Origin of the sequence: Budvicia aquatica DSM 5075 = ATCC 35567 (assembly GCF_000427805.1) — a bacterium.
Lineage (GTDB): Bacteria > Pseudomonadota > Gammaproteobacteria > Enterobacterales > Enterobacteriaceae > Budvicia > Budvicia aquatica.
Genome location: NZ_ATYS01000040.1, coordinates 1 through 50,366, shown reverse-complemented (window position 1 = coordinate 50,366; position 50,366 = coordinate 1). Strand labels below are relative to the sequence as shown.

Below are 50,366 nucleotides of genomic sequence, written 5' to 3'. Positions count from 1 at the left end.
ATGCTAAAGATAATGGCGTTGAGTTGAGCCAAAGTCGGCGTGGGAACTGCTGGGATAATGCGGTAATGGAACGTTTTTTTGGCAGCTTGAAATCGGAATGGGTGAAAGAACGTTGCTATCCGGATGCGGAAAGTGCGAAGCGAGATATCAGTAAATATGTTATTGAGTACTACAACATGTGGCGACCTCATACTCATCTTGGTGGTCTTTCACCCAACGAATATGAGGTTGCCGCTTAATGGGGTGTCAACTTTTACTAGACCAGATCAAATTAACACCTGGATCCCCGTTTTCACGGGGATGACGAGGGAGGGGATACTTCTTCGTCACCCATAAGAAAGGAAAGCAGCACCGAAGCCCGTCATACATCAAACCGTCACCCCGTTGAAATACACGGGGTCCAACCCTTAGGCCGAGAGTTAACCTGTGAGTTAACACCTGAATCCCCGTTTTCACGGGGATGACGAGGGAGGGGATACTTCTTCGCCCCCCAATTGGAAAACGAGGTGCAGTCCTAAGACAAGCGTTAACTTGTAAGCTAAACCTGAGTCCCCGTTTTCACGGGGGTGACGAGATAATTCGAGCCGTTGATAAAAAATGATCAACGACAATAATCGATTATCGATAACTCATTAAATGTCACTATCATTTCCGCAGAGGCGCACACATTCCCCACCGATAAGGCCGAACCATCAGAACACAAAGCCTGATCATCTGATTATTGATAGCTTTAGTTGCCGCCTTCAACTCTCACTCGATGCGCTCATTGCTGCCTGTTTGATAAATCTGATAAATGTATTTCCCCTGAAAGGCACGCTGACATTCACCACAGTAATAGCGCTGAAAACCACAAAGTGATGTGCCGTGTTTGCGAACCCTCGTACCTTTATTACAATGAGGACAAGCCGGATATTGCCGTCGCCTGAGTAATGTCATCATCGTCAATCATCTCCGTGATCGAAACGTAAAAATGAGGGAGTTAATTAAACGTCACCAGCATTTCTGCAGATGCGCTCACATTACCTACCGGTAAGGCCGAACCACCCGAACACAAACGCCAAATCACCTTATTGCTGATAACCTTGGTACTTTCCGTTGACAGAATATTACCTATCTTAAGTTGGGTGTTATCAAAGGGTATTCCAGTATTAGCGTCACATTCACCACTGCCCGTCACACCATCAATTTCACCGGTGATATACCCCCCACCTTGCGCCAGAGACAGCTGGGTCGATTCACCGCCAAATAAACCGGTTGCTGCCCTAAATTGCAGATTAATATTGGCATTAATGTAATTAACATCTTGCGAACACGAGGTCACTATTGATGATGTCGGATATATGGCCAATTCAGTCCTGGGCTGAGTTGAGTGCTGAACGTTGCCAAAATTAATCATGGTTGGGGTTGAGACCGTACATTCGAGTGTCGAAATACGCAATGTAATATCACTAGGTAAAATACGGACTATGAGATTTCCTGAACCAGAAGTAGAATAACTACCAAAATACATGGGGTGTAAGCGGGCCTCACTATTCACTTGAGTACCGTCGGCCACCAATACCCAAGTCCCTGAGACACTTACGGTTCTATTACCAGAATATCTAAAGAATTGGGAATCTTCTGTCATCCGTGGTGGTAAACACCACACGTATCCGGTAGGGCTGGTCACCGTTACATTAGCGGTACTGCCGGATGTTTTACCCTCAGTCTTGGGTAAACCAATGGTGCCTGATAAAGTCTCAGTCGTCTTGTTGTCGTACAGCAGGTAGGTGGCAGTGGCCGTGGCCCGAGGAATTAATCCCACGCCTTGTGTTATTTTTCGTGACATATAGCCAGCAATATTTTCCAACCCTGAGGGGTACCCACAGGTGCTAATGAAATAGCTTATGCTGAGCATACCGTTATTAGGATATAGATATGAATTCCCCATCGGCCCAGTCATCTTTTCACTAAAAGGCATCCCCTCCCAAATAACACCGGAGCCCTTGCCGATAGTAATGGTAATATTCTCGGCCTTAACCGATTGAGCCATACCGGCCAGTAAGGTCAGTAAAGCCAGCAGGTATAAATACCCTTTTCGATATAAGCCGCCCGACCTTGCGTCTTGGCCGTTGATTGTTGATGTTTTCATTCGATAATATTCCGTACTGTGTTTAGTGACTGATGATGTCAGATGCATATTTAGCCTCACTCACAACGCGCCGTCAGTGTGCGTATCGGGTTATGGGTTGAGGGTGCCTCAGTCTGACTCAGATTAAATGTCGCCCGACACTGTTGCTCCGCACTGCTGCCCCACTTCACCTTAAGCGCACCTTTTTCTGCTAATCCGCTCAGATAGACCTGTCCTTTATCTCCGACGATGCCAGTATTGGTGTCACCATCGCCGGCGTTCTCCACCGTGACCAATGCCCCGAACGGTAACGGTTTATTGTGTTGTTCCAACGTGATTAACGCCTGATAACCGACCCGGGTCGAAAAGGTCGCCATCACCACCGCACCTTTGGTCGGATAAACATTCAGACTGGACTGCGTGAGATCCACATCGTCCGGCAGGGTGGTGGGATCGAGGTTGATACTGTTGTTTTGGTAATTCGACAAATAAGGCACTACCGCATAGCCACGGCTGTCCGTGTGCACATAGCCGTTCATCACCCGCACGCCGCCCGCCCCCGGCGCACTGACGATAGCCGCTGAACTGCCCAGCATTTGGCTTAGGGTCACGCCGCCCGGATGGACCACCACCGCGCCATTGCCCCCCATATTGAATGAGCGCGACTGGCTGCCGTAGCTGTAACCCATATTGGCCGCCCCTTTGCTGCCCTGATAGCTGCCGTTCAACGTGCTGCTGCTGTCGGTATGGCCATTTGACCAGCCCTGCATCGCGCTATAAGACAGACGGTCATCCAGCGCACTGCCGCTGATCCCCGCCTGCTGCTGAACCTGCCCCTGATTATTGTGGGTCATCTGGTAACGGGCATACGTGCGTCTGGCCGACGGCGAAGGGCTAAACAGGTTCAACGGCACCTGCATATTCAGCGACAGCTGACGGTCTTCCGGCCAGTCGTCATCGCCTTTCACCCGATTAACGCTGTAAGCCACTCCGTAACTCACGCCACGGTAGCTGCCGTTATAGCCGGCCGATACCGTGTTCATCACCTTGTCATTGCCCCAAAAATCATTGCGTTGCAGTGATAAATAGCTTGAACCCCATGACCCCAACTGCTGATTAAGCTGCACCTGGAAGTTAGAGCGTTGACGCTCCAGCGCCCACGGCACCTGCCCCTCACTCAGCTGATAGCCCTGGCTGTTAAAATCGGAAAAGCTGTAGTAATGGCGGGTCGAATAGCGATAAGCCGCCAGATCGATGGAAGTGCCGGTTTCCAGCAAACTCTTGGCATAGCGGATCCGGTAGGAACTGCCGTTCTGACGCTCGTCTTGACCGGGCAGCGTGGTGCTTGAGGTGGTAATATCCGCCGACAGGGCACCCAAACTCCCCAGCGACACACCGCTGCCGAGCACCAGCGAGGTATAGTCCTTTGCCATCAACCCGCCACCGTATACCGTCACGTCATGCGGCAGGCCGTAGATTAACGTGCCGAGCACAAACTCAGACTCTTGCGAACTTGTGGTGATGCCGCCGTTGTAGCGCCCGGTGGTCAGCTCATATTTGAGGCTGCCCGGACGGCGCATCACCGGCAGGGATGACAGCGCCAGCGTTTGGGTTCGCACCGAGCCATCCGTTTCGGTAATGGTCACCGTCAGGTCACCGCCCTGCCCGGTCTGGTACAGGTCGTTGATACGAAAAGGCCCCGGGGCGACAAAGGTCTGATACACCACGTTGCCATTCTGGCTCACCGTAACCCGGGCATTACTTTGCGCAATACCGGAGATGACCGGCGCAAAGCCGCGCAGGCTGGTCGGCAGCATATCGTCACTGGAATTGAGCTTCATCCCCTGAAACGGGATACTGTCGAAAACATCGTTTTCCGTATTGTTTTCCCCGACCAGTAACTCTGAGCGCAGGGCCGCGATATCCCGCTGCACATAGGTATTGGTAAATTGGGTGTTCTGGGTGCGCTGGCTCTGGGCCGGACTACCGCCGCGGCTCTCGTTATAGGTGTACGTCATATCACTGCGTAACCGCCATGCCTGCAGGTTCAACCCACCGCGCACGCTGGTAAACAGGTTGGTTTGTACCTTATTCCCCTCGTCGTCGTATTGGCTATCCTGCCAGTTCCGCCCGCCGTTGGCGCTGTAGTTCAGCAACAGCGCCGGCACGCCATGGTCCCATAAGGCCGGATCGACCGCCCCTTGGGTATTTGCCTGCATGGCTATCTGTGGCACGCTGAGATCTAAACGCTGCTGTGCAAAATCAAAATGGACGCTCGCCTCCGGAATAAGCGCCTGAAGATTATTAACAGGCACATCCGTCGGCAACCCCGAAAATGCCGGCAGCACCTGTGTATTCACCCCCACTTTATGCAAAAATGCCGGGGTTAATTCAGGTGCGGTTTTTCCGGTATCGTCAGTATGAAACATCAGTTGGTGTTGACCTAAATCCACCTGATTGACAAACAGGGTCACCAGATAATTTCCCGGTGGAATATGGCCAGAGGTCTCAAAGGCACTTAAGTCGGTGGTCGCCGCTTGCCCCCCCATCAGCGCCAACAGGCCGGGGTCGAAATAATCGCGCGCATTGGCCGGCGTTGCCGCCGCCAATAAGGCGGCACCCATCAGAGAGGGGAGTAATGATAATTCAACGCGTCGTATGTTCATTTTTCTTATATCCATTAAGAAAGTCAGAAGTCATATCAAACAATTACAAATTTTGATGTTGAAAAGGGGTATTCCAGCCATCTTCATCAATTAATTGCCAACTCACCTTGCCGCTGGCACCTTCTGGCAAGCGGTACTGACGCTGGCCTTTAGGCGGAACCATCAATCGAAGCTGGGCTTTGTCCATTTCTGTTGCCCCGATGTGAAGCCGAGAAAACGTCATCCAGTAAGGGGTCGGATTGGTGGCAATCAACACATTGCCTTCACGTCGAAAGCTCAGCTCCGCAGCCACATTGGCCACCGCGCGTTTAGCTAACCCTTCAGGGCGGAAAAAGACTTTCATATTGCTCACCACAGTGAGAGCCATCTGCCCCGCCGCACCGTTTTTATCCTTTTCTTGCTGGGCAGGAATGGCTTTCATCGAGATGAAAAACACCGACTCACGGTCCGTCGGCAGCGGTTCGCCATTGCGCCGAATACGTAACGTCAGTTCACCGTTGGCTTCCAGCCGCGCCAGCGGGGGCGTGACAATCAACGGCATCGTCACCTGATCGGTGGTCGTCATGGTCACATCCCCGGTATCGGGATCGACGGGCTGTATCCAGGACTGCATCAAATACGCTGCGGCACTCTTGTTATAGGCGGTTAAGCTGACGCCTTTTTTCTCCGTCTCGGGATAGATAACCCGCAACACATAAAACGAAATGCCGGGCGGGTTCGGGACGACCTGCGCCCCCACAACGCACGAAAAAAGGGCTAATACGCAGACCCCGAAGGCCATGATATTTTTGCGAAAGACAATGCTCATGATACTTCCTTGATAAATGACACCGCCTGCTGGCATTGAGCCGATAATCCGCCGAAATCATTGATGGTTTGCCATTTAGCCTGCGTCACGGGCGCGGAGAAATAATAGGTTTCGGTACTCATCGGGGCGACCATCGAAGGCTGCTTATCCAGATTTATCGCGGCGTGGTTCAACACCAGCTTCCCCAGCGTCTGGTAGTAAGGCGTCGGATTGTGCACGCGCACGCCCTGTAGTATCGCACTGAACGTCAGGCCACAGGCGGTGGCATCCTGAGACGACGTCAGCCCGGCAGGGCGATAAAACAGCTTAATCATAAAGCGCAGCCCCATAGAGACCTGCGTGCTGTCGCCCTTTTGTTTAGCCTGTGCCGGAATGCCTAATACCGAGAGGTAAAAAAGCGATTCACGATCGGCGGGCAGACCCGCAGTCTCCTGCGGTAAAATACGCAGCGCCTGGCGACTATCGGCCCCCAGCGTAAAAAGCGGCGGCGTGATAATAAACGGGGCCGATGCCATATCATCCAGCGCGCGCTGTACCCGACTCTGAATCAGATAGGTTTGCTTATCACTGTTTTTGACCGTCAGCGTCTGGGCTTTGTCCGTTGCCATAAAGACCAGCCTAGTCTGGCTCAGGCTGATACCGCCGCCATCCGCCGCAACGGCAAGTTTGGTCACCAACAGCAGTAACAAAAAGGCGCTGATGGCGGTGGATAAAAAGGCACGCACATCTCGCATAGTGACCTCAGCGGTACTCCAGGTTAAATACCACCCGGGCCTTCAATTCACCCAACCCTTGAGTGGTGCACTCTGAACCATTTCCGCAGGTAACACCGGCGTAAAACGTCATCTGTTGATCGCGGGGAACACTTCCACGGGCAGCCAGTGGAATATCATCGCCATGTTTAACTTCGGCCTGGTTGTAATTCGGCGGACTATCGGTTCTGGTTAACATTACCCCCATACCACTGGCCTCCGAGTCACTGCTTCGAAACAGCCACTTCCCGCCATGAAACATGCCTTCCCCGGTGATGTTCACCATCGGGGTCAGGCTGGAATCGCTGCCCGAGCACGCCACAACGTTAAGGGTGAAAGGGGCAATATTCAGCAGCTTACCTGCGATCAGTTGACTGTGAGTGACCGTCCCCAGAGACAGCGTGCTTTGACTCAAGCTGAAGGTACAGGTCCCCGGCATCAGCATCGCAGAAAAGTCGATCGTCACCGCCTGAGGCGCCGCCATAAACCATCCTTGCATTCCCAAGGCTATGGCGAATAAGGCAACCTTACGGCAGGGTTTGATTAAAGACATTTACGCCCCCTTCATCATTAATGGTTTGCCACTGAATCGCGCCTTTGGTCACTGAACTCGGGTAAACATGATGGCTGAAGGGCGCGATCATCAACGCCTCGGGACTGTCGAGCTTGAGAGCCTGACCACCGGCCTTAATGCTGGCGAAGCTGACAAAATAGGGGGAATTGTTGCTGACTTTAATGCCGTTGTTCACCCGGGAAAATTGCAGATCGCGCTGCGCTGCAACGGATGATGATGGCAATCCGCTCGGGCGATAAAACAGCTTGATGATATTGCCGACGCCAAATTGTACATTGCCACTCACGCCCGCCCGTTGATTATCGGAGCTTGGTATGGTGCTGGCCGGGATAGCGCTGGCATGAAAATAGAACACGGACTCGCGGTCATTCGGCGCATTCAGGTTATGCGCCGCAATACGAATTTGGTTAGTATTATTGGGCTCCAGACGAAACAGCGGTGGCGTGACCGAAAACGGTGCCGACTCATATTTGTGCTGTATACGGCTTATGCCGGTCTGGACCAGATAAGGTGTTGCCGTCAGGGTATTACGCACCGTCACGCTGATACTGGCCGCGCCCTGAGGGTAAATCAGTCGGGTCGCATTAATACCAAATCCTTCCGCCTGTGCCACGAAAGACGGGGCGAATAAGGACAACATCAATAAAAAAAGCGGGAAGATACGGGACATTCTACAGCTCCTTGAGGCTAAAAAAGCGGGCCATCTAGCCCGCTTGTGCACTTAGATAAATCAGTTATAGGCGAAGCTGAACAGAATCGGTGCGCTTACTGCGCCAAGATCTGCAGTGGTCGACGTTGATGCCAGACCGGCCTGTAGGCTCAGCGTTTTGGTATTGAAATCACCAGCAGCAGGCGTTGAGCCCGCAGTCGCCACGTTCAGTTTTTGATTGTTGGTGATATACGCAGCCGGGGCAGAGACTTGACTCAGCATGATGCCGGTATTGGTACCCGTGGTGTTAAACATGTTCGGGTTACCGCCCAGAGTTTGACCAGAGACCACCAGACCAGCAGTATCACCGGCAGCTAATGGTGCCTGACAGTTACTTAAGCCCACGGTGAAAGGCTTAACGCTGGCGGCAATCGGCGTTGCTACCGCACCGAACTGGCTAGGGGTATAGTTACCCAGATCCAAATTCGTGGTAGACAGGCTGACGTCACACGTGGCTGCAACCACGTTAGCCGTAATCGTCATTTGGGCATTGGAAGCCGCCTGAGCGCCACCTGCTGCAGCCATTAATAACAACGCAGCCGGAGCCAGAGTCAATAAATTCTTACGCATCATATATCCTTATTTTTTAAGTGGTGATTTATCCGATTATTCGGAATTAGGTGTTACAAAATTCATCCATAAATAAAACCCTAAATAGACTTGCCATAGAGTGTAAATACTCAACGCTTGCTTATTACTAAAACATAAAAACATGTTTTAAGTTTCTTGATTTATAGATGAAGTTTTACGATTTAATATATACGCCCAGTTAGCAACCTAAAGATAAAGCTTAAATACATAAGCAAAAACAACAAGTTACATTGAATGGCCATAACTATAAAAATACAAAATTCAGCATCAATTAAGAGCAGGCTAATTAAATCAAAATTTACCAACGCATTTAAACAAAAAAAAGAAAACAGCAATAAAAACCACTCAAAAAACTATACTCGATCTTTTATGTTAGGTAAATGCCAATTCAATGGATGATAGAACCAGACAATAGCCTCATGACAACGATTAATTTCAATTAAAAGAAAAAATATAGATATTTATACCATTTATTCATTTTTCGTAGGATTTTAAATTCAATTAATAATAAAACATCAGATTAAAAAACTTAACAAAAAATATTTAAATAATTTAAAACACACTTTAATAACCATAAATTAATTGTTAGCAAGCTATTATTCTTGACGTGAAATAAATTAAATTTCATATGGTAAATAAGTTTCACCAATCGTTATAATTTGTATTTTCTATATTTACTTACGTCAGTTAATATAAATGAGTGTAAAGTCAAACTAATAAACAATAAATATATCACTTTGTTTTACTTGACTTTTAAAATTAAAAACACACATGTATTGTGTGATTGTTTTTTAATCTTTGACTCTACCCTTAAGAAACTTACTTATATGTTGCATAAACAGTGATAAGTCAGGAATCGTAAAGGAGTTCAACAGATTTACCGTCTATAGGAATTAGGCTTTCGCCTTAGGAGAGAAAAGCATCCCCGTTAGCAAATAGGGATGGATCTTTGGCTAAGCGGATAACCAATTAATGTTGATGTTTCAATTTTAATAAAAGTCAACGATACTGCGGTAGCGTTAGGGGAGAGTCCGACAAAGGACTCTTTTCAATGGAAGTATTTTTCGAACCCTGTCAGTTAACGTTGGATCTTAGCTATACGACTTCAACCATACTGACACATTCAGGCTAACTCCGGCGGTAGCGGGTAATACCGTCCATCACCAGTACAGTACCGATACCCAACATGCCGCCGAGCAACACGCCTAATACCAGTATCAGCGCCTTCTTAGGTTTGTCTTTTTTCATATCTTCGCCCGGCGTGAGTTGATAACGATATACTTGCGCGGTTACCTGCTGTTGAAGTAGCGGCTCCAGCAGGCTCAGCTCCAGAGTAATATCATGATACCGCACCGGATATACAATCGGGCTCTCTGTCAGACTGTTTATCTCCGCACTCAGAAAGTTCTCACCCAGCATATATTGGTGTACCTAATTGGCCAACTCAATCTTGGTTCCGCCGTTGCTGGTCGAATTAGCGTAATAATCCTTAATTCCGGCTCGCTGGGCAGTACTGTACGACCGAGTCAGGTTAGCCAATTGGTTGGTTCTGTCGGCCTGCAGGCTAAAATCGATATCCTGCTGTTCCTTTTGGCGCGCCAATATCATGGCTTCGACATGATTACGAAATTCCGCATCATCGAGTGAAATCACCCGTTGATTAATGCGATCGATGTAATCTGTCAGCAGCGTCAAAGCGGTCTGTGGATTATCTGCAGACACTGACAGCATAAAATAAGGCAGGGTTTTCTTTTCATCCGGCGGCGATGCCACTAGCCCTTTTTCAGCCATCTCGGTTAACCAAACGCGCTTAGCCTGCGGCTCCATCGATTCAGTTTGCTGTTTGACATACGTCGTTTCGGATAAGTAAGCCAGTTTTTCATTCGGACTGGATACCATCTCAGTAAACCGACCAAACAAATGATTAGCAATGGCCTGTGCGTCGGCATTAATGCCGCTCACCCGGGCAAAGGCCCGCCTCAGCGCCAGATAATCCTCAAACTGGGCCATTCTCGGTGGAGAGACATAAGCTTTTACCGTCCATTGCTCTTTGGCCGTAAACGCATAGGTGCCCGCAATCAGAGTGGTAACCAGGGTGACCATCAAAATCAGCCCCTTTTTGTCCCAGAGCCGAAAGAGTAATTCAAACAGGTCTATTTCATCATACCCATATGGATGATGAGGCCCGCTCGCCGACGGGGTATAGTCAACCGGGGAATGTAACGGTTTCTGACTTATCTCACTCATGGTGATACCTCAGCCGATATCAGCAATAAATGCTGCTGACCAGAGTGAACAGCGACACCTTGACCGGTGCTGCATAGCGCAAACGCAGAGCATCCTCGAAGGGAAGAGCGCAACCACAATATAGCTACTATTACCCCTGCCACCAGTAAGGTAAAAATACTTATCACAATATCTAAACCAGCCACACTCATTACCCGCCCTCCCTGTCGTGACTCCGCGCCGTCGTTTATCGTCCGACGCTCTCATTGCTGTCCGTTTGATAAGCCCAGTAAATGTATCTGGTCTGAAACGTAGTTTCACAACCGACGCAGCGGTAGCGTGGTAAACCACTACGGGCTCGGCCATGCTTACGAACCTGAGTACTTTCATCGCAATGCGGGCAAGCCGGATATTGCTGTCGTTTAAGTAATATCGTCATCGTCAATCATCTCCTTGATCGCTCGTCAAAAGTGAATTACCTGCCGTAGCCGAGTACCACGTTCTGCCTCAGGACTGTTATCGGTTTATGCCTCTGTCACAGACCGAAACTTGGTGCAATTTGGCTACCACACGCCCCTCAGCGATCTCCTGCACCTGCATTTGATCACCGGTCATATAGACGACGGTGCCCGGTTTAATATCGTCTTCGATTAAATAGATGGTGAGAAAACAGCATCAAACCAACCTGGATAAATAAGAAAAAACACACAATAAACACACAAATAAAAATATAAAAAACAAAAACCCCATCCATAATCACAATAAAAATCGGTCAAAATCACAAAAAAGCATGATAGATGATGATTATCAAAAAGGTCAAAAACTAACGCCTTGGCGATGGCAAAAATAAAACAAAATTATTCTAATCATTGACTAAAAATAAATTCACCAGAAAAATTTACATTTAGATTGTCGATTAAAATTGATTATACACAACAAAACCCAATAAACAATAATCGATCGGCATTATCTTAATGACAATATTATATTCCATAAATAAGGCTGATATTGTTATTTTTTGGATTTTTATCCCAAAATAAACCGGTAAGGCAGTTTTGAAGATCGTCATTAAAACATTAATCAGCAGTTAACCCTAATATATCACTTTTGATTGAGATCACTATTTAATAATAATTTAATGAATAATTAAAATAAAAAACCATCATAAAAAACAAAATAAAAAAATCATTACAAAATGAAATAAATAGAATTAAAATAATATATTAAACACACAAAAAAATCATAAAAAGGCTAATACAAAGAAGATATCATCGTTAAAAATAAAAACAACAACACACTTTAATGATATTGAATGCCATTAAAAAAGAATAACTCAAATCGAGACATTGGTCTCATATTGAGATAATCGAGCCTTATTCTATTTTATAAATTGCCGGCAAAGAGCTTGCTGACCATGATAGCCGCGCCCAATGCTCAATCGGGACAGTGAAGCCTGTTAGATGAACAATCCCTCGACTGGCGAATTCCACGCATACATAACATAGGGCAATGGTATTGCATCAATACAAGTCGCTGTTTCTATATGGTAAACAATAGAAAAAAGAGAGGTAGCATCAGCGACCTCTCTTTTTTCAGTTAATACCGGGATTCATTTTAGACTGTGGGCTTAACGACTTAAGCAACGTCAAAAAGAGTGATAAAGGCAGAGCCGATAAACAAGTAACTGCCTATCCGAACTTCAGTCCGCTACTTGCCGTATTGGAAAAAGCATCGGCCGTTCAAATTAATTGATAACCCACGGTTAAAGGCTAGTGATGGTTATTGATACCACCTAAAAACATCTCCATGATAAAGTCATTATCAATCTTTTCTCCATTCAGCGTTCTGACTAACATTTCACTGCCTAGCAGAGAAAGTGAGAATATCATGTCAGGAGAGACCCTTTTGACCTTCACTAAGTTATTACTCTCATTAACTAATGCGATAACTTTAGTTTTTTCACTGGCAATCTCTTTAGCTGCCAGTACAACAAAGGTGTTTTCAGCATCACTGTTCGATAACGCCATCACGTATTTCGCTTTGTCAGCGCCGGCCAGTCTTAGCGTGGCAACAGAGGACGGATCGCCTTCAATAATATCGGCATCATCGGGCAAATCACTCCCCTCTTTGCTCTTACAGACAACGGTCACCTCATTGCCTTGTTCACGTAATGACTTATAGACATTGGTCGCTAACGAGTTAATACCAACAATAATATAGTGATTAGCACGATTCATATCAGCGATCCTTTTTTTAGTTAGTCTATTCATGTTATTACTTATAATGGGTCCGGCAAGCGAGCCGAGCGACGTGGCAAAAACGGTAATACCAAAAGTAATGATGGTTAAGGTAAACATCCTTGCTTCCGTGGTATGCGGTACGATATCGCCAAAACCAACGGTTGACATACAGACAATGGCATAATAAAACGCTGTCGAAAGGTCGGTAATCGGCGGGGAGTATTGGTCGCCTGCATACAGCGTCCCCAGCATGCTATAGAGAATTAACGTTGTGATACTAACGATAGCAAAAAAGGTCACGCCGCCTACGCTGTGATGGCCAAACTGGCGCCAAAATAACAGAAGAGCTGCAATGGTTATAATGTAATAGACCAGCTGAACACTTAACGATTTCGATAGGATGACATCAATCAGTGCAATGGCACACAGCAGAACAATCGAGAAGAACCAAATAAGTCGGATCCTAAACGCCAGGCCAAAGGACATTAAAATCAGGATCAGCCCGATAATAACGCTCGGGATGTCCAATAACTCCAAGAAGCTCAGAGCCTCCTGCCAAGTATTAGAGACGCCAGCCGTGCCTGCCATTGAATTAATCGCTTTAAAAAGAACCGGATATATAATAAAACAGCCATTAGAAGCAACGAGCAACGCTAAAAAAAACGTTACGGACATATTTGCTTTTATCTTTTTTAATATGCTCATTGAAAGTACTCTTCGCTATTATCGATATCTAAAGTAGAGATAATCTGATTTATCTCTGGATGTATCCGCCCGATTAACACGCTGTAAGTGATAAAAATAGCCACCTACAGCGCATAGCTATCTATTTTCTATGTTCCGGAACAATATCTTTATTCGGTACCAAGAATAGCCATGATGTCAGCACGAAAGGCATGGTTAAGGTCGGAATTCCCAACGGTGCTAACGTGGTGTCCAGAGCGCCCTGTACAAATACCGTAAAAATGACGCCTACGATGGTATAAATAAACACTTTCCAGCTTGGCTTATTAAAGGTGGAGCCTAAGGCTATTGCCGTCAGTACCGCACTGAACGAGTAAAGGCCAATATTAATACTGCCAGGGTCGGCAAATAGCACCACGGATGTCAGCAGAGCAAGCAGGGTACCGACTAAACCAAAAACCGCAGCCCAAATAGATTCAACGGCCAGCCCGATTAGAAAAATGATGCCGCCAATTATGCTGCTAAATAAAAATACCTGTGAAACACCGTTAAACATGGCATCCAGCATTGAAATACTGTCAAAAACACTATTTACCGTCGGTACAAATTCATGGGGTAACGCAGGGGCCGGCAGATGTGCGCCCATCACGCCAGAAAAAGAGTAACTGGCAAGCAAAATTACCCAGGTTGTTAAAACAAACGGAGCAGTCAAAGCGGCAACTTTCCAGTTCTTTAAAAAATCAGCAAGGCTTATCGTAGCAATAACCGTAACGATAGCCCCCAAAACAAGGCAGGCCCACATGACAGGCGATGTAGCAAGGAAAGTCGGTAATGCAGCGCCCAGCAAGCAACCGTTATAACCGAACAATCCTGCCCGCAGTGATTTTCTGTCATCAATACTGACATAGGCTACAAAGGTTGATATGGCGGTCCCGAGCAGACACCCGAATGCAACTGCGGGTATTCCTTCTGTATAAGCACCAATAAAAATGGCTACAAAAAAGAGTAATCCAGTTAATGGATTACTCTGAAACATAACTTGGGAACAGCCGCGCAAAGTGGTATCAATAAACTCAATAAAAATATTACTTTTGACCAGCTTCGCCCACGCGGAGTCATTTACAGGTATCGCACTCATGGTTTACATCTCCCGTCATTAGCAGGACAAATCGCTTAGTCATGTTTAGCTATTAATAAGCTAACGCCATAAAAACTGTTTCGGTAACGTAATGCCTAAAATCTCTTCCCGTGCTACCTGCCAAAAATTGCGGATCTCTGCTTTAACGCCCGGGCTATCCTTGCCCAATACCTTAAAAATAAGCCCACAATTATTCGGTAAAACAGAAGCACCACTGGCAATGCTCCCGTCAAACCTTGGTACGACTCTGGCCAAAATACGCGCATGGTGTTCTTCCGGGGTGAGTAATACAACATTGCCAAACACGTCATAATCCTGCATGACGCCCACCGCACTCATGCTCTCTTTTTTAGGTTCCAGTACGTACTTTTCTACAAACAGCTCTTTCCCTTCGAAGTTCTCGGCCATAATCTTTGATGAAAATACGTCGAAACCAAAATGTTCATCAACGTGATGATGCTTACGACCCGACATCAAAATCTCGGAATAGATAAGCGTCGCCGTTGGATGTATTTTGATCCTGGTATCGGTAATAAAACGTGCATTTCGATGAGGGATCATTTGGTCAGGCATTAATTCAAGGTAGCCGCCTTCTTCTACCCTAAGGTTCTGTACCTGGGTGGCATAGTTTGCGTTCATTGAATGTATTTTAGTTGCCGACTGCGTGGTCACATGCCCGCAGGCACCCGAGTCAACCTGTATATCCAGAGCCAGTCGATCCCCTTGTAGAATACAGCCGGCAACTGAAATCATGGTGACGCACGGGAGTTCAGGAAAAGCCTCATCCCAATACAGCGCTTTCTGGACCATCGAAGGCGTTCTTCTTTCCATTTCAGCCAGTACGCTTCGATACTCTTTTTTGGTAAAGCGCAGTTTAAGGTAGCCGCTTTTACCTACGGCCCCGCTGTGCATTTGCGCCGGCTCATCCTGATAACTCACTAACTCTGGTGCGTCAATGCCTAATGAATGAGCTCGTGCCCTCGAAGGTGTTGCACTGATACTCTCACTCTGTGATGTCATACGGTTTGCCCTTCTACACTAACGTGCGTGAATAAGAAATCTCGCATAATCATATCGACCAGTTGTTCAATCCCTTGTCCTGTTTTGCAGTTAGTTAAAATATAAGGACGATCGCCACGAACCACTTTGGTATCACTTTCCATCACGTCAAGGCTGGCACCAACATAAGGCGCTAAATCAATTTTATTGATCACTAAAATATCGGCCTGAACTAACCCCGGGCCATTTTTACGCGGGATTTTCTCGCCTTCGGCAACGTCAATAACATAGATATAAAAGTCCGCCAGTGCAGGGCTGAACGTTAGGGTTAAGTTATCACCGCCACTTTCGATCATGATCAAATCACTATCAGGAAAACGCTCTTCCATATCTTCAACTGCAGCGATATTCATACTCGGATCTTCACGTACTGCGGTATGCGGACAAGCGCCGGTTTCAACCCCCAGAATTTTTTCTTCATCCAAAATACCTTTTAAGGTACGTTTTACCTGCTTGGCATCTTCCGTCGTTACAATATCATTGGTGATAATCAGTGGCTTGATGCCACGTTTGATAAGAATAGGGGTAATAACCTCAATAATTGCCGTTTTACCTGAGCCAACCGGGCCCCCAATACCAATGCGCGTAATTTTTTTCACAGGATACCCTCTTGTCTTATTTTTTTACGTATAGTCGTACAACACGACCCAACAACAAAATCACCCAATAACGTATGAATTTACTGATTCAATCCCTAGTTCATAAATAGCCGGACGTGGGCTTTTACATGGACAGAAGCCAGTACGTCAATAATAGGGATATAGGCGTTCATTTTCTCGATATCACCAGCTTCCGCATTATCACAAAAGACTTCAATAGACTGATTTAAATCAAATAAAATACGTTGTGTATCTAAGTGGGTCACTCTCATTAAGCGCATCGCAGCGCTCAAAATGGTCATTGCTACACCATATTGATGCATAACGACCGTCTCTCGCTGGCTGACGCCTTGGACTGCCATAACAAGCGCCTGAGTAACCGGATAAGTACCGGGCACATTGCGGCTTTTAATTTGCTCCAGCCACCAGCTAATCAGAGGGTCATCAACAACATAAATCGACATTTCAGCCAATTTTTTACCCATTCTGGTGGTCATTAAGCGGTTTTCTTCATTGAGTTTACGATTGTTGATTGCCCAATCGGTCTGAATGATTGCCTCACGATCGTTGGCGACTACCGCTTTGTGCGCAACCACCAACCCCATAGCATCACCGTTAGCGGCCTGTTTTAATGCAGTAAGAACAAACTCTTTTAACGTTGCGACATCATGAACCACCCCGGTCTGTATAGCCGATTCCACGCCGTTCGAAAACGTAAAGGCACCGACCGGTAATACCGAGTCGCCAAACTGCATAATACGAATTAGTTTTGATGCATCCACCGTAAACGCCCTCACTAGTGCAGTGTTTGTTATTTACTACCGCTAATAATTCCAACTATCTTGTGAGGCATAATTGCTTCAGGTTTATCTAACGGGCTGGCAACGTGCACATGGGTATCTGAATCTTCAGCGCCGCCAAATAGCAGTCGTGCTTCACCGTTAGTCAGAGACTCAAGGATCGATTCACCTTGAACAAAGGTATATGGCAAATGTTGGAAACCGTGCGTTCTCATCACCGAATCCATCATTTTTGTTGCTACGGTCAGCGGAATATAAACCTGATTATTTTTAACCACGGCCTTCCAGTGTTGATTCCCTAAGGCGTGGCCTAAATCAAAACCGAGCTTAATAGATTCATCGATTGGCAGAGTTTTTAGTTCGTTTAAATCAATCACCATCACGTCGCGTAAACTGATCTGTACCACGACGGCACTACGCTGTGCTTCATCCCACAGCAGCACATCACCGTCTTTAAGAATAGTATTACGGTCGAGAGAAATGCCCAGATCTAACCCCTGTTGGCTTTGTTTCCGGCAGCGGCTTTTTTGGGCTTCCCACTGATCCAGAGCAACAAAATCCAGCGTTGCATCAGCCAGCTTAGTTTGCCATTCAGGCTCTCGTTTTAAGTTTCCGAGTATTCGCTCAATCACAATCATCTTTTTTTACCCTCTAACCTTAGTCGAACTACCAGATAGAAAACGGCATTCAGTTGCCGAATAAGCAATCTAAAATAAGGGGTATAACCGAAAAATCGTTGCCAGCCCTCCGGCTATACCCCGTTGCTTAATAACAATTAGCCAAAGAAATAGCGCTGATTCATCACCGCTGAGTTAATCGGTTTACAGGTTGCATGAACACCGTCAACTTTTACGGCAAAGGTTTCCGGATCGACTTCAATATTCGGCGTTTGATCGTTGCGTACCAGATCGCGTTTCGAAATAGTACGGCAATTTTTCACTGCATGAACTTGACGTTCCAAACCGGCTTTTTCTTTAATGCCGTCTTCCAGTGCCGCCTGAGAAACAAACGTAATGCAGGTATCTTGCATGGTTTTGCCCATCGCACCGAACATCGGGCGATAGTACGTTGGCTGCGGTGTTGGTAAGGAGGCGTTAGGGTCGCCCATAACAGCCCAATTGATTAAACCGCCTTTAATGACTAACTTAGGTTTCGCACCAAAGAAACGCGGATCCCACAGTACCAAATCAGCCATTTTGCCAACTTCAACCGAGCCAAGAATATGGCTCACACCCTGAGCAATAGCCGGGTTGATTGTGATTTTTGCCACATAGCGCAGCACTCGGAAGTTGTCATTATCAGAAGCGTCTTCGGGTAGCTTGCCTCTCGACTCCTTCATGGCATGAGCGGTTTGCACGATACGTAACCAGTTCTCACCCACTCGACCCATGGCCTGAGAATCACTGGAGAACATGGAGATAACGCCCATATCATGCAGTACGTTTTCAGCCGCAATCGTTTCCGGACGCACCCGACTTTCAGCAAAGGATACGTCTGCCGGTACGTTCGGATTTAAGTTATGGCACACCATAATCATGTCGAATAATTCGGCCTGACTGTTGATACCATAGGGCAGTGTCGGGTTGGTTGAACTAGGTAGTACGTTCATCTGGCTTGCGACTTTAATGATATCCGGAGCATGTCCACCACCGGCACCTTCGGTATGGAAGGTGTGTATTGTGCGCCCTTCAAATGCATCAACGGTATTTTCTACATAACCCGCTTCGTTCAGGCTGTCGGTATGGACCGAAACCTGAATATCCATTTCATCGGCAATACGCAGTGAATGGCGGATGGCATTAGGCGTAGCGCCCCAGTCTTCATGAACTTTTAGTCCGGCTACGCCGGCAATAATTTGTTCCACCATCGGATCACGACCATAGGAATTACCCTTACCTAACAGGCCGATGTTAATTGGCAGCCCTTCAATCGCACGCAGCATTTTACGAATGTTCCATGGACCCGGCGTTACCGTTGTTCCGTTCGTTCCATCCGTTGGCCCGATACCACCACCAAAGAAAGTGGTCACGCCATTAGACAGGGCATGATAGGCCTGCTGAGGAGAGATAAAATGGATATGGGAATCGATTCCCGCCGCAGTCAAAATTAAATGCTCACCGGAGATAGCATCAGTACCGACACCGACTACCATGCCTTGTGTCACACCGCTCATGGTATTTGGGTTACCACTTTTACCGATACCGGCAATTTGGCCATTCTTGATACCAACGTCAGCTTTGAGGACACCCAGCTTGGCATCAACAATCGTCACATTAGTAATCACTAAATCCAACACACCATTGTCGCTGGTGAGATTGTTATTTGCGCCCATACCATCGCGCAGGGACTTACCGCCACCGTAAACAGACTCTTCACCGTAACCGCATAAATTCTTTTCTATTTCTATAAATAGATTGGTATCACCCAAACGAATTTTATCACCAGTGGTTGGGCCGAACAGACCGGCATATTCTTTTCTAGAAATTTGGGGCATATGTCATTCCTTCTTTTGATACATGGGGTGAGTCATCAACGCCATGCACATCAAATGAGCAATTAACTAATTAGATGATTTAAAACCGTTATCGATAGCGCGCTGTATAGCGATACGTTTTTCAGCACGCTCTCCCGTAGCTACCATGCTGTCGCCAGCCCAACCATCCACTAAGTTATTAAAACCATAGATAGCCTGTTTGCCACCAAACGGAATAAGGCTAACTTCAATCTCATCGCCGGGTTCGAAACGAATTGCGGTTGTTGCTGTTATATTTAAACGTTTACCAAATGCGGCGGCACGATCGAAATCTAGCGCTTTATTGGCTTCAAAGAAGTGAAAATGGGAGCCAACCTGAATCGGTCTGTCGCCGGTATTACGTACTTTTACCTTAGTCACCGGCCGATCTTCGTTAAATGTAATGGGCTCGTCCTTTAAAACACATCCTCCGATTGGTACCGGCGGAGCTTTAGTGTCCTTTTTTTTTGCGTTCATATATCAGGATCCTCAATCAGAATGCATTTAAGATGTTATGTTTTTCAGCGCAAATATTATTGGATAGGATCGTGTATGGTGACTAAACGACTGCCATCCGTAAAAATAGCCTCAACCTGAACGTTAGGAATAAGATCGCTGACCCCTTCCATAACATCATCTTTGGTTAATACTTTCCGAGCCTCATTCATCACATCTTCAACCGTTTTCCCATCTCTGGCACCTTCAAGGGCGGTGACTGTAATAATAGAAACCGCTTCCGGATAATTTAGCTTCAAACCACGCGCTTTGCGTTTTAAAGCGACATCCGACAGTGTGTATATCATTAGCTTATCTATTTCTCTTGGGGTGAGTTGCATAAACCCTCCTGTAGTGTTTCATTTATCCAAAACAGTGATATAAACCTAATTACCTGTAAAACCGTCATTTACTAACAGATCTATATACCTATAAAGGTATAGTTGAAGAAACGATTTTATTCAAAAAAACAACTAAAATTAACATTTAGTTTTATTCTCTAGTTAATCAGCATTTAATGGGAATTTAATCCAAAAAATCAATCAATCGAATGATATTTATTTTACTTATTGATTAAAATAAAATAAAAACCCGTATCAAAGCTTTTCAATTTCCTTTAAAATAATGGATAACAAGATAAAACACCAAGAAACAAGATTATTAATCCAAAAAAAACGAAATAAAAGTTAATTAAGTTGATTGAAAAGCAGATAGTAGCTTCATGTTCGAAAAAGAATGTTTATTTCTTAATGAAATAAAAGTATATATAGCTAATGCAAATGCGTGTTACCAGACGTTCAATAACAACTTATAATTTATTAAAAAATAATCAGTTAGCTCAAACTGATTAAAAAAAAAGCACCCATTAAAATACAAAAAATATCAATAAGGTCATTCTTATTTTCTTATCATCAAATAGAATGTTAAAAACAGATAACAAGGGGTGTCTAGATGCACTAATTACCAATAAATATAAAAGCGTTACTACATAGAGAAACGCCCCGTTATTAGTTGAAGGGAGGGTAACCGTTAATTACCCAATAAAATATTAAATATCGAAAGGGTATGAATTACAGTCTAAATTATATATTAATCTCTTGATAATCCGATTTTATGAAATCTATATCTGAAAATACATTAGCGTCTACTTTTCAAACGTAGCGTGCTTTCTAATCAAGAATATGATTATTAACACAAAATTTCATCAGATCTTGATTTGATTATTGTTATCAACATTTATTGAGTGCTAAAGCCGGCATTTTCAAGCTAATTAAGTCCATACCACCATCATGACATAAATAACGGGAGTCATTCTGGATGCCTTTACAAAGTCGTGGCTATACTTTAGTCAAACAAAAAAGACGTTACCGTATGATATGAATTACTAAACAAGGAGAGCGTTATGATTCCCCCGTTACTTTCCCGCACTATTCTGGCGACTACACTGAGCGTCATTTTTGCGCTCCCCGCCGCCGCTCATTTTCAGGAAATTATTCCCTCCGCAGACGTACTCCCTGAAGGTGGGGATGTCACCTTGGATTTGGTCTTTACCCATCCCTTTGAGGGCGGACCAACGATGGCAATGAAACGCCCCGTTGAAGTGGGCATTCTGGCTAATGGCACTAAGACCAATCTCACTGACAAATTGGTTGAACAGTCTGATAAGGGAGCCGTAACCTGGCGGGTTTCTTATAATCTGCCTGAGCCTGGGGCTGCCATCTTCTATGTGACACCACAACCCTATTGGGAACCGGCAGAAAATAAATATATTGTGCATTATGCCAAAGTGATTGTGGATAGCTTTGCCTCCGGCGAAGGTTGGGATGAGATGGTTGGCTTACCGGTCGAAATCCAGCCGTTAACGCGCCCGACAGGCTTGTGGACCGGTAATCTTTTCTCAGGTGTGGTGACCAAAGCGGGTAAACCGGTCCCCTTTGCTGAAATTGAAGTTGAATATGTTAATGATTCGGGTATTAAAGCCCCGAACGATGCTTACATCACTCAGGTACTCAAAGCCGATGTGAACGGCACGTTTAACTATGTGATGCCTGCGTCCGGATGGTGGGGATTCGCAGCATTGGTCGAAGGGGATAAGCCGATGAAATCGCCTGACGGCAAAGAGGTACCCGTAGAGGAAGGCGCGCTGATCTGGATTCATACCAGCCCAATGGGGAAATAAAATGGCGCATATTCCTGATGGTATCCTCTCGCTTCCCGTACTGGTAGGCGGTGGTATTATTGCAGCTTCCGGGGTAGCTCTCGCGCTTCGACAGCTCGACGATAGAGCAATCCCTAGAATGGCCATTCTCTCTGCGGTTTTCTTTGCTGCATCACTAATTTCAGTACCGGTCGGACCATCAAGCGTACATCTGTTACTCTCAGGAGTCATGGGGCTCTTTCTTGGTCTGGGTATCTTTCCGGCAGTATTGGTCGCACTGATATTACAGGCAGTCCTCTTTGGTTTTGGCGGATTAACAACGCTTGGAGTGAATACCCTTAACATTGCATTACCCGGCGCACTGGTCGGAATGGTACTGGGACCGATGATCCGCCGTACAGACTCACCGCTGTGGGCGGGGGCGATTGCTGCTATTGGATCCGTGTTTAGCGTGCTGGCGACGGGGGGAATGGTTGCCCTATCGCTCTGGCTTTCATCCTCAGAGTTTACCCCCGTAGCAAAGGTACTTTTGCTGACATATCTTCCACTGGCTCTGGCGGATGCCGCGATTACCGCTGTGGTGGTAGGTTTTATTATGCGTGTAAAACCACTGGCATTGTTTCCTTATCTGCCAGCCCGAAGGGAGTAAGTTGATGGTCCGCGTTTTTATTGCTCTGTTTTTCATGCTGCAGATCGGCCCTGCAACAGCCCACAGCCTGCGACTTTTTGCCCGGGTTGATGCCGGGCAGATCGGCGGTTATGCATTTTTTATCGGCGGGGGGCGTCCTTCTGGTGTGAACTGGGTTGCTAAGATGAATAATCAGACGGTGGCTACGGGGAAAACCGATACCAACGGCGGGTATCATTTTGCCGTTCCCACACCGATAACCGGAGACGTTGTTATTACCGTGGATACCGGGGAAGGACATATTGCCACTACCCGACTGGCACCTGAACGCTTTGAGTTGTCACTCCCAACGGCCGGGCAACCATCCGCCGTAGTGATCGATGGCACTAGCACACAGCCTGATGCACAGACAACGGAACGGCTGGTTGAAGCAGCCGTTGAACGGCAAGTGGGCCCTCTTCTGGAACGGATTGAAGCGATGGATACGCGTATGCGCCTGACTGATGTGATATCAGGTATTTTCCTTATCATCGGACTGGCGGGCATCGGGCTATGGATTCGCAGTCGCGGACGATGAGCCGCCCGGTTGATCTGCGTTTGCGCCTGATTGCCGCCATGGGGGCGCTGATTGTCTTTACACCGGTTAAAAATCTGGCACCCGCCGTTGCCGGCTTATTTGCCGTGCTGATGCTCTACGCTGCCTGCCGCCAACCGCTCCCTTGGAGAAGACTTCTCCATCTCGAAGGCTTCTTAATCTTACTGCTCATTACCCTGCCTTTCACATTACCCGGAACGCCACTTTTTCATCTGGGGCCTCTGACGGCCAGTACGGATGGACTGTGGCGAGCTATCGTTCTGGCATGCAAGGTGACGGCATCTGTATTACTGATCTCGTTTCTTTTTGCTACCGCCGATCCAATCCGCCTCGGAAACGCGCTGCTGGGGTTGCACGTTCCGGAACCGCTGGTCCGATTGTTTGTGGCCGTCGTCCGCTATTTAGCCTTGATTCAGGATGAGTTTTCTCGTCTGCAGGAGTCTATGCGTGCACGTGCCTTTATCCCTCGATCCAATCGGCATACGTGGCGGAGCTATGGTTATCTTCTCGGTATGCTGCTTATTCGTGCGATGGAACGGGCCGACCGCGTGGAAGAGGCGATGCGCCTGCGGGGATATTCAGGTCGCTTTCCACAAACCCCGCTACCTCCGCCCCCCTTTTCTGACTGGATTGCTGCCGGCGGGCTGATAGGCAGTTCAATACTTCTTTTGCTTTGGGATAAATTATGACTGAACTTATCCGGCTGAATGACCTCAGGGTACTTCGCGATGGTAAAACCATCCTCAATAATGTCGAAATGGTTCTCAGTGCCGGTGAACGGCTGGCTATTGTCGGTCCCAATGGCGTCGGTAAGACGACGCTGTTACGTACTATTGCTGGCCTTGAGTATCCTGAGGCAGGGGAGGTTATCCTGTTCGGACAGGCTTGCAAACGAGAGGCTGAATTTCGTATCCAGAGGCCGCGCATTGGTTTTCTCTTTCAGGAAAGCGACGACCAGCTTTTCTGCCCGAGCGTTATCGAAGACGTTGCATTTGGCCCCTGCAACACCGGCATGTCTAATCAAGAAGCCCGACAATGTGCCGCTGAAACACTGGATAAATTGGGGATTGCCCATCTGGCTGAACGCTTTACCCATCGCCTGTCAGGGGGGGAGAAACGACTGGTTTGTCTTGCAGGCCTTCTCGCCATGCGGCCGGATGTCCTTCTGCTTGATGAACCGACAAACGGCGTCGATGCTGAAAACGGTGCCAAGTTACGCACGGCACTGCTAACTTTTGATGGCGCTATACTGCTGGTCTCTCATGATGAACATTTTGTGACGGATATTGCGACGCGGGCGATGGTGTTATCAGCCAAAGGGTTGCATGAAGCTAATATTCACCAGCACCTACACCAACACCACCACCCGCACATTCATCCCAAGCTACCTAAAGAGTAAACCACATAGCCACCCGCTAGGGGGAGCTTTCCCATAAATGGACGTGGTATCCAACTAGGAATAAAAAAGCCGATAACAATAAAACGTTATCGGCTTTTAGCTATCGCGTAGAACAGAACCGTGGGATTAAACCGTCAGCAACCGTTGCGCGGTACTATCGACCAAGGCCAGTAAGGCTTTAATATCATCTAAAGTGACCGTCGGATTTAGTAACGTCATTTTCAGGCAGGTGATGCCATTAAATTCGGTAACTCCAACGTTAGCCAGCCCTGACGCTAATAAGGCATCACCAATCTTCTGGTTAAGCAACCCTATCGCTGCATCACTACCCGTCGCTAACTGCTGCGAACGGTAGCGAAACAGGACGCTGGCCAACTGTGGCTGCATGACTAATTCCAGCGACGCTTGCTGTGAAATATAGTGCGCGACCTGCTGCGCCAGTGTAACGCCATGATCGATGATCTCAGCGTACTGCTTTTGCCCTAAAGCTTCTAAGCCCATCCACAGTTTTAACGCATCAAAACGGCGGGTAGTCTGCAAAGATTTAGAAACCAAATTAGGCACCCCCTGAGCTTCATCAAACTCAGAGTTCAGGTAGGCCGCCTGATAACGCATCAGTTCATAGTGGCGGGCTTCTTTTAGCAGGAAAGCGCCACAGCTTATGGTCTGGAAGAACTGTTTATGGAAGTCCAGAGTAATGGAATCCACCAATTCTATACCATCCAAATAGTCGCGGTACTTCTCAGACAGCAACAGTGCGCCGCCCCATGCTGCATCAACATGCACCCAAATCTGATGTTGCGCCGCCAAAGTCGCGATAGCGCGTAGTGGATCGATGGCTCCGGCATCCGTGGTACCTGCGGTAGCCACAATGGCCAGAATCTGTTCGCCGTTGGCCTGAGCCTGCGCCACTTTTTCGCTTAAATCGTTAAAATCTAAGCGACCGAAATAGTCAGTTTTCACCAACGTAACGGACTGATAGCCTAACCCCATTAAAGCCATGTTCTTTTGCACCGAGAAATGAGCGTTCTCAGAACAGAGGACTTTAATCTTTGTTAGGTTGCCCACCAGACCGTCTTGCTGAACCGAGTGTCCTTGACGGGCAAAGAAGGCATCCCGTGCCAGCATCAGGCCCATCAGATTACTCTGAGTTCCCCCGCTGGTGAATACGCCTGCATCTCCGGGCTGATAGCCAACCTGAGTGCGCAACCACTCGATCAACTTCATTTCGATAATGGTCGCCGACGGGCTTTGATCCCAAGAGTCCATACTTTGGTTAGTGGCATTGATTAACACTTCAGCAGCCTGACTGATTACCAGGCTCGGGCAATGCAAATGAGCAACGCACTGCGGATGATGGACAGACAGGCTGTCTTTTAAAAAGTACTCAACCGCTCGTTCAATCGCAGCCTGGTTACCCAAGCCCTGAGGGTTAAAATCCAGAGTGATACGTTCACGCAGTTCAGCAACGGTTTTTCCCTGATACATCTCGGGTTGCTGCAGCCACTGGACAACCGCCTGACTACTCTGAGCTATTGCTTGTTGGTATGCCTCGGTACTGTGCGCTGAGGCTGCCAAAATTGGGTTTAATTTAGACATCGCAATAACTTACTCCACGTCAACAGGCTTGATGCCGGCGGCTAACAGGGCTTGCTCAAATTTTTCTAAGAAAATTCGCAGTTCATCGTTAGTGATCAGCAAGGACGGTAACAGCCGTAACACGCAGCCGCCGCGTCCGCCACGCTCCAGAATCAGCCCGGCTTCAAAGCATTTTTTCTGTAACAGTGCCGATAATTGACCGTCTGCAGGATAACAACCCATATGATCCTGAGTTTCATCAGGCTTAACAATTTCAATGCCAATCATTAAACCCAGACCACGAACGTGACCAATCACCGGATAACGTTTTTGCAGCCCGGCCAGTTTTGCCTTCAGCCACTCTCCCTGAGTCGCTACTTTGTCAGCGATTCGATGTTCTTTCAGATGTTTCAGCGTTGTCAAACCGGTTGCCATCGCCAGTTGGTTACCGCGGAAAGTACCGGTATGGTGGCCGGGCTCCCAGGCATCAAACTGTTTCTTTATGCCCAATACCGCCAATGGCAGGCCACCACCAACGGCTTTAGACATCACAATGATATCCGGCTCAATACCGGCATGTTCAAAGGCAAATAGCTTGCCGGTGCGGGCAAAACCGGCCTGAACCTCATCGATAATCAGCAGAATACCGTGTTCTTGAGTGACTTGGCGAATGCGCTGTAACCACTCTACCGGCGCCGGGTTAACCCCACCCTCACCCTGAACGGCTTCCAAAATGACCGCCGCAGGCTTACGCACGCCGCTTTCTACGTCATTGATCAGGTTTTCAAAATAGTAGGTTAATGCCTTAACGCCCGCCTCACCACCAATGCCCAGCGGGCAGCGGTACAAATGCGGATAAGGCATAAACTGGACTTCCGGCATCATGCCATTAACGGCTTCTTTCGGCGACAGGTTACCCGTTACTGCAAGCGCGCCGTGAGTCATACCGTGATAGCCGCCGGAGAAACTAATCACGCCGGAACGGCCGGTGTACTTTTTTGCCAGCTTCAGCGCAGCTTCAACGGCATCAGCGCCGGAAGGGCCGGTAAACTGCAGGCAGTATTCTTTGCCCTGCCCGGGTAATAGAGAGAGTAAATAAGCGGAGAATTGATCTTTCAACGGCGTTGTCAGATCCAGTGTATGTAACGGCAAGCCGCTAGTAATGACATTTTGGATGCTTTGCAGCACATCAGGATGGTTATGACCAAGCGCTAACGTTCCCGCGCCAGCCAAACAATCAAGATATTGATTATTCTCAACATCAGTTATCCAAACGCCCGAGGCTTTGGCAATTGCTAACGGCAATTTGCGTGGATAACTCCTAACATTCGATTCATATTCAGCCTGTCTGGCTAAATAAGTTTCATTATTTTCATTGAATGAATTCACACCTAAACTATCAATACGGACTTTATCCGTCATCATATCTCTCCTACAACCGAGGTTATCAGTAACGCCAGTTGAATAAATAAGTTAAAAAAGTGATTGCTTATGTATAAAGCGCGGCCAATATAGGGCTTTTCGCCCCCCTACTCAATCATTTATTTTTTTAAATTATGCCGAATTTTTATTAAATTAATTAGGATATTAGCTCATTTTAAAGTCAATAAGTTTGAAATAACTAAAAATTGCAGTCATTAATATTGAGTAAGGATTTATCTTTGGCGGGTTGTACATGCAGTCAATTGATGCTATTTCTATTCAAATGCCAAATTAGCTATGCCACTACAATACCTTCTTATCATCAACGTCAGTGCTATCACACAAGAGACAATTATATTTCCCCTTTAGAGCTGCGAGGGATTGCTCTTGGCCTAAATAAAATGTTGTAGGGTAAACTACCAAGATCAAATCATTGCTATACATTGGCCACTATATATAACATAACGCATTAGCCAACGAGAATAACTTGAAAATAGATTATCACTCATATTTCAAACTATAAAAAATAATAGTTACTCCACATTGACATTTAAATAACAAATTAGCTTGTAACTAAATTTATTCCTTTAACTAAACTCTGTTTTTATTTGTCATTTTAGCTTTAAAGATCTCAATTAGATCGTTTGATAGACAATAAACCCAAAAATAATTAAATTAAAGAAATAATAGACCATTTTAACATTTCATTCCGATCTTACATGCTGATCATCTCGAATCCCAGTGATACAATCACCTACTACCTGCCCAAGTATTTTTATAAAAAACAAAGGGAATTAGTATAATGAAGTTACTTATTCATTTATCAAAACGACAATCATACCGACACATCCACTTCATAAACCCTCAGCTAAATAAAGCTAACTACCCGTAACAATCAGTACAACTTACAACGCATTTATGCATTTAAATTAAAAATAAACCAACAAGTTTAATATTTATGGATAAATATCCCGCCAGTTCTGACGGTTGTTTTTATCAAACCCCGATATTTAACCATAATCGAAAAGACCATTAATCATATCTCGATAGCGTTAATTACCAATGTCAGTTGCTAATATTTAACATATAAAGGGACTATCAATGAATCATATTTATAAAATTGTATGGAATAAGGGGCAGCAATGCTGGTGTGTAGTGTCAGAGCTTGCAAAAGGACACATTAAGGCTAAAGCCAGCGCCTCGGATTCGAGAGTAGTACAAAGTCTGGCATTGGCTATATTGCTAGGTATGGCAGCAATGCCAGCACTGAGTATGCCTGTAACTCCGGCACTGATTTATGACGATGAAACGATTTCTGCAGGTGAATCACAAACGATAGACGATGGAGACACAGCCCAAAATACGATTATCAATCAGGATGGCAAGCAGTTTATCAAAAATGGTGGTATAGCAAAAAAGACCGTTATTGCAGGCGGTGGACAGTATCTTTATGGTGGTGACGCAACGGACACCACCATCAATAATAACGGTTTGCAGGAGGTCCGGGGTGGTGGCACATCCACTGATACTCTTATTGATGGTGGAAAACAGTTTATCTATACCGATGGTGCAGCAAAAAATACCACTATCAAAATCGGCGGTTCACAGAGTGTCTATGGTGGTGGAATAGCGACTAACAGTATCGTTAACGGTGGTGCGATGGCTATTTATGGTGGCGGTATAGCACAAGATACCATCATAAATAGTGGATCGCAGACTGTCGCCGCTAGCAGTGCCATTAATACCGTGGTTTATGAGGGGGGCACTCAACATGTTATGGATAGCACTAGTAGTGGTGCGCCTAGCACAGTAGAAAATACCTTGTTAGGTAAAGTTGAAAGTGATGGTTCGATTTCTAAGGGCGGAGTCCAAAAGATAAGGGATGGGGGAGCCGCTAAAAATACGACGATTTATCTGAGCGGCAAACAGGAAGTGTATATTGGTGGTACAGCAACTAATACGACCATTAAAAGCGGTACTCAAATTGTCAATTCTGGTGCCACAGTCATAGAGACTACCATTGATGATGGAAAACAGTATGTCTATGGTGACGGCACGGCAACTAACAGCACTGTTAATGATGACGGGCAAATACGCATTAGCGACTCAGGCATATTATCCGGTATCACTCAAATTAATGGCAGCGGCAAACTGGTAGGGATTGATACATCAGATAATATTATCGCTAGCGTCAACATTATCAATAACAGCGTGCTCATGCTTAAGCAGAGCGCTGATACTTTACTGAATTTAAATATCAGCGGCGCGGGTTCACTGATTAAGCTGCAAGATAATACCCTGACTTTGACCGGTACAAATACCTTCAGCGGGGATGTCGATATCCAAGGCGGTATTGTTGCGATTTCTGCCGATACAAACTTAGGCTCAACAACCAATCAAGTCTTGCTGAACGGCGGAGATCTACAAATTACCGCCGATCTGACCTCAGGACGGAACGCAATCTTACGGCAGACCGGCCGCATTATCGTTGATAGCGACGTGACTGCTAGTATCAACGGTTGGGATGACGGCGGTTTGCTAGCCAATACCGTGACCAAGACCGGTGATGGTACCTTAATCTGGACCGGTAATAATAGTGCCAATACCGCGACGGTGAACATCACCGGAGGCACGCTACAGATAGAATCTCTGGCCCAACTCGCCAGTGCTGCCGGGGTAGTTGACTTAGGCGCAGCCGGCACGTTGTCTATCCTTAAATCAGCCAGTTCAGCGGCAAACGTAGACTTCACACGCCAATTAACCGGCAGCGGTGAACTGAAGGCTGATCTAGGCGACCCTCGCCATGAGTTTACCTTTAATTCCAGCGCCAACGGCGGAAACTTTACCGGTACACTTACCGTGGATAACGGCCGCTTCATTCTAAATGCTGACGCAGACAGTACCTTGGGTAACGCAACGCTGGTATTGAATGGCAGCGCAGGCAAACTGGGCACCAGCAAGCTGGAGGGAAGCCATATACTGGGTGGACTGACCTTAAACGGCGGCCAGTTAGAAGTGGATTACAGTGCTGTTGATTATCGCCCGAACGGTTTTTTGACGGTGAATACGCTAAATATGACCGGGGGCGGTAATTTAGCCATTAGGTTACCAAGCAACTTGGCTAACCCGCTGCCAGTGACCGGTGAGTCTCTGTTTGACCAGGACGATAATGTCTATGATCAGATCATTGCCGCAACCACGGTTAACGGTGACGGAACACAGTTAGTGGTGACTCAGGTTGACGGTACGCCGATGCTGCCGGATACGTCAATCGGCTTGGTGCAAAACAATATCGTCGTCGGTGAGGCTTACTATAACTACTTTGGTTCAGTGAAGAGCGACGGTCTGTACTTAGGTTATGGCTTAGCTCAATTAGAGGCCTTTGCCGGCCAGTCGATAATACTGACCAATAGCAATGCGACGGATAATAAGCTGGGCGCAAGGCTAACTGGAGACGGTGGTTTTACGCTGAATGCTAACGGCACGGTGCATATCGGCAACGCGGCCAGTCATTACACCGGGGCGACAGATATCAACAGCGGCGCGGTGGTATTGATTACCGATAATGGTTTTGGCCAAACTTCGGCACTGAATATGCAGTCCGGAACGGCTGTTGACCTAAACGGTAACAACCAAACCATTGGCCAACTGAATGCCTTAACCAACAGCCAGTTTGATTTTAATGGTGGTGCGCTAACTATCACTAACGGTGGGCAGCTCGACGGCATGCTAACGGGTCAAGGCCAGATGACGTTAACCAATGGAACTTTAAGCGTAACACAGAACAATGGTCAGTTGACCAGCGCGACTAATATCAATAGCGGTGCTATCGCTCATCTGACCCAGCCGCAGGGCTTAGGTCGGGGCATCATTCGTAATGAAGGTATTCTGAATCTGGATACCGCCCGAGGAACCTTACTAAACAGCCTGAAAGGCCGCGGGGAAGTCAGGTTGATCAACGGGGCGGATATATGGCTAAACGGTAATAATATTGATTTCGACGGCCGCTTTACTACCGACGGTGGAACCACGTTAACCGCCACGACAGCAGTAAACCTCGGAAATGCTAGCGTAGACAACGCCGGTACGTTGGTCCTTGATAACGCGGGTCTCTGGGCTTTGACCAATAATATCAGTGGAGTCGGATCGCTGGTTAAGCGCGGTACAGGGACGATACAGATTGACGGGAGTAACGTGTCGGCCGGCCTCACTGACATTGAAAGTGGCATGCTGATCATTGGCGGGTTACCGGCTAGTTCGACAACATCTGCTGTTGCGATGCCACTGGCTGACTCATACCCGGCGAATCTAACCAGTGACGTGATTATCCGTGAGAGCGCGACGCTGGGCGGTTATGGCGTGGTGACCGGTAATATCGATAACCAAGGTAACCTCATCTTAGGCCATAGCTTAACTGGCGCAGGTCACGGTAAGTTCATCATCGACGGTAACTATACCGGCAGTAATAACGGAGCGGTGATTTTTAACACTCATCTAGACGGTGACTCATCATTGACCGACCGATTGGTGATTACCGGCAATGCGTCAGGCAACAGCAAGCTGATCGTGCTGAGTGCTCGGGGAGAAGGAGCCCAGACCGGAGACGGCATTAAACTGATTGACGTTCAGGGCAGTGATTCATCCGGTAAGTTTACGCTGAGCGGTCGTGCTGTTGCCGGGGCCTATGAGTACTTCCTATATCAGGGTGCTGTTTCTGCACCGGATGACGGCGACTGGTACCTGCGCTCGTCATTAAATTCACTCAATCCGGATCCGTCAATCTATCGCCCGGAAGCCGGTGGTTACATGGCCAATATGGCGGCGGCAGGCAATCTGTTTAACCTGCGGTTACAAGACCGAGAAGGTCGGGCTGAGAACTCCAGCCTATGGCTGCGTCAGGTGGGTTCACGTACCAAACACCGTGACGACAGCGGTCAGTTGCATACTTCGACCAACAGCTATGTGATTCAGGGCGGCGGCGAGGTGTTCGGTACTGACACATCTGATACCGGTCGCGTTGGTGTAGGCCTGATGGTGGCTTATGGTAAAGCGGACAGCAAGTCAGGATCACGCACCAGCGGCTATAAGGCCGACAGTAGCATTGACGGCTACAGCACCGGCCTTTACGGTACCTGGTATCAGGATGCCAAGACTCTGAACGGGGCTTATGTTGATAGCTGGGTTCAGTACAGTTGGCTGGATGCGCAAGTGAATGGTCAGGATAAGATGAAAGAGTCCTATAATATCGACGGTTTAAGTGCCTCGGTTGAGGCAGGTTACCGTTTACCGATTTATCAGGGCTTAAACGGTGATGTGTTTATTACACCCCAAGGTCAGATTATCTGGAACGGCATCACGGCTGACGATCATACAGAAAATGGCGGCACCAAAGTCTCCTCCAGTGGACATGATAACGTGCAAACCCGTCTGGGTGTCAAAGTCTCCCGCGACGGTATCAACGATAAAGACAAAGCTACCGACAAGTTGTTTACCGTTTACGCCGAAGCCAACTGGTTGCATAACAGTCAACAGGCTGGCGCTATATTAGACGGTACCGAAATCAAACAGTCCGGTAGCCGTAATCTGGGAGAACTGAAGCTGGGTACTGAAGGTCAATTAAACCAGAATCTCGGCCTGTGGACCAACGTGGCCCAACAGTTGGGTGATAATGGTTACAGTAATACCTCAGTAAATTTGGGTGTGAAAGTCCGCTTCTAATCAGAAATTAATAAAGCGTGTGGTGCAAAATAGCCACACGCTTTTTTATCACCCTTAAGTGAATTAATTAGAGAGGTAATAAGTACAGTGCAAGCGGGTATGTCTCTTACAGATAAAAAAACGGGACCTAAAAAGGCCCCATATATGACTATTACTTCTGGTGAGTATTAGAAGCTATAGCGCACGCCGGCAGTCACACCGAAGCGCTGTTCTATATCGCGATTACGGCTGTAGTTCACATTTACACCGGCGCTCAGGTCTTTCATCAGTTGCGCTTCTACACCGCCACCAAACTTATAACCAGAGCCGTCTACGGAGTTGCTGAACGCTTCTCCGTTAATACCGACATCGTTATCCTTCACAAACTCATGGCCTGTCGCCATCATCACATGTGGCGTTACCGCCATTCCGGCTATCTGAGTTTTCACTCCGGCTTCCATACCTAACTCACCACGGGCAGACCAGTAACGGTCACTGTTAACCTGCATGCCGTTATCCAGCGAGAAGTCAGCACCTGACGCCGTATATCCATTCATCTGAGCGTACGGAGCAACATATACATCCTGTGTCACCTGATAACGATAGCCTGCCTGACCTGTCAGACCTAACAGGTTTTGAGTGTAGTTACCACGAGATACCGCACCATCAGATGAATTGGCGTGCACTCTTGAGCGCGACTGACCGGCGCTGACGGTCCCTTTGTAGAACATGCCATTATCCATGGCTAACAGACCGTAAGCCTGTACTGAAGTGCTCTCCGTCGAACCGCCAGAGCCTCGGTTATCAAAATCAGACAGATGGCTATTGTCATGCATTATTGCCGCACCGTAGGTAGCCTGTCCGCTGCTGATTGGCAGAGTCTTGTCTACGCCCATGGCTAAACCGTTGATGTTTTGTTTAAAGCTAGAACTCAGTTCGGCTTCACCGGCCCAGGTACCACCATAGTAATTGGCCCATAGGTTGCGGCCCTCACTGTCCATTCTGGAGTTTAGGCGATCATAAACCGTATTAACTTGGGTGTTCCAAGATGCCAACGGAGCGGCAAGACTGGATAACACCGCATTGGCACTGTTTGAAAGAACAAAATTACCGCCATTGCCGCCATGACTACCATCACCACCGTTACTACCGTCACCGCCATGACTACCGTCACCACCGTCACCACCATTACTACCGTCGGTGGAGCCATCCGTTGAACCGTCATCAACCATCCGCACCAGTGACCATCGACCTTCTTGTTCAACTAGCTTGTACTTATATGCGCCCAAATCAGCTTCATTAGCCGCAATAGCGATGTCGCCATTAGCAACGTTGATGATCTCTCGATTGTCGTAGCCATCACCTCGGCCATCACTTTTAATCACCACGTTCATATCACCGGTACCCGTCGTAATATTCAGCCAGGAGTCCCCGCTGACTAACAAATCACTGCTTTTTGAATACCAGTTATCTGCGTTGACGGTAGCCTTAGTAATATCGATTGTACTGTCGATAATAGAAATATTTTCAATATTAGAAGTGGCTGCCGCTTTCCAGTGACTACCGTTGGTAAAGTTAACCTGAGAATCCTGTTTGTATAAAGTACCGTCTCCTTTCGCTGTAAACCTGATTGAACCATCCAAATAGCTGTCATCAAAGTTAACGGTATGATGATTGAGCTTAGCTGTCTCATCCGATTGGGAAGTGAGCAGTAGATTTCCTACCATCCTCGAACCTAATACATTGACAGTATTGTCATAGGCAAGGCGAGTAAGCCAAATATTCCCATTCAGAGTAGTATTTGTCAGATTGGCAATAGAATCGTTAGTCATGTGGATATATAAGGCGGTGCTGTGCTGGCTAGGCACTTCTTCACTATTGGCAACTTCTATATGTGCAGTGATCTCAGAATCAGAGATATTCACCGTTGAGGCGTTGCTATTCAGAAGATGTACAGCGTATGTTCCGGCGCTACCACCATAAGTAGTGATGTTAGAACGCTCAATATTAAGCGTTGAGTTTTCACCGATAAGCACCACCCCGAATGTCTGGCCTAACGTACCAAGACCAACATTAATTTCGCTATCTTTAATATTGACGGTGGAATCCTGAGATGAGCCAACATGCACCCCAGTCTTATTGCTGCCAATTATCGAGTCGCTAATAAAGATATCATTTTTATTTAGCATATTAGCCGACACGCCGGGAATTCCATCGACGTCAGTCTCGATAGTAACATTACTCAGCGCCAATACGTCATCACTAACGTCCGGGGTCCATTGCAGCGCTTCACTGTAAATTTTATCCGCCAACTGTACATCGCCAGTTAGCTGCATAACCGCCTGTACAGGAATAGCGAGTGTAGAAAGGGATATTGCCGAAGCAATTTTTAGTTTTTTGAAATGTTTCAATGTATTCATCCTGTCGTAATCCGAATAAAAAATGTGATTTAAAAAATAAAAAAACGACACCAATGAGCTGACAATTAAACAGCCACATTAATAGCGCGATATTAATTCAATAAAAAACAATACTACTCACTGTCCATAAAAAACCACACACAACATTTAAAAAATAAAAACAGCAACACCCCCAGTTAAAAGGTATATACAAATTTGGAAGTGACGGTGTTAAATATCAATGTGTAAGACAAAGCATCGCTCTTCAACAAGAATAAATAAACACACATTTAAAAACAAGCCATTAACTTTATAAAACAGAAAACAGTCAAGATAAAATAAGTTCAACAAACTGATTTTTAACAAGTAATGTTAAATATAAAATATTTTAAATTTAACAAGAATACAATAAATTACATTAATATAAAGAAAGTTACACAGCAATAGATAGCAGGAAAATTATTACACCAGAATTAAAACCCACAAAATGATAACTCAATTAAATGACTATTTGAATATCACGGTAACTATAAACCAGATAATTAATACCATAATGAAGATATAATAAACACCCCGAACTACTCTCATTATATTTATATAAACAGAATATAAATCTATAGTAGTATACTGGGTGCAATATAGGAATCATCATAGATATCAGGGTATCTAAAAATTTAGCGGGTTAAAGAAGAGCTGAAGTGGTTGACTTGGATAAAATTATCATAAGAAAAAAAGATGGTAATCCCCCCTAAAAACCAATGTATTCATAAGTAGAATTTTCTCGTAATCTGAACTGAGGAGATCTCTATGAAAAAATCACGTTTTACCGATAGCCAAATTATCGCCATCCTTAAGCAAGCTGATGCTGGAACACCTGTTTCTGAACTGTGCCGCGAACATGGCATGAGCAACGCCAGCTTTTATTAGTGGCGTTCACGCTTTGGCGGCGTCTGGATATTGCCATCGCCATCGCCTTCACCGGACAGGCAAAAATGTTCAGGCTGTTAGTACCATTGATTGGAAACACTTACCGACAAATATGATGCTTTCCGCGGGGAATCCCCGTTCAGGTTATTTGATACTAAAATGTTGCAGCCCATCCAGTGATGGACTGCACTGTGGGCAATATCAGGCAAGCAGATTAGCCGGGTTGTCAATACAGAGCTTTTTAATCGTTTCCTGATCAACTCCGCGTGAGGCCAGATAGCTTAAGAAAACATTGGGGACAAAGCCCCATCCATTGCCACCATGTTTGGCCCACATTTGTTTTAAGAAAACGTCATGACTTAAAACTAACTGGCCTCCATAGCCTAGGTCTATAAGTTTGCTTACTGCATCTACCGTTTCCTGAATACCCGGTGCCACGCCTTCTTTAGGGAAAGTGATATCGAGGCCTATCATATCGAACTCCAGCCAGACGCCGCGATCCAGCATTCGGCGTTGATAGTCAAGATCCTTTCCTGATGGATCAGAATGAGCGAGAGATACCTTCTCCGGGGAGACGCCCATTTCACTAACCACAATGTTCAGAACTTCATCACCGCGTCTAAGCCAGCCCGGCATGTGGATATTAATAGATACTCCCGGATTGTTTTTTTGTGCGAGGGATGCAGCCCTAAGACTGTTTTTCTCTGCATCGGTAAATTCCGGAGATACGCCGATTTCGCCAATCATTCCTGCACGAATTCCGGTGTCTCCTATCCCATAGCTCAGTTCCATATCGATAATATTTGCGAGCGTATCGACTCCTTTATGTAGCCTTTGGCCTTCAAATTTTTCGAGGTATGGACCTGAAGAAGCGACGATATGTATACCGGTACGCTCGGCGACTTCACGAAGGGATAAAGGATCTCGACCGATTGATTCCGAGCCGGTCGCATCAACAATAGTTTTGCCACCCAGTTTCATGAAGCTTCTAATTTCTTCAACAACGTCTTCGATATCCTTTCTGCTCATATTATCAGCACAGCAGTAAGGATCATGCTTCAGTGCCCACTGGTTCTCAGCACTTACGTTTGAAGCGGCAATCTGCTTAGACCAAGGGTAAAACGGTTTATCTACGACAGAAGACAGATCATTAAAAAGGTGTTCGTGAGGTAAAGTAAGTCCCATATCCTCTTTCTTGACCGGACCAGTGACAGTCTGAATATAACCTTTCATGATTGAGCCTCCGATTCAGCCAGTCGTGCCGTCTTAAAATCAGGGATGGTCGTTACAATTGCTCCGAGAAGAGCAAAAACAGTCCCAACGAGGGTAACGAAATAAACGGTATTGCCCAGAGAAGGAATGAGTACATCAATCAGTACCGAGCCCAGCAACTGTCCGGCAGTTGATGCTACGCCAAGCATCAACAAACCCAATCCGCGTACAAGAATCGCCATTAGTCCAATGGACATCAGCCCCAGAGGCCCACCGAGATACATCCACCACGTATCGGGCAACTGGACGCTGACGTGGCCCAAAGAGATGCGGATAAGAAGGGCAATACCCAGAATGGTGAAACCGACGATAAAGTTCCAGGTGATAGAAACCAGCATTGAGCCTGTTGCTTCTGCTACTTTTGCATTCCCCGCAGGTTGCCACCCGGCAAGTAAACCGGCCATGAAGGGCAGAATAGCAAGAAGGATAAATGATGTAGAATGCCACTGTGGCGAAACGACAAAGATGGTTGCCACCACTGCAAAAATCGCGCCGATGACTCGGTAAGATGTGAAATATTTCTTCTCATCTACGCCAATTCCAAAACGGTCGCACAACAGTCCGGAAAGAATAAGTGCAGAAATTAATGCCGTTTGGAATGTTGCAACCCCCAGAGCACTGGCAGAAGCGCCTTCGGAAAATACAACCATGGCTCCGCACATGCCGGCAAACCAGTTTCTCAGCGGTATTTTTCGGTTTTTTATCAGTGAAGGGATAGACGCAAATTGCTGTCGGGTTTCCTTTTTAGCCATGATGATGAAAAACATGACAACAAGGCCACTGGCAAATGAAATGACTGCACAGGCATTGCCATCATTAAGCCAGTGCCCTAGTTCTCCGTTTACCGCGGACTGCATAGGTGAAAGTGTTCCGGCAAGAATCGTTGCCAGCATCAGTAATGGAACTGAGTATTTACTTTTATTCATATATCCATCCTGTAATAAATAGGTTCGAGTGGAATATCCCGAACCCGATTTTTTATTTTTTGATATTTTGATATTTTGATATTTTGATATATAGAAAAAATGTCGGTTTTTATTCTTTTGATATATAACGGAGAATATTTACCCACATGCTCGTATAATATTTCCAGTTCATAAATTCATGACTTCCCCAATGTGGTGAGCAGTCGCTCATAAAGCAGGCAGTTTTACCTTTTTCAAAGTTTCCGTAGACGAGAAGAGGGTCATCGTTAATAGTAAGTGCAACCGTTGTATTATCTTTAGGTTTAACTTGGTTATAACCAAGAAATATAGGCCAGTCAGTAAAGTGATTAACCGTTTCATGTTCTTTTTCGACAGGACAGGCATAAACACCTGCTGGTTTCTCAATGCGGTCATCTCCGTCGAGCATAATTACAGGGAGAACATCGGCGAGTATGGTGTTTTTATAATTAGCTTTTGCTTCAATACCCATAAAGGAAAGATAGCCGCCAATCATTAATAACCCCCCACCATTGCTAACATACTTCTTTATCATTTCTAACGCATCTGGCTTGATCTTTGACTGGTAGAAAGTGTCATTTTGCAAAAGAAAGGTGTTGCTTCCAATGTCGCTAATAACAATTACATCGTATTTATCAAGGTCTGCTTGGTCTTGCGGAAAGGATATTTGTACCTGATGTGCTGGCATATAATTAACAGATACTTCTGCTTCGCGCAGGCATTTCAGTAAATATGTTGCACCCTCTTCGTATTTGCTAGAAGTAAAACTGTCATACCCTTTCGAGTGGATCATGTGAATATGCCATGACTCACCAATAAAAAGAATGTTCAAAGGCTTGTTGACGGTGTTCATATTGTATTCCTTATTTTATCGCCGAAATAATCTGACGATATTGAGTTGTGTTAATGCGGTGTAGTACGGCTTTGTTATCGGGCATATCTGATGCATTTGATGTTTCTACTGCCAGTGAAGCAAATGCCGATGCGTAAATAAGGGCATTTTCGAGTGAACGCCCTCTGGCCAGTTCTGAGGCGAAAGCTCCATTAAAGGCGTCGCCTGCACCCGCAGTATTTCTGACAACTGCCGGGAAAATAGGGGAAAATATGAATTTCCTACCATCGAATGCTACTGAACCTTTATTCCCAAGGGTGATTACAATATTTTTGACTCCTTGGTTATAAATAAACTTGGCGGCTTCCATCGCGGAGTCAGTATCCGTTACATTAATACCAGTTAGCAGACCCGCTTCTGTTTCATTAGGCGTTATATAGTCCAATCCATTGAGGAACTGACTTATGCATTCATTGTAAGGTGCTGGGTTAATAATAACGGGCACATTATTTTCATGAGCTATATGTATTATCTTTTTTAATGCATCTATATTGGTTTCAAGCTGCAAAAGAATAATATCTGAATTAACAATAGCATCCTTTTGAAATAATACTTCATCATCAGTGATAGTCATATTCGCACCGGAGAATATCGCTATCATATTTTCTCCGCTAATTTCGTCAACATAAATTGTGGCCGTTCCTGTCTGTACATCTTCTGATTTATATATAACAGGGCTTTTAATTAATGATGCATTTATAAAAGAGCTCGCATATTCACTAAAATGGTCAGAGCCTATTTTTGTTATGAAATGTACATTTGAATCCGCGTAGCTAGCAGCCAGTGCCTGATTACATCCTTTTCCGCCAGGGGAAAATAATAACTTGTCAGAAAGTAAAGATTCACCTGCCTTAGGAAGTCGTGGTAGATAACTAATAATATCGACATTAAATGAACCGAGTACACACACATTGCTTTTCATTACAGGGGGGCCTCTTTTTACCACGCCATATGAGTTTCCCGATTCAAGAGCGTGAATAATTTCATTTCTGGTGATGCAATCAAGGGAATCAATATCTATGTAAGCACCACCATGACAACGGGTTAGCAAGCCTTTGCTTGAAAGTTCATTAAGATCGGACCTGACAGTTTCTTTTGTCACATTTAGATAATCAGCAAGAACTGAAACCCGAACAAAGCCTTCCGTACTGATTAATTTTATAATTATATGATGGCGTTCTGTTTTCATACGTCACCTCACGGGTTACAAATGTAATGTTTCTATTTTCTTGGCGGTGTGATAGTTGCCATAAACTTATCTATAAAACCAAAAAAAAACAAAAATTCTCCGAGAAGAAATAGTGGTGTTTATATTTGTAGATATAGTTAATACCGAAATTTTTTAGGTGTTATTACATTTTGACAATATATTCTACGGGCGGCAGGGCAATTTTAAGCTGTGATTGGCCAGAATAGTCTCTGGCTTGATAGGTACTTTTTTGCCTCAGAATAGAGGACTAATGAAGGTGTGTTTATGCCAGCCAGAATATTTACTGAAGTATGTTACTCAGAACCCCGACTGGCATTGATTCTTTGGTCGCTTTTAATTGTATGGCCTAATGATTACTTATCAGGTTTAAAAAGTGTCAAATCTGAAATTAAGTTATCTATAACTGCTTTAACCTCGCGCACTGTCAGTTGCTGATGTGAATTAGAGCGGAGAGGCGCTTAGCTCAAGCAACATTAACAGGTCGCGATTGTCCGGTCCGTTCCTGTTTGATAAATATACTTGGCCTGAAAGGTTTTCTCACAGCCGGTACAGCGGTAACGCTGAATATTGGAACGGGCAAAACCGTGCTTTCTGACGCGAGCTTTCTCAGCACAAAACGGACAGCCTGGCTTCCGCTTATCGTGACTTCTATTTGTCATAATCATGGTCCTTGTTATCCTTTCTCTGCGGTTATTTTATTGAATTCATTCGTTCGCCACCCGGCAGTATTGGCTTGGCAATGAAGCGCAAGATGAGATCGATGGCAGTTGACGTCACAGCGCGCACGCTGCACACTGACTAACTACTCATTCTCCTCAACCCGAACCTTTTCGAGCTTATGCCGGTCTTGTTCTCCCGCGCCCTGCTTGAGTCTGCCTTCACCGGCCTCTGTCACTCCCGCCGCGACTTTCCGGCCAACGCCGATATCTGGCACCTGGGTTTTCACTGGAAGCATGAAAAAGAGCGACTGTACCGCCAGGTCAATGCCGGGCAATATCGGTTCTCACCGCTTCAGTTAATCCCTACGCGTGATAACGGGCACCGGGTACTCTGGTCTTCACCGGATGCACTGATACTCAAATGCCTGACCCGGATATTAACCGACATGCTGCCGGTTCATCCCCTCTACTGCTGAAGTTGGTCTGGCAATTTCTGCACTACAGAGTCGAAGACGGAGGCACCTTTCATACTCCCAAGCGGGGGATTGCCCGCAGTTCGTCACTCAGTCCCTTGCTGGCGGCCTTTCATCTGTATGAGGTCGATGCACACTTTGCCCACCAACCCCATCTGTATTACGCCCGCTATATGGACGACTTTTTTATCGTTGCCAAAACTCGCTGGCAGTTGCGTAAAGCGGTGCGGGACCTTAATCGCTATTTTGCCGCTTATGGTTTTACCCAACATCCGGATAAAACCTTTATTGGTCCCACCCACAAAGGGACTGATTGGATGGGATACTGGCTAACTGACCAAGGTTGCCAATCGGTGTCGCCTCGAACACTGTGCAATCATCTGACCAAGCTTTACCGGCTTTATGAGCAAACCCTACATCTGCCCGCTAAGGTTCAGGCAGCGCGGGTGGTGGCGTCAGTGGCTGCTGGCCGGTCCACTGTGCCAACGACTCGTGCTGCGTTCCATTTATTGGGCCCAGCTAGACAAATGCAATAAAATCAAAAAATTAATGCGTTCTTCACTGTTTGATTCACAGCCTTTTCATGCACGCGAAATACTGCCGATCGCTGGCCACATTCTCAGCTGGTTTCTGGCGCAAATACGCATCATTCGAGGTCATTTCTATTGTTGTGTACGGCTGCCCCTCGGCCCAATTCGCCTCAGCCACGTGGTATTGCCCATCCCGACGTACCCACCACGAGACCTGGGGGACCCCCCACTCGCTGAGCAACTTCCCATTGGGCTCCCTTTCCATCAACCTACTACCGTCTCCCGGAACTGCATTCCCCCAATCCTCCACGCTTGTAAGCGACCACCCCTCCCCTAACATCTCGCACTGTGCCGGCGCGATCGCTCTCACTAACCTGTAACGCCCCGGTTTAAACCAGTACTCCAATGAGAACTCAAATGTTTGAGTTCTACCCGCGCGTGTGATGGTAATAGTCACCGCCTTCGAGTTAGCAGTCGGCATTTTATTAAAGGACACGACGCCTGTCGAAGAAACCGAGGTCCATTCGGGCTGATTAGTGGTATAGACGTAATTACTATTGTCCCTGCTATCGGTGCCGTTCATCAAAAACACGAAAGACCCATCCTCAAATCCCGATTTGGGGAATCCAGAGTCTCCCGCAAACACTGCACCACCGGCCCTGACGCTTGGCGGAACCGGCGGCTTCCTTACCACCACTTGATAATCGGGTGTGGTCAAGGTCTGGGTACCAGTATTGGGCAGGCCGGAGACCGACGTTACGTTTATCGACACGTTGGCACTAACCGTCAGCACCGTGCCGTCAGTAAAATGAGTATTTAACGGCTGACTCAACTGGGCGGGGGTTAACAGGGTGGAGCCCTGTTTCCACGCCCAGGCCACCCCCGGCGGGCTGGACAGCGTGAACCCAGTCTCTAACGCGGCATCCCCGTCGGCATCCAAATACGTCAACGACGGCTCCAGCGGCGCCAAACTGAAGTCGGCCGGTTTCGCCGTCCACAGCACCGCCGCATTGTTGGTAACTTCAGTGACGCCGTCAGGCATCAAGATAACCGGGGTACCGGTGACATCCGGTGCTCGTCCGTGTATCCGCCCGTTAGTCGACGGACTCATATTGGCCATCGACGACAGCGTGGTTAACCCTAACGCCAGCGCCAATATCAGCCCGTTAAGCCGAAGGTTTCCGGGGATAAAGCACCCTGACCGCATCGGTATTTTGTTCATTGCTCGGCGTCCTTTCTTTGTATTTTTCTATCAATAAACTCAGTAAAAAACCTCATCGATACCGGGGCGCTCAGGTCGTGCTCATCTCATCCTAAGCCTCTTGTACCGGTAACCGACCCTGCCTGAGCCCCCGCAGTCGGCAGGGGTTCAGGCAGAGCGGGTCATTTGTCTTGCCCATGGTGTCGGCATTATCGTCTTACGCCGCCGTCAATCGGGGGATAAATACGGGCAGTGTGCCTGCCCGTGTGGGTAATAAGGCCATCAGATACCCTGTCTGACGGCCGACACCGTCGGGAATTAGTTGTAATCCACCGCCAGGTTGAAGCCCTGTGCACCGTCCGCTGAAGCGGTCAGAGGTGTACCGTTAGGCGCACTGTTCACCGGCACCGTGAAGTTTGCATCGGACACGCTGGTAACAAAGCCGGTAGCCGGTGCCGTCACGCCGTCGGTGGCACTGGTGCCCACTAAACGCCAGTTATAGGTCACCGTACTGGTCAGGTCGGTGGTGTGACTGGTGTCATCCCACAACTTAAACACGTACGCACTGCCCACATCCAGCTTGGTCGACGTACCAATCAGGTTGTTGGTAAACGTCGTATCGCTGCTCAGATAGATACCCGGTACCAGGTTTCCGCCCGGAACGATTGGGCCCGGAGGTGTAGTGGTACCGCCACCACCAATAGAGGTATCAGCCACGGTAATGGTCTGGCCTTGGATAGGGTCACCGGATGCAGAAAACTCCTGCATCACCACTTTAATGGCGCTGGCACCGATGGCCACTGCCGGAATGGTTAATACGCTGGTACCGGTGCCGCCTGCTGAACTGGCAGGGGTGTTAACAATGTTGGCCGCTGGTATGGCGACATCACCACCGGTCGTGACGTAATACCACAACGCATGGGTACGGCTGGCTGAATCATCCAGATCGCCGTCCGCATCGTTATACAAATACGTCAGGGTGATGGTGTCACCCGTCGCTAAAGCGGAGCCCGCTGCATTGCTGGTAAAGTCCAGTGATTGCGGTGTTGTCGGATTAGACGGCGCACTCAATACCGGGGCATTACCCTGAATGCTGCCGGTCGGGCTGGTTAATACCGCATAGGCACTGCTCATGGTGTAACCGGTCAGCACTAACGCCAGTGCCAGCCTTTTTAATCTAAATACGCTTTTCTTTTGCATCGTTATTTTCCTTAGTGGGTCAATCATTCAAATATGACAAAGAGATACTGCCTGGATTTCGGCTGATTTAATTAAACGACACCTGCAGGCTAAAGCCCTGATCGCCCGGGGTGGCCCCGGAACTTGAGGCACCGTTAACCGACACCGTATAGGCGGCACTGGTCGCCCCCGGTATCGCATGGTTACTCAGAGTCACCGGCGTACTGGTGCCACTGGCGGTGGTATTAGTGCCGGTAAGCTGCCACTGAATACTGCTCAGGGTGGTGGTGACGTCAGCGTCGCCGGCATCCCACACGCCGTTGCCGTTGGTGTCATTCCACGCCCGGAACACATAGGTTTTGCCTACCTGCGGCTTGAGGCCCGGGGTACGGGAATAGTCGGTGGCGCCGCTGCCGGCTGACGGGTTATCCGACTGCAGGAAAATCCCGCCGGCGATATTGGTACCCGGCAATACTGGCCCCGGCGGCGTCACGCTACCACCGCCTCCCCCGCCGCCCGGCGCAGTATTCAGGCTGGTATCGGTGACGTTAATGGTCAGTCCGCTAAGCGGGTCACCGGTGGCGGACAGTTCCTGCAAGGTCACCTTAATAGCTAGAGCCCCCAGCGCGGCGGCCGGAATGGTGATAGTGGACGTCCCCTGGCCGCCGGAGGCCGCCGCCGGGGCATGGGTAGCACTGATAGGCTGGTCAGTCCCGCCGCCTGCCGGGGTATATGACCAACTGATGCTGGTATGGGAGTTATCCGCATCCCCCTCCGCATCCTGATAGGTGTAGGTCATCACCAGGGTGTCACCGGTCGATAACTGCCCTGGGGTGGAATAGGTACCGCTAAAATCCACCGCCTGCGGCGTATTGTTAGACGGCGCACTCAGCACTGGCGCAGTGCCCTGTACCGTGGCGGTAGCCGCCGTACTGGCAGCCAGCGCCGACCCTGCTGACCCGATGCTTAACATCAGGGCCAGTGCAAGGTGTGATAGCTTAAAATGTCGTTTTATCATATGTTGTTCGCTCTACTTAAGTCCGTTTATCACCGCCACCCGGGTGCTGTATCTAATCGTATTCATCCCCGACAGCATGGCCCCTCCATCGAAGAAGCCCATGCTGTCGCGCTACCCCGTTCGCTTAGTAATTCGCCATCAAACCAAAGCCCTGGTCCCCGCACGGCACGCCGCTGTTGCTGGTCGTATTGGTGCGCGGTGTAAACTGATAACCGGTGACCCCGGTGTCATGGTTATTGAGCGTAATGGCACAGCCCGCGCTGTTGGTTCCGTTGAGCGCCCAGCGCACCGTGGTCGGCTCAATGGTGGTGGTAATGTCCACATTGGCGGCATCAAAGAACTTCACGCTGTAGGTCACCCCCACTTGCGGATGGGCACCGCTGGTGAGAATATCCTCACCGGCCGGATTCTGAATTTCTGCCCGGTCCACCGCACCATTCGACACCGTACTGGTAAAGGTCACGGGTTGGGGGTTACTCATGCCGTACACACCCAAATCAGCACGCACAATAAAGGTGCCATCCTGCGTACTGACCAGCTCATGGACGTAGTAGTTAACTCCGTTACGCACATCGACCTGCGTCAGCACCTCTTGCGGACAGGGTTGTGCAATACCGGACGGGTCAAGCGGGCAACTGCCGCCTGCCGGCACTACCGGTATCACCGCACCAGAGACCGCATCGGTGACGTGCCACACCGGTGTCACATTCACATCATTAATCGACTGGCCTAAGTGGTCTTCCAGATGGGCCACCAGTTTCACCCCGTCAGCGGACAATCCGGAGGCGGGCATGGTGCCACCGCTCTCCAACATTAATCGGCCCTGACGCTGATGGCCGACCATAATGTCCACCGGGTTGGAGGTGGCTTCACGGCCTTTCTCATCCCTTAGCGTAACGGACAGCTGATAGCGGTTAGTGTCTCCCGGGGCGGAGCCCCAGGCCGGCAGGGTAATCTGCCAGCCCTGCGGATTGAGCGCACCGGCGGTCGGGATGATTGACAGAGGGACCACATCCCCGTTCCAGGTCACCTGAGTAATGGCGTATTTGTTTTTAACCAGCGGCTGCATCAGGTAGGTATCCCCTTCCAACAGGGGAGCCGGTACTGCAGCTAAGTCCACTTCCAGCAGCCCGGTCTTCTCTTTGTATTCGAGGACAATGTCATAGTTACGATCAACCAAATCGTAACGGCTGCCGCGCAGGGTGCGCATAGCGTTGACATTCTCCGGGTCCAGCTGTTTGCCTAGCGCAGTCCCGAGTTGGTAATTCAGCTGCAGGTCAACCTGCGCCTCTTTATTGCCTTGCTGCCCCTGTTTATGGCTGGCCTTCAGGGTGACTAACGGCACCGGGGTATAATCCACCCCCAGCGTGACGGCGTGCGGGTCAGACTGCAGATTGTCTTTCCCAAACAGCGCCACTTCGTTACCGAAGTACTGTTCATACACCGCCGAGGTCCCCAGATGCGGATACACCGGCAGATAGCCCTGAAACCGGACATCAAAGCCTTTGGCCGGGCGTTCGAGATAATCCTCAAAGTCACGAGAGTCTTTCCAGCGGCTGAGCGGGTGATAATAGTTGGTGGCCAGCTTGGTGTAGTCGGCCCATAGTTCTAAGCCTAACCCCAGACGGGTGTGGTTACGGCTGATATCCTGATCGATAAAGGTGTTATACCCGGCCAGATAATTTTCCTGGTCCCAGCGGATACCGGCACCGATATTACCGATGGTGCGGCCATCCTGGTCATGGACCCCCACCTGAGAGAACGCCACCAGACTGTCATTTTCATACCACGGGGTGAAGAGCAAGGCACTACTTTTACTAAAGTCGCCGTTATCATCGACAGAGAGGTTAACCTGAGCCTTACCGAATTTGCCTAATAAGTCCTGAGCCTGTTGCTGAACCGGGGTCATTACCTGGGATTTAGCCTGACCGGTGGCCCAGTTTTCGGCCTGATTTTTTGCCCGGTCACCGGTCATAGTGTTCCAGTCCTGACCGCCTAGTGACTGAGCAGCAGCGGCGACTTTCATTTCGGCTTCAGAGGGGGTGTCTTTTGCAATCGGGTCATTGCCCATGCCCAGTTCAGGCAGGTTATTGATATACCGGTTATCTTTATCGGTCACCGGTAATAATGGAGAATCAGCGGGCAATAATAAGCCTTCACCCGCTTTTAATCCGTTACGGCGGTCCAGACCGCCTTTATTCAAAACGCGTAATTCAGCAACTGTCATACCGTTTTGCAAGGCGAGTTGATACAGGCTACTATCAACCGGAACAACATAAAAACGAGTTACAGAGGTAGGAGTTGCAAGCGTTCCGGGCCCATTGTTTTCAGCCGCTATCACACTGTAATTATTTATCAGCAGCATTGTGATAAGTGTAAACCGCCTTGCCTTCTTCATTTAGCTACATTTCCTTTGCGCAAAATACGCTATCCTAATTTTTTTCTGATATAAAAAAACCAACGGCCCCAAACCCGAAATATCAGCTCATCACCGTATAGATCGCGCCCATATTTAAACTGTGGCTTATAAATTAAATTTCATTTATCGCTTTCAATCACCAAGGTGTTAGCGAAATTAAAATAGCTATCAAACGACATCGACAAATTTCAATGAGCATAGAATACCAACAACAATTAAACCAGAATATACGATCGCAGTAATTGCTTGTTAATAGTTTATTAATTCGGTAAATGTCAATATATAGATTTAAAATCTGATAAATAAAAAATTAGCAACAGAGAATAAGTGTCAGGCTAACAAATGAAGGTCACTAAATATGAAGGGGCGTTTAATAAAGAAAGGAAAAGTATATTTGGCTATATATATTGCAGGCTTAGATCATAAAATATTCTATATATAAGTTTTCAAATCGCCCAAACAGTGCATGAAGTCTTTGATAATAATCTTGCATAATAGCTCTATTCGGGGGATCGGTGTTATCCCACTAAACGCTGATAAAAAGAATGTTCCAGCCCCCACCACGATTAGCGCCGTCATTGATAAAGTGACTCCTGAGCGAAAACAATGACAACAGCGCCCATTGGAGGCAGTTTATCCTTACGTCTGGCTGGATACGTTGACAAGTTTCCCGAGGGAATAAAACAATATTTAAATTTGCCCATTGTAAACAATGGACAAAAAAGAGAGGTGGCGCCTGCATCTTACCCCCTTACGAAAAAACACAGTTTAGCGGGGCTGATAAAAAGCAGTAGAGAAAAGAGAAGGCGAATAAAATGAAGAAAAATGAATGTCTGAGCGGATTTTAGGCAAAAAAATAGACGCCGATTGACGTCTATTGATTTGAATTTGGTACGAGGACGGGACTTGAATACTTAATCTATCACATTGAAATATAAAACCATGACAGAAGACAATATTGAAATGTACCCTTATTTGTACCCTCAAACACAATTACTGCATATCTTATCTAACAGCAGTATACATTTAGCAACCAAGTATAAATGATAATATGGAGTCTCAATTACATTATGATACCTACAACATTAGATGAAATCAAAACCTCGCCTAACGAGATAGAAAATTAAAGCTGCAAATTAGACATCATCTGTCCCAATCACAAACAAATACGATAATGGTTGCATCGCTGCCATATTTAAAGAGATATGCGTTCGGCACCATTCAGTAAAAGCAGGCTTATCAAAATCGAGCTGGTGATCACGGATAAACTCCAGGTCCAGTATCACATACTCCGCATTCGCTGAACTTTCGGTTGTCGGGTAGAAAATACCTTCGCTACCCAACGTGGTTAAATCCTTAAACGCCGATCCAGTCACTCGGACGGTGTGGATCAAATCAACATTCTCCAGTGACTTCAGTGACAGTAAACGGGCAATCAGATTCATGGTTTTATTCCTGTAGATATTTCATTGGGAAGCGATATCACTATTGCCAGCTCTGCCTGCAACCAGTCGGCGACACGTTGCCATTCCGTACCACTGACATCAGACGTGATTTTCCAGACATTTGGGCAAGTGTGATGGGCCAGCAGTAATACGGCCATGACCATAAATCGGTAGGGATGACCGTGGGTATGACAATATCCCCGATCGTAGGGATGTCGATGTTGGTTCAAGATAAAGGTATCGCCGCTGAGTTGATGGTGATGCTCCCCGTTAAACACGATAACGCTTAGCCCTATCAGACTGTCATCGTAGCGCAGTGGCGTGATACCGGCACCGTTGCAGATAACGGGTGGTGGCT

At 47.1% G+C, this 50,366-nt stretch carries 43 protein-coding genes and 2 pseudogenes; 11 read left to right on the top strand and 34 right to left on the bottom strand.

The annotated features are described in order from the left end of the window. The first annotated feature begins 65 nt into the window (after nt 1–65). Nucleotides 66–239, top strand: a complete 174-nt coding sequence (locus YWE_RS0115220; RefSeq protein WP_099044059.1) for an IS3 family transposase — start codon at nt 66–68, stop codon at nt 237–239. A gap of 511 nt (nt 240–750) precedes the next feature. On the opposite strand, the gene YWE_RS31970 is transcribed toward YWE_RS0115220, so the two are convergent. From YWE_RS31970 to YWE_RS0115125, 20 genes are all read right to left on the bottom strand, one after another. Further along, nucleotides 751–936: an IS1/IS1595 family N-terminal zinc-binding domain-containing protein gene (locus tag YWE_RS31970; RefSeq protein ID WP_428829272.1), complete on the bottom strand. Its 186-nt coding sequence runs from the start codon at nt 934–936 to the stop codon at nt 751–753. A 43-nt stretch (nt 937–979) separates the two neighbouring features. After that, nucleotides 980–2,131 (bottom strand): hypothetical protein, encoded by a 1,152-nt coding sequence (locus YWE_RS0115215; protein WP_227659921.1) that lies wholly within the window; start codon nt 2,129–2,131, stop codon nt 980–982. A gap of 56 nt (nt 2,132–2,187) precedes the next feature. Continuing rightward, nucleotides 2,188–4,776 (bottom strand): fimbria/pilus outer membrane usher protein, encoded by a 2,589-nt coding sequence (locus YWE_RS0115210; RefSeq protein ID WP_029095315.1) that lies wholly within the window; start codon nt 4,774–4,776, stop codon nt 2,188–2,190. Between the two features lie 43 nt (nt 4,777–4,819). Beyond that, a complete protein-coding gene (locus YWE_RS0115205; protein WP_029095314.1) occupies nt 4,820–5,584 on the bottom strand; it encodes a fimbrial biogenesis chaperone in 765 nt (254 codons plus the stop codon). Continuing rightward, entirely contained in the window at nt 5,581–6,318 is a 738-nt protein-coding gene (locus YWE_RS0115200; protein ID WP_036016237.1) for a fimbrial biogenesis chaperone, read from the bottom strand. Before YWE_RS0115200 ends, YWE_RS0115205 begins: the two co-directional genes overlap by 4 nt. 7 nt (nt 6,319–6,325) lie before the next feature. Further along, nucleotides 6,326–6,889 (bottom strand): fimbrial protein, encoded by a 564-nt coding sequence (locus YWE_RS0115195; protein WP_029095312.1) that lies wholly within the window; start codon nt 6,887–6,889, stop codon nt 6,326–6,328. Then, entirely contained in the window at nt 6,864–7,580 is a 717-nt protein-coding gene (locus YWE_RS0115190) for a fimbrial biogenesis chaperone (protein ID WP_029095311.1), read from the bottom strand. The genes YWE_RS0115195 and YWE_RS0115190 overlap by 26 nt, the downstream gene beginning before the upstream one ends. A 60-nt stretch (nt 7,581–7,640) precedes the next feature. Beyond that, entirely contained in the window at nt 7,641–8,189 is a 549-nt protein-coding gene (locus YWE_RS0115185) for a fimbrial protein (protein WP_029095310.1), read from the bottom strand. Between the two features lie 1,149 nt (nt 8,190–9,338). Continuing rightward, complete coding sequence (locus YWE_RS30100) at nt 9,339–9,629, bottom strand: hypothetical protein (protein WP_051323369.1); 291 nt, start codon at nt 9,627–9,629, stop codon at nt 9,339–9,341. Nucleotides 9,630–9,641: 12 nt separating this feature from the next. Beyond that, nucleotides 9,642–10,457, bottom strand: coding sequence for an LPS O-antigen chain length determinant protein WzzB (locus YWE_RS27470; RefSeq protein ID WP_051323368.1), 816 nt, complete (start codon nt 10,455–10,457; stop codon nt 9,642–9,644). 226 nt (nt 10,458–10,683) lie between these two features. Next, entirely contained in the window at nt 10,684–10,875 is a 192-nt protein-coding gene (locus tag YWE_RS30475) for an IS1/IS1595 family N-terminal zinc-binding domain-containing protein (protein WP_099044094.1), read from the bottom strand. 1,330 nt (nt 10,876–12,205) lie between these two features. Further along, nucleotides 12,206–13,381, bottom strand: a complete 1,176-nt coding sequence (gene kch, locus YWE_RS0115165) for a voltage-gated potassium channel protein (RefSeq protein WP_029095308.1) — start codon at nt 13,379–13,381, stop codon at nt 12,206–12,208. A gap of 121 nt (nt 13,382–13,502) precedes the next feature. Then, nucleotides 13,503–14,498 carry an urea transporter gene (yut, locus tag YWE_RS0115160; RefSeq protein ID WP_029095307.1) on the bottom strand — a complete coding sequence of 332 codons (996 nt, stop codon included), beginning with the start codon at nt 14,496–14,498 and terminating at the stop codon, nt 13,503–13,505. 60 nt (nt 14,499–14,558) lie between these two features. Beyond that, the gene (locus tag YWE_RS0115155) at nt 14,559–15,518 is read right to left on the bottom strand and encodes an urease accessory protein UreD (RefSeq protein WP_029095306.1); all 960 of its coding nucleotides are present in this window, start codon (nt 15,516–15,518) and stop codon (nt 14,559–14,561) included. Next, complete coding sequence (ureG, locus tag YWE_RS0115150; RefSeq protein WP_029095305.1) at nt 15,515–16,156, bottom strand: urease accessory protein UreG; 642 nt, start codon at nt 16,154–16,156, stop codon at nt 15,515–15,517. The genes YWE_RS0115155 and ureG overlap by 4 nt, the downstream gene beginning before the upstream one ends. 95 nt (nt 16,157–16,251) lie before the next feature. Next, nucleotides 16,252–16,938 (bottom strand): urease accessory protein UreF, encoded by a 687-nt coding sequence (locus tag YWE_RS0115145; RefSeq protein WP_029095304.1) that lies wholly within the window; start codon nt 16,936–16,938, stop codon nt 16,252–16,254. A gap of 29 nt (nt 16,939–16,967) precedes the next feature. After that, nucleotides 16,968–17,594, bottom strand: coding sequence for an urease accessory protein UreE (locus tag YWE_RS27465; RefSeq protein WP_051323367.1), 627 nt, complete (start codon nt 17,592–17,594; stop codon nt 16,968–16,970). Nucleotides 17,595–17,731: 137 nt separating this feature from the next. Beyond that, nucleotides 17,732–19,450, bottom strand: a complete 1,719-nt coding sequence (locus YWE_RS0115135) for an urease subunit alpha (protein ID WP_029095303.1) — start codon at nt 19,448–19,450, stop codon at nt 17,732–17,734. A gap of 66 nt (nt 19,451–19,516) precedes the next feature. Then, the gene (locus YWE_RS0115130) at nt 19,517–19,945 is read right to left on the bottom strand and encodes an urease subunit beta (protein ID WP_029095302.1); all 429 of its coding nucleotides are present in this window, start codon (nt 19,943–19,945) and stop codon (nt 19,517–19,519) included. 56 nt (nt 19,946–20,001) lie between these two features. Next, nucleotides 20,002–20,304 carry an urease subunit gamma gene (locus YWE_RS0115125; protein ID WP_029095301.1) on the bottom strand — a complete coding sequence of 101 codons (303 nt, stop codon included), beginning with the start codon at nt 20,302–20,304 and terminating at the stop codon, nt 20,002–20,004. 1,061 nt (nt 20,305–21,365) lie between these two features. On the opposite strand from YWE_RS0115125, the gene YWE_RS0115120 reads away from it, so the two are divergent. From YWE_RS0115120 to YWE_RS0115100, 5 genes are read left to right on the top strand one after another with little or no spacing between them, the layout of a single operon-like run. Continuing rightward, the gene (locus tag YWE_RS0115120) at nt 21,366–22,142 is read left to right on the top strand and encodes a DUF4198 domain-containing protein (protein WP_036016233.1); all 777 of its coding nucleotides are present in this window, start codon (nt 21,366–21,368) and stop codon (nt 22,140–22,142) included. A gap of 1 nt (nt 22,143) precedes the next feature. Continuing rightward, a complete protein-coding gene (gene cbiM / locus YWE_RS0115115; RefSeq protein WP_029095299.1) occupies nt 22,144–22,770 on the top strand; it encodes a cobalt transporter CbiM in 627 nt (208 codons plus the stop codon). 4 nt (nt 22,771–22,774) lie between these two features. After that, a complete protein-coding gene (locus YWE_RS0115110) occupies nt 22,775–23,326 on the top strand; it encodes a hypothetical protein (protein ID WP_029095298.1) in 552 nt (183 codons plus the stop codon). Further along, nucleotides 23,302–24,033, top strand: coding sequence for a cobalt ECF transporter T component CbiQ (cbiQ, locus tag YWE_RS0115105; RefSeq protein WP_099044093.1), 732 nt, complete (start codon nt 23,302–23,304; stop codon nt 24,031–24,033). Before YWE_RS0115110 ends, cbiQ begins: the two co-directional genes overlap by 25 nt. Continuing rightward, nucleotides 24,030–24,743, top strand: a complete 714-nt coding sequence (locus YWE_RS0115100; RefSeq protein ID WP_029095296.1) for an energy-coupling factor ABC transporter ATP-binding protein — start codon at nt 24,030–24,032, stop codon at nt 24,741–24,743. The genes cbiQ and YWE_RS0115100 overlap by 4 nt, the downstream gene beginning before the upstream one ends. A gap of 126 nt (nt 24,744–24,869) precedes the next feature. On the opposite strand, the gene YWE_RS0115095 is transcribed toward YWE_RS0115100, so the two are convergent. Continuing rightward, on the bottom strand, nt 24,870–26,342 hold the full coding sequence (locus tag YWE_RS0115095; protein WP_029095295.1) for a pyridoxal phosphate-dependent decarboxylase family protein: 1,473 nt from the start codon (nt 26,340–26,342) through the stop codon (nt 24,870–24,872). A 9-nt stretch (nt 26,343–26,351) separates the two neighbouring features. Continuing rightward, complete coding sequence (locus tag YWE_RS0115090; protein ID WP_029095294.1) at nt 26,352–27,746, bottom strand: diaminobutyrate--2-oxoglutarate transaminase; 1,395 nt, start codon at nt 27,744–27,746, stop codon at nt 26,352–26,354. A gap of 1,098 nt (nt 27,747–28,844) precedes the next feature. Between YWE_RS0115090 and YWE_RS0115085 the strand changes: the two genes are divergently transcribed. Then, nucleotides 28,845–33,461, top strand: a complete 4,617-nt coding sequence (locus tag YWE_RS0115085; protein ID WP_051323366.1) for an autotransporter outer membrane beta-barrel domain-containing protein — start codon at nt 28,845–28,847, stop codon at nt 33,459–33,461. A 167-nt stretch (nt 33,462–33,628) separates the two neighbouring features. On the opposite strand, the gene YWE_RS0115080 is transcribed toward YWE_RS0115085, so the two are convergent. Then, the gene (locus tag YWE_RS0115080; RefSeq protein WP_029095292.1) at nt 33,629–35,860 is read right to left on the bottom strand and encodes an autotransporter outer membrane beta-barrel domain-containing protein; all 2,232 of its coding nucleotides are present in this window, start codon (nt 35,858–35,860) and stop codon (nt 33,629–33,631) included. 786 nt (nt 35,861–36,646) lie between these two features. On the opposite strand from YWE_RS0115080, the pseudogene YWE_RS27460 reads away from it, so the two are divergent. Beyond that, nucleotides 36,647–36,763: pseudogene (locus tag YWE_RS27460) on the top strand (transposase); the annotation flags it as partial. A gap of 204 nt (nt 36,764–36,967) precedes the next feature. On the opposite strand, the gene YWE_RS0115070 reads toward YWE_RS27460, so the two are convergent. From YWE_RS0115070 to YWE_RS29055, 5 genes are all read right to left on the bottom strand, one after another. Continuing rightward, nucleotides 36,968–37,999, bottom strand: coding sequence for a phosphotriesterase family protein (locus tag YWE_RS0115070; RefSeq protein ID WP_029095291.1), 1,032 nt, complete (start codon nt 37,997–37,999; stop codon nt 36,968–36,970). Then, complete coding sequence (locus YWE_RS0115065; RefSeq protein WP_029095290.1) at nt 37,996–38,964, bottom strand: DMT family transporter; 969 nt, start codon at nt 38,962–38,964, stop codon at nt 37,996–37,998. Before YWE_RS0115065 ends, YWE_RS0115070 begins: the two co-directional genes overlap by 4 nt. 109 nt (nt 38,965–39,073) lie before the next feature. Next, nucleotides 39,074–39,835: a glutamine amidotransferase gene (locus YWE_RS0115060; RefSeq protein ID WP_029095289.1), complete on the bottom strand. Its 762-nt coding sequence runs from the start codon at nt 39,833–39,835 to the stop codon at nt 39,074–39,076. A gap of 10 nt (nt 39,836–39,845) precedes the next feature. Then, on the bottom strand, nt 39,846–41,063 hold the full coding sequence (locus tag YWE_RS0115055) for a PfkB family carbohydrate kinase (protein ID WP_029095288.1): 1,218 nt from the start codon (nt 41,061–41,063) through the stop codon (nt 39,846–39,848). Between the two features lie 494 nt (nt 41,064–41,557). Beyond that, nucleotides 41,558–41,743, bottom strand: a complete 186-nt coding sequence (locus YWE_RS29055; RefSeq protein WP_127526421.1) for an IS1 family transposase — start codon at nt 41,741–41,743, stop codon at nt 41,558–41,560. Nucleotides 41,744–41,922: 179 nt separating this feature from the next. On the opposite strand from YWE_RS29055, the gene YWE_RS30470 reads away from it, so the two are divergent. Then, nucleotides 41,923–42,219 (top strand): hypothetical protein, encoded by a 297-nt coding sequence (locus YWE_RS30470; protein WP_127526420.1) that lies wholly within the window; start codon nt 41,923–41,925, stop codon nt 42,217–42,219. Beyond that, on the top strand, nt 42,165–42,752 hold the full coding sequence (locus YWE_RS27445; protein WP_051323364.1) for an RNA-directed DNA polymerase: 588 nt from the start codon (nt 42,165–42,167) through the stop codon (nt 42,750–42,752). The genes YWE_RS30470 and YWE_RS27445 overlap by 55 nt, the downstream gene beginning before the upstream one ends. Nucleotides 42,753–42,786: 34 nt before the next feature. Here the strand turns inward: YWE_RS27445 and YWE_RS31965 are convergent, their stop codons facing one another. Continuing rightward, nucleotides 42,787–43,440, bottom strand: a complete 654-nt coding sequence (locus YWE_RS31965; RefSeq protein ID WP_428829271.1) for a hypothetical protein — start codon at nt 43,438–43,440, stop codon at nt 42,787–42,789. Nucleotides 43,441–43,645: 205 nt separating this feature from the next. On the opposite strand from YWE_RS31965, the gene YWE_RS31220 reads away from it, so the two are divergent. Continuing rightward, complete coding sequence (locus YWE_RS31220) at nt 43,646–44,005, top strand: hypothetical protein (RefSeq protein ID WP_211231018.1); 360 nt, start codon at nt 43,646–43,648, stop codon at nt 44,003–44,005. A gap of 260 nt (nt 44,006–44,265) precedes the next feature. Here the strand turns inward: YWE_RS31220 and YWE_RS0115035 are convergent, their stop codons facing one another. From YWE_RS0115035 to YWE_RS30955, 5 genes and pseudogenes are all read right to left on the bottom strand, one after another. Then, nucleotides 44,266–45,147: a SinI family autotransporter-associated protein gene (locus tag YWE_RS0115035; RefSeq protein WP_029095286.1), complete on the bottom strand. Its 882-nt coding sequence runs from the start codon at nt 45,145–45,147 to the stop codon at nt 44,266–44,268. Between the two features lie 67 nt (nt 45,148–45,214). Next, nucleotides 45,215–46,144 carry a SinI family autotransporter-associated protein gene (locus YWE_RS0115030; RefSeq protein ID WP_036016227.1) on the bottom strand — a complete coding sequence of 310 codons (930 nt, stop codon included), beginning with the start codon at nt 46,142–46,144 and terminating at the stop codon, nt 45,215–45,217. Nucleotides 46,145–46,268: 124 nt separating this feature from the next. Continuing rightward, nucleotides 46,269–48,542 carry an inverse autotransporter beta domain-containing protein gene (locus YWE_RS0115025; RefSeq protein WP_029095284.1) on the bottom strand — a complete coding sequence of 758 codons (2,274 nt, stop codon included), beginning with the start codon at nt 48,540–48,542 and terminating at the stop codon, nt 46,269–46,271. A 1,157-nt stretch (nt 48,543–49,699) separates the two neighbouring features. After that, nucleotides 49,700–50,008, bottom strand: coding sequence for a hypothetical protein (locus YWE_RS0115010; RefSeq protein ID WP_029095282.1), 309 nt, complete (start codon nt 50,006–50,008; stop codon nt 49,700–49,702). Continuing rightward, nucleotides 50,005–50,366: pseudogene (locus tag YWE_RS30955) on the bottom strand (hypothetical protein); the annotation flags it as partial. The pseudogene YWE_RS30955 and the gene YWE_RS0115010, both read right to left, overlap by 4 nt.

Excerpts from the sequence above, each read along its gene's own strand:
- YWE_RS30475 (WP_099044094.1), bottom strand. The coding sequence starts at position 10,875 with ATGACGATATTACTTAAACGACAGCAATATCCGGCTTGCCCGCATTGC.
- YWE_RS29055 (WP_127526421.1), bottom strand. The coding sequence starts at position 41,743 with ATGACAAATAGAAGTCACGATAAGCGGAAGCCAGGCTGTCCGTTTTGT.
- YWE_RS0115215 (WP_227659921.1), bottom strand. The coding sequence starts at position 2,131 with ATGAAAACATCAACAATCAACGGCCAAGACGCAAGGTCGGGCGGCTTA.
- YWE_RS0115030 (WP_036016227.1), bottom strand. The coding sequence starts at position 46,144 with ATGATAAAACGACATTTTAAGCTATCACACCTTGCACTGGCCCTGATG.
- YWE_RS27445 (WP_051323364.1), top strand. The coding sequence starts at position 42,165 with ATGCCTGACCCGGATATTAACCGACATGCTGCCGGTTCATCCCCTCTA.
- YWE_RS0115010 (WP_029095282.1), bottom strand. The coding sequence starts at position 50,008 with ATGAATCTGATTGCCCGTTTACTGTCACTGAAGTCACTGGAGAATGTT.
- YWE_RS30470 (WP_127526420.1), top strand. The coding sequence starts at position 41,923 with ATGCCGGTCTTGTTCTCCCGCGCCCTGCTTGAGTCTGCCTTCACCGGC.
- YWE_RS0115220 (WP_099044059.1), top strand. The coding sequence starts at position 66 with ATGGAACGTTTTTTTGGCAGCTTGAAATCGGAATGGGTGAAAGAACGT.
- YWE_RS0115090 (WP_029095294.1), bottom strand. The coding sequence starts at position 27,746 with ATGATGACGGATAAAGTCCGTATTGATAGTTTAGGTGTGAATTCATTC.
- YWE_RS0115085 (WP_051323366.1), top strand. The coding sequence starts at position 28,845 with ATGAATCATATTTATAAAATTGTATGGAATAAGGGGCAGCAATGCTGG.
- YWE_RS0115200 (WP_036016237.1), bottom strand. The coding sequence starts at position 6,318 with ATGCGAGATGTGCGTGCCTTTTTATCCACCGCCATCAGCGCCTTTTTG.
- YWE_RS27465 (WP_051323367.1), bottom strand. The coding sequence starts at position 17,594 with ATGATTGTGATTGAGCGAATACTCGGAAACTTAAAACGAGAGCCTGAA.
- cbiM (WP_029095299.1), top strand. The coding sequence starts at position 22,144 with ATGGCGCATATTCCTGATGGTATCCTCTCGCTTCCCGTACTGGTAGGC.
- YWE_RS0115110 (WP_029095298.1), top strand. The coding sequence starts at position 22,775 with ATGGTCCGCGTTTTTATTGCTCTGTTTTTCATGCTGCAGATCGGCCCT.
- YWE_RS0115065 (WP_029095290.1), bottom strand. The coding sequence starts at position 38,964 with ATGAATAAAAGTAAATACTCAGTTCCATTACTGATGCTGGCAACGATT.
- YWE_RS0115120 (WP_036016233.1), top strand. The coding sequence starts at position 21,366 with ATGATTCCCCCGTTACTTTCCCGCACTATTCTGGCGACTACACTGAGC.
- cbiQ (WP_099044093.1), top strand. The coding sequence starts at position 23,302 with ATGGATTCGCAGTCGCGGACGATGAGCCGCCCGGTTGATCTGCGTTTG.
- YWE_RS0115100 (WP_029095296.1), top strand. The coding sequence starts at position 24,030 with ATGACTGAACTTATCCGGCTGAATGACCTCAGGGTACTTCGCGATGGT.
- YWE_RS0115060 (WP_029095289.1), bottom strand. The coding sequence starts at position 39,835 with ATGAACACCGTCAACAAGCCTTTGAACATTCTTTTTATTGGTGAGTCA.
- YWE_RS0115125 (WP_029095301.1), bottom strand. The coding sequence starts at position 20,304 with ATGCAACTCACCCCAAGAGAAATAGATAAGCTAATGATATACACACTG.
- YWE_RS0115155 (WP_029095306.1), bottom strand. The coding sequence starts at position 15,518 with ATGACATCACAGAGTGAGAGTATCAGTGCAACACCTTCGAGGGCACGA.
- YWE_RS0115190 (WP_029095311.1), bottom strand. The coding sequence starts at position 7,580 with ATGTCCCGTATCTTCCCGCTTTTTTTATTGATGTTGTCCTTATTCGCC.
- YWE_RS0115025 (WP_029095284.1), bottom strand. The coding sequence starts at position 48,542 with ATGAAGAAGGCAAGGCGGTTTACACTTATCACAATGCTGCTGATAAAT.
- YWE_RS0115185 (WP_029095310.1), bottom strand. The coding sequence starts at position 8,189 with ATGCGTAAGAATTTATTGACTCTGGCTCCGGCTGCGTTGTTATTAATG.
- YWE_RS0115055 (WP_029095288.1), bottom strand. The coding sequence starts at position 41,063 with ATGAAAACAGAACGCCATCATATAATTATAAAATTAATCAGTACGGAA.
- YWE_RS0115195 (WP_029095312.1), bottom strand. The coding sequence starts at position 6,889 with ATGTCTTTAATCAAACCCTGCCGTAAGGTTGCCTTATTCGCCATAGCC.
- YWE_RS0115205 (WP_029095314.1), bottom strand. The coding sequence starts at position 5,584 with ATGAGCATTGTCTTTCGCAAAAATATCATGGCCTTCGGGGTCTGCGTA.
- YWE_RS0115070 (WP_029095291.1), bottom strand. The coding sequence starts at position 37,999 with ATGAAAGGTTATATTCAGACTGTCACTGGTCCGGTCAAGAAAGAGGAT.
- YWE_RS0115080 (WP_029095292.1), bottom strand. The coding sequence starts at position 35,860 with ATGAATACATTGAAACATTTCAAAAAACTAAAAATTGCTTCGGCAATA.
- yut (WP_029095307.1), bottom strand. The coding sequence starts at position 14,498 with ATGAGTGCGATACCTGTAAATGACTCCGCGTGGGCGAAGCTGGTCAAA.
- YWE_RS0115210 (WP_029095315.1), bottom strand. The coding sequence starts at position 4,776 with ATGAACATACGACGCGTTGAATTATCATTACTCCCCTCTCTGATGGGT.
- YWE_RS31970 (WP_428829272.1), bottom strand. The coding sequence starts at position 936 with ATGACATTACTCAGGCGACGGCAATATCCGGCTTGTCCTCATTGTAAT.
- YWE_RS0115130 (WP_029095302.1), bottom strand. The coding sequence starts at position 19,945 with ATGAACGCAAAAAAAAAGGACACTAAAGCTCCGCCGGTACCAATCGGA.
- kch (WP_029095308.1), bottom strand. The coding sequence starts at position 13,381 with ATGAGCATATTAAAAAAGATAAAAGCAAATATGTCCGTAACGTTTTTT.
- YWE_RS0115035 (WP_029095286.1), bottom strand. The coding sequence starts at position 45,147 with ATGCAAAAGAAAAGCGTATTTAGATTAAAAAGGCTGGCACTGGCGTTA.
- YWE_RS30100 (WP_051323369.1), bottom strand. The coding sequence starts at position 9,629 with ATGCTGGGTGAGAACTTTCTGAGTGCGGAGATAAACAGTCTGACAGAG.
- YWE_RS0115095 (WP_029095295.1), bottom strand. The coding sequence starts at position 26,342 with ATGTCTAAATTAAACCCAATTTTGGCAGCCTCAGCGCACAGTACCGAG.
- YWE_RS0115135 (WP_029095303.1), bottom strand. The coding sequence starts at position 19,450 with ATGCCCCAAATTTCTAGAAAAGAATATGCCGGTCTGTTCGGCCCAACC.
- YWE_RS27470 (WP_051323368.1), bottom strand. The coding sequence starts at position 10,457 with ATGAGTGAGATAAGTCAGAAACCGTTACATTCCCCGGTTGACTATACC.